Annotated in this window: 53 protein-coding genes, 1 tRNA gene and 1 pseudogene (1 of these 55 running past the window's edge); 23 read left to right on the top strand and 32 right to left on the bottom strand. The window is 62.7% G+C overall.

Going from position 1 to position 56,133, the window contains the following annotated elements:
* The 6 genes from JFY56_RS19975 to JFY56_RS19950 form a co-directional block, all read left to right on the top strand.
* A protein-coding gene (locus tag JFY56_RS19975) for a multicopper oxidase domain-containing protein (protein ID WP_408004441.1) crosses the window boundary here: on the top strand, window positions 1-2,776 show its 3' portion. The gene continues 68 nt to the left of window position 1, outside the view; 2,776 of the gene's 2,844 nt are visible here — the last part of the coding sequence; its start codon lies beyond the left edge, outside the window; the stop codon is at window positions 2,774-2,776.
* Between the two features lie 107 nt (window positions 2,777-2,883).
* A complete protein-coding gene (locus JFY56_RS19970; protein ID WP_208315792.1) occupies window positions 2,884-3,885 on the top strand; it encodes an SCO family protein in 1,002 nt (333 codons plus the stop codon).
* 179 nt (window positions 3,886-4,064) lie between these two features.
* Window positions 4,065-5,429, top strand: a complete 1,365-nt coding sequence (locus JFY56_RS19965; protein ID WP_208315791.1) for a CYTH domain-containing protein — start codon at window positions 4,065-4,067, stop codon at window positions 5,427-5,429.
* A 109-nt stretch (window positions 5,430-5,538) separates the two neighbouring features.
* Entirely contained in the window at window positions 5,539-7,326 is a 1,788-nt protein-coding gene (locus JFY56_RS19960) for a GspE/PulE family protein (RefSeq protein WP_208315790.1), read from the top strand.
* 109 nt (window positions 7,327-7,435) lie between these two features.
* The gene (locus JFY56_RS19955) at window positions 7,436-8,374 is read left to right on the top strand and encodes an SPFH domain-containing protein (RefSeq protein WP_208315789.1); all 939 of its coding nucleotides are present in this window, start codon (window positions 7,436-7,438) and stop codon (window positions 8,372-8,374) included.
* 7 nt (window positions 8,375-8,381) lie between these two features.
* Window positions 8,382-8,825, top strand: a complete 444-nt coding sequence (locus JFY56_RS19950) for an NfeD family protein (protein WP_208315788.1) — start codon at window positions 8,382-8,384, stop codon at window positions 8,823-8,825.
* A gap of 3 nt (window positions 8,826-8,828) precedes the next feature.
* Here the strand turns inward: JFY56_RS19950 and JFY56_RS19945 are convergent, their stop codons facing one another.
* The 6 genes from JFY56_RS19945 to JFY56_RS19920 all read right to left on the bottom strand — a co-directional run bounded on the left by JFY56_RS19945 (window position 8,829) and on the right by JFY56_RS19920 (window position 15,499).
* Complete coding sequence (locus JFY56_RS19945) at window positions 8,829-9,299, bottom strand: YaiI/YqxD family protein (protein WP_208315787.1); 471 nt, start codon at window positions 9,297-9,299, stop codon at window positions 8,829-8,831.
* Between the two features lie 76 nt (window positions 9,300-9,375).
* Window positions 9,376-11,277, bottom strand: a complete 1,902-nt coding sequence (locus JFY56_RS19940; RefSeq protein WP_208315786.1) for a cytochrome c/FTR1 family iron permease — start codon at window positions 11,275-11,277, stop codon at window positions 9,376-9,378.
* Between the two features lie 119 nt (window positions 11,278-11,396).
* Window positions 11,397-12,029: a LysE family transporter gene (locus JFY56_RS19935; protein ID WP_208315785.1), complete on the bottom strand. Its 633-nt coding sequence runs from the start codon at window positions 12,027-12,029 to the stop codon at window positions 11,397-11,399.
* Between the two features lie 222 nt (window positions 12,030-12,251).
* Complete coding sequence (locus JFY56_RS19930) at window positions 12,252-13,010, bottom strand: TerC family protein (protein WP_208315784.1); 759 nt, start codon at window positions 13,008-13,010, stop codon at window positions 12,252-12,254.
* A 15-nt stretch (window positions 13,011-13,025) separates the two neighbouring features.
* The gene (locus JFY56_RS19925; protein ID WP_408004437.1) at window positions 13,026-13,592 is read right to left on the bottom strand and encodes a mechanosensitive ion channel domain-containing protein; all 567 of its coding nucleotides are present in this window, start codon (window positions 13,590-13,592) and stop codon (window positions 13,026-13,028) included.
* Window positions 13,589-15,499, bottom strand: coding sequence for an ATP-binding cassette domain-containing protein (locus JFY56_RS19920; RefSeq protein WP_208315783.1), 1,911 nt, complete (start codon window positions 15,497-15,499; stop codon window positions 13,589-13,591). The genes JFY56_RS19925 and JFY56_RS19920 overlap by 4 nt, the downstream gene beginning before the upstream one ends.
* 47 nt (window positions 15,500-15,546) lie before the next feature.
* Here JFY56_RS19920 and JFY56_RS19915 point away from each other — a divergent pair, with 47 nt between their 5' ends.
* A complete protein-coding gene (locus JFY56_RS19915; RefSeq protein ID WP_208315782.1) occupies window positions 15,547-16,014 on the top strand; it encodes a TIGR02444 family protein in 468 nt (155 codons plus the stop codon).
* Window positions 16,015-16,016: 2 nt separating this feature from the next.
* Here JFY56_RS19915 and JFY56_RS19910 read toward each other — a convergent pair whose 3' ends face one another.
* From JFY56_RS19910 to JFY56_RS19900, 3 genes are all read right to left on the bottom strand, one after another.
* Window positions 16,017-17,105: an AlgP family protein gene (locus JFY56_RS19910; protein WP_208315781.1), complete on the bottom strand. Its 1,089-nt coding sequence runs from the start codon at window positions 17,103-17,105 to the stop codon at window positions 16,017-16,019.
* A 262-nt stretch (window positions 17,106-17,367) separates the two neighbouring features.
* Window positions 17,368-17,835: a sigma D regulator gene (gene rsd, locus JFY56_RS19905; RefSeq protein ID WP_208315780.1), complete on the bottom strand. Its 468-nt coding sequence runs from the start codon at window positions 17,833-17,835 to the stop codon at window positions 17,368-17,370.
* A gap of 233 nt (window positions 17,836-18,068) precedes the next feature.
* A complete protein-coding gene (locus JFY56_RS19900; protein WP_208315779.1) occupies window positions 18,069-18,560 on the bottom strand; it encodes a disulfide bond formation protein B in 492 nt (163 codons plus the stop codon).
* 117 nt (window positions 18,561-18,677) lie between these two features.
* Between JFY56_RS19900 and JFY56_RS19895 the strand changes: the two genes are divergently transcribed.
* Window positions 18,678-19,757 carry a PQQ-dependent sugar dehydrogenase gene (locus JFY56_RS19895; protein ID WP_208315778.1) on the top strand — a complete coding sequence of 360 codons (1,080 nt, stop codon included), beginning with the start codon at window positions 18,678-18,680 and terminating at the stop codon, window positions 19,755-19,757.
* An 85-nt stretch (window positions 19,758-19,842) separates the two neighbouring features.
* On the opposite strand, the gene JFY56_RS19890 is transcribed toward JFY56_RS19895, so the two are convergent.
* From JFY56_RS19890 to JFY56_RS19865, 6 genes are all read right to left on the bottom strand, one after another.
* Window positions 19,843-21,090, bottom strand: coding sequence for a heme biosynthesis HemY N-terminal domain-containing protein (locus tag JFY56_RS19890; RefSeq protein WP_208315777.1), 1,248 nt, complete (start codon window positions 21,088-21,090; stop codon window positions 19,843-19,845).
* Window positions 21,087-22,229 (bottom strand): uroporphyrinogen-III C-methyltransferase, encoded by a 1,143-nt coding sequence (locus tag JFY56_RS19885; protein ID WP_208315776.1) that lies wholly within the window; start codon window positions 22,227-22,229, stop codon window positions 21,087-21,089. The genes JFY56_RS19890 and JFY56_RS19885 overlap by 4 nt, the downstream gene beginning before the upstream one ends.
* A gap of 15 nt (window positions 22,230-22,244) precedes the next feature.
* Window positions 22,245-23,015, bottom strand: coding sequence for a uroporphyrinogen-III synthase (locus tag JFY56_RS19880; protein WP_208315775.1), 771 nt, complete (start codon window positions 23,013-23,015; stop codon window positions 22,245-22,247).
* Window positions 23,012-23,953, bottom strand: coding sequence for a hydroxymethylbilane synthase (hemC, locus tag JFY56_RS19875; RefSeq protein WP_208315774.1), 942 nt, complete (start codon window positions 23,951-23,953; stop codon window positions 23,012-23,014). Before hemC ends, JFY56_RS19880 begins: the two co-directional genes overlap by 4 nt.
* A 92-nt stretch (window positions 23,954-24,045) precedes the next feature.
* On the bottom strand, window positions 24,046-24,792 hold the full coding sequence (gene algR / locus JFY56_RS19870; RefSeq protein WP_208315773.1) for an alginate biosynthesis regulator AlgR: 747 nt from the start codon (window positions 24,790-24,792) through the stop codon (window positions 24,046-24,048).
* 4 nt (window positions 24,793-24,796) lie between these two features.
* Window positions 24,797-25,867 (bottom strand): sensor histidine kinase, encoded by a 1,071-nt coding sequence (locus tag JFY56_RS19865; protein WP_208315772.1) that lies wholly within the window; start codon window positions 25,865-25,867, stop codon window positions 24,797-24,799.
* Window positions 25,868-26,089: 222 nt separating this feature from the next.
* Here JFY56_RS19865 and argH point away from each other — a divergent pair, with 222 nt between their 5' ends.
* Window positions 26,090-27,484 carry an argininosuccinate lyase gene (gene argH, locus JFY56_RS19860; RefSeq protein WP_208315771.1) on the top strand — a complete coding sequence of 465 codons (1,395 nt, stop codon included), beginning with the start codon at window positions 26,090-26,092 and terminating at the stop codon, window positions 27,482-27,484.
* 234 nt (window positions 27,485-27,718) lie between these two features.
* Here argH and JFY56_RS19855 read toward each other — a convergent pair whose 3' ends face one another.
* The 3 genes from JFY56_RS19855 to gabD all read right to left on the bottom strand — a co-directional run bounded on the left by JFY56_RS19855 (window position 27,719) and on the right by gabD (window position 32,042).
* A complete protein-coding gene (locus JFY56_RS19855) occupies window positions 27,719-28,915 on the bottom strand; it encodes an HDOD domain-containing protein (protein ID WP_208315770.1) in 1,197 nt (398 codons plus the stop codon).
* 165 nt (window positions 28,916-29,080) lie between these two features.
* Entirely contained in the window at window positions 29,081-30,358 is a 1,278-nt protein-coding gene (gene gabT / locus JFY56_RS19850) for a 4-aminobutyrate--2-oxoglutarate transaminase (protein WP_208315769.1), read from the bottom strand.
* Window positions 30,359-30,590: 232 nt separating this feature from the next.
* The gene (gabD, locus tag JFY56_RS19845) at window positions 30,591-32,042 is read right to left on the bottom strand and encodes an NADP-dependent succinate-semialdehyde dehydrogenase (RefSeq protein WP_208315768.1); all 1,452 of its coding nucleotides are present in this window, start codon (window positions 32,040-32,042) and stop codon (window positions 30,591-30,593) included.
* Window positions 32,043-32,744: 702 nt separating this feature from the next.
* On the opposite strand from gabD, the gene JFY56_RS19840 reads away from it, so the two are divergent.
* Window positions 32,745-32,821: transfer RNA gene (locus JFY56_RS19840), tRNA-Arg, on the top strand.
* A gap of 293 nt (window positions 32,822-33,114) precedes the next feature.
* Here JFY56_RS19840 and JFY56_RS19835 read toward each other — a convergent pair.
* From JFY56_RS19835 to JFY56_RS19825, 3 genes are read right to left on the bottom strand one after another with little or no spacing between them, the layout of a single operon-like run.
* Window positions 33,115-33,399 (bottom strand): hypothetical protein, encoded by a 285-nt coding sequence (locus JFY56_RS19835; RefSeq protein ID WP_208315767.1) that lies wholly within the window; start codon window positions 33,397-33,399, stop codon window positions 33,115-33,117.
* 11 nt (window positions 33,400-33,410) lie between these two features.
* Entirely contained in the window at window positions 33,411-34,571 is a 1,161-nt protein-coding gene (locus JFY56_RS19830; RefSeq protein ID WP_208315766.1) for an Arm DNA-binding domain-containing protein, read from the bottom strand.
* Window positions 34,564-34,797, bottom strand: a complete 234-nt coding sequence (locus JFY56_RS19825) for a hypothetical protein (RefSeq protein WP_208315765.1) — start codon at window positions 34,795-34,797, stop codon at window positions 34,564-34,566. The genes JFY56_RS19830 and JFY56_RS19825 overlap by 8 nt, the downstream gene beginning before the upstream one ends.
* A 114-nt stretch (window positions 34,798-34,911) precedes the next feature.
* On the opposite strand from JFY56_RS19825, the gene JFY56_RS19820 reads away from it, so the two are divergent.
* Window positions 34,912-35,160 (top strand): helix-turn-helix domain-containing protein, encoded by a 249-nt coding sequence (locus JFY56_RS19820; RefSeq protein ID WP_425335603.1) that lies wholly within the window; start codon window positions 34,912-34,914, stop codon window positions 35,158-35,160.
* 18 nt (window positions 35,161-35,178) lie between these two features.
* On the opposite strand, the gene JFY56_RS19815 is transcribed toward JFY56_RS19820, so the two are convergent.
* Entirely contained in the window at window positions 35,179-37,596 is a 2,418-nt protein-coding gene (locus JFY56_RS19815; RefSeq protein ID WP_328824939.1) for a tyrosine-type recombinase/integrase, read from the bottom strand.
* 116 nt (window positions 37,597-37,712) lie between these two features.
* Here JFY56_RS19815 and JFY56_RS19810 point away from each other — a divergent pair, with 116 nt between their 5' ends.
* On the top strand, window positions 37,713-37,922 hold the full coding sequence (locus JFY56_RS19810) for a hypothetical protein (RefSeq protein WP_208315764.1): 210 nt from the start codon (window positions 37,713-37,715) through the stop codon (window positions 37,920-37,922).
* Window positions 37,923-38,054: 132 nt separating this feature from the next.
* Here the strand turns inward: JFY56_RS19810 and istB are convergent, their stop codons facing one another.
* From istB to JFY56_RS19795, 3 genes are all read right to left on the bottom strand, one after another.
* Complete coding sequence (gene istB / locus JFY56_RS19805; protein WP_208315763.1) at window positions 38,055-38,801, bottom strand: IS21-like element helper ATPase IstB; 747 nt, start codon at window positions 38,799-38,801, stop codon at window positions 38,055-38,057.
* Window positions 38,798-40,348 (bottom strand): IS21 family transposase, encoded by a 1,551-nt coding sequence (gene istA / locus JFY56_RS19800; protein WP_208315762.1) that lies wholly within the window; start codon window positions 40,346-40,348, stop codon window positions 38,798-38,800. Before istA ends, istB begins: the two co-directional genes overlap by 4 nt.
* A gap of 248 nt (window positions 40,349-40,596) precedes the next feature.
* Window positions 40,597-40,866, bottom strand: a complete 270-nt coding sequence (locus JFY56_RS19795) for a hypothetical protein (RefSeq protein ID WP_208315761.1) — start codon at window positions 40,864-40,866, stop codon at window positions 40,597-40,599.
* Window positions 40,867-40,978: 112 nt separating this feature from the next.
* Between JFY56_RS19795 and JFY56_RS19790 the strand changes: the two genes are divergently transcribed.
* Both JFY56_RS19790 and JFY56_RS19785 read left to right on the top strand, forming a co-directional pair.
* Window positions 40,979-42,043, top strand: coding sequence for a hypothetical protein (locus tag JFY56_RS19790; RefSeq protein WP_208315760.1), 1,065 nt, complete (start codon window positions 40,979-40,981; stop codon window positions 42,041-42,043).
* 138 nt (window positions 42,044-42,181) lie between these two features.
* On the top strand, window positions 42,182-42,706 hold the full coding sequence (locus JFY56_RS19785) for an arsinothricin resistance N-acetyltransferase ArsN1 family A (RefSeq protein ID WP_208315759.1): 525 nt from the start codon (window positions 42,182-42,184) through the stop codon (window positions 42,704-42,706).
* On the opposite strand, the pseudogene JFY56_RS19780 reads toward JFY56_RS19785, so the two are convergent.
* Window positions 42,681-43,724 (bottom strand): annotated as a pseudogene (locus JFY56_RS19780) (flavin-containing monooxygenase); the annotation flags it as partial. The gene JFY56_RS19785 and the pseudogene JFY56_RS19780 sit on opposite strands and share 26 nt — an antisense overlap.
* 43 nt (window positions 43,725-43,767) lie before the next feature.
* A complete protein-coding gene (locus JFY56_RS19775) occupies window positions 43,768-44,106 on the bottom strand; it encodes an ArsR/SmtB family transcription factor (RefSeq protein WP_208315758.1) in 339 nt (112 codons plus the stop codon).
* 116 nt (window positions 44,107-44,222) lie between these two features.
* Between JFY56_RS19775 and JFY56_RS19770 the strand changes: the two genes are divergently transcribed.
* The 8 genes from JFY56_RS19770 to arsJ are packed head-to-tail and all read left to right on the top strand — an operon-like array spanning window position 44,223 to window position 50,087.
* Window positions 44,223-44,636, top strand: coding sequence for an arsenate reductase ArsC (locus tag JFY56_RS19770; RefSeq protein WP_208315757.1), 414 nt, complete (start codon window positions 44,223-44,225; stop codon window positions 44,634-44,636).
* Between the two features lie 8 nt (window positions 44,637-44,644).
* On the top strand, window positions 44,645-45,001 hold the full coding sequence (locus JFY56_RS19765; RefSeq protein WP_208315756.1) for a metalloregulator ArsR/SmtB family transcription factor: 357 nt from the start codon (window positions 44,645-44,647) through the stop codon (window positions 44,999-45,001).
* Window positions 45,002-45,020: 19 nt separating this feature from the next.
* Window positions 45,021-45,491, top strand: coding sequence for an arsenate reductase ArsC (locus tag JFY56_RS19760; RefSeq protein ID WP_208315755.1), 471 nt, complete (start codon window positions 45,021-45,023; stop codon window positions 45,489-45,491).
* An 18-nt stretch (window positions 45,492-45,509) separates the two neighbouring features.
* Entirely contained in the window at window positions 45,510-46,571 is a 1,062-nt protein-coding gene (arsB, locus tag JFY56_RS19755; protein ID WP_208315754.1) for an ACR3 family arsenite efflux transporter, read from the top strand.
* Between the two features lie 4 nt (window positions 46,572-46,575).
* The gene (arsH, locus tag JFY56_RS19750; protein ID WP_208315753.1) at window positions 46,576-47,292 is read left to right on the top strand and encodes an arsenical resistance protein ArsH; all 717 of its coding nucleotides are present in this window, start codon (window positions 46,576-46,578) and stop codon (window positions 47,290-47,292) included.
* A 12-nt stretch (window positions 47,293-47,304) separates the two neighbouring features.
* Window positions 47,305-47,808 carry a cyclin-dependent kinase inhibitor 3 family protein gene (locus JFY56_RS19745; RefSeq protein ID WP_208315752.1) on the top strand — a complete coding sequence of 168 codons (504 nt, stop codon included), beginning with the start codon at window positions 47,305-47,307 and terminating at the stop codon, window positions 47,806-47,808.
* 32 nt (window positions 47,809-47,840) lie between these two features.
* Entirely contained in the window at window positions 47,841-48,845 is a 1,005-nt protein-coding gene (locus JFY56_RS19740) for an ArsJ-associated glyceraldehyde-3-phosphate dehydrogenase (protein WP_208315751.1), read from the top strand.
* A gap of 9 nt (window positions 48,846-48,854) precedes the next feature.
* Entirely contained in the window at window positions 48,855-50,087 is a 1,233-nt protein-coding gene (gene arsJ, locus JFY56_RS19735; protein WP_208315750.1) for an organoarsenical effux MFS transporter ArsJ, read from the top strand.
* Between the two features lie 23 nt (window positions 50,088-50,110).
* Here the strand turns inward: arsJ and JFY56_RS19730 are convergent, their stop codons facing one another.
* The 5 genes from JFY56_RS19730 to JFY56_RS19705 form a co-directional block, all read right to left on the bottom strand.
* Complete coding sequence (locus tag JFY56_RS19730) at window positions 50,111-51,187, bottom strand: ArsO family NAD(P)H-dependent flavin-containing monooxygenase (protein WP_236032897.1); 1,077 nt, start codon at window positions 51,185-51,187, stop codon at window positions 50,111-50,113.
* A 138-nt stretch (window positions 51,188-51,325) separates the two neighbouring features.
* Window positions 51,326-52,186, bottom strand: a complete 861-nt coding sequence (locus tag JFY56_RS19725; RefSeq protein ID WP_236032896.1) for a hypothetical protein — start codon at window positions 52,184-52,186, stop codon at window positions 51,326-51,328.
* The gene (locus JFY56_RS24460; RefSeq protein WP_236032895.1) at window positions 52,183-54,627 is read right to left on the bottom strand and encodes a hypothetical protein; all 2,445 of its coding nucleotides are present in this window, start codon (window positions 54,625-54,627) and stop codon (window positions 52,183-52,185) included. The genes JFY56_RS19725 and JFY56_RS24460 overlap by 4 nt, the downstream gene beginning before the upstream one ends.
* 3 nt (window positions 54,628-54,630) lie before the next feature.
* Window positions 54,631-55,104 carry a hypothetical protein gene (locus JFY56_RS19710; RefSeq protein ID WP_208315748.1) on the bottom strand — a complete coding sequence of 158 codons (474 nt, stop codon included), beginning with the start codon at window positions 55,102-55,104 and terminating at the stop codon, window positions 54,631-54,633.
* 106 nt (window positions 55,105-55,210) lie between these two features.
* Window positions 55,211-55,486, bottom strand: a complete 276-nt coding sequence (locus JFY56_RS19705) for a hypothetical protein (RefSeq protein WP_034030906.1) — start codon at window positions 55,484-55,486, stop codon at window positions 55,211-55,213.
* 202 nt (window positions 55,487-55,688) lie between these two features.
* Between JFY56_RS19705 and JFY56_RS19700 the strand changes: the two genes are divergently transcribed.
* Window positions 55,689-56,084, top strand: a complete 396-nt coding sequence (locus JFY56_RS19700) for a DUF2384 domain-containing protein (protein WP_208315747.1) — start codon at window positions 55,689-55,691, stop codon at window positions 56,082-56,084.
* Window positions 56,085-56,133 lie beyond the last annotated feature (49 nt).

Genomic DNA, 56,133 nt, shown 5'->3' with positions numbered 1-56,133 from the left:
GGGCGATCCATCGGCCTACACCGATCTACCGAAGGACGCCAAGGCATACCAGTTGCAAGGCGTAGCGCCCGCCAACACGGGAGCGTTCGAAAAGGCCGGCGGCGTAGCGGGCGATCGCACGACCCCGCAGGCGGAAAATGTCCTGCCACCCAAGGCACAACCCTCGTTCAAGATTCCCACCAACGGCAAGCCGAGCCCGCTGTTCGGCGCACAGCCGTTCACCCAGCAACTGCTGCTGTTCGAGGAGTTCGGGCCGGAGCCCTTCGAGCCCAACCCCAATCCCTATCCGGGCGGCTTCCCGGTGCCGAAACCGGGCCCGGCCCCGGAACAGGACCCGATCGTGGCCCGCAGCTCCCCCGCCGCCGCCGAAATCGATGCCTTCCTCGCGCAGTCCGGGCTGTACCCGCTGCCGAGCGAATACTCCAACGACCGCGACATGAACCCGTGGGCCCCGCAGATCAGCGCCTACCTCAAGCGCATGGTGCAGTCCCGCGCCGAAGGCCGCCCGCCGGGACGCGGCTGGGCGCACCAGCGCTACAACGAGTTCTACCCGCAGGGCCAGTTCAAGACAGTGCAGATGGGCGCGCGGGCCAATGGCGGCGTGCGTGACAGTTACCAGCTGCACCATTACCAACTGGGCGAGTTCGGCCCGGGCGGGCTGTATTACGCCAGCTACAGCTTCCAGGGCAGCACCAGGGTTCCGGCCTACAAGATCCTCGGCAGCACCAAAAGCATCGGCGTGCGCTTCCACCCGGACATGCCGCTGCAGAACCACAAGTCGGTGTGGACCTTCGACGGCACCTTCCCGCCGAAACTGCTGATGGTGCGCTACGGCCAGCCGATCGTGATGCGCCACTACAACGCCCTGCCGATCGACCCGGCGGCCAATGCAGGCTTCGGCATCCACACCATCTCCACCCACGAGCACAACGGCCACAGCCCGGCGGAGAGCGACGGCTTCACCAATGCCTTCTTCTTCCCGGGGCAGTACTACGACTATCGCTGGCCGCTGCAACTGGCCGGCTACGACAGCATCAACACCGATGCTTCCGACCCGCGCGCCGCCTTCCCCTGCGAGCCTGGCGAGACGCTGTACGTGAACGACAAGCAGCCCGGCCTCAAGCAGTGCATGAACGGGCGCATCAACATCCGCGGCGACTGGCGCGAAACCATGAGCACCCACTGGTATCACGACCACATGCTCGATTTCACCGCGCAGAACGTCTACAAGGGCAACGCCGCGATGATGAACTACTACAGCGCCATCGACCGCGGCAACGAGGCAGTCGACGACGGCATCAACCTGCGCCTGCCGAGCGGCACGGCGCGTGGCTGGGGTAACCGCGACTACGACGTCAACCTGCTGATGGCGGACAAGGCCTGGGATAAGAACGGCCAGCTGTGGTTCAACCCGTTCAACAACGACGGCTTCCTCGGCGACCAGTTGCTGGTCAACTGGCTGTACAAGCCGTACCTGGACGTACGCGCGCGCAGCTACCGCTTCCGCATCCTCAACGGCTCGGTCTCCCGTTACTGCAAACTGGCCATCGTGCGCGAGGTGCAGGGCAGCGGCGGCGAGTTCAAGGGCGCGAGTTCCAAGGTGTCCTACGAACGGGTGCCGTTCCACATGATCGCCAACGACGGCAACATCATGGAGCACGCCGTCCCCTTCGACGGCAGCATGGACCTCAACGGCAACGGCGACCTCAAGGACAACTTCGGCATCCTGCCGACGCAGGGCATCGCCGAGCGCTTCGACATCATCATCGACTTCGCCAGGCACGGCATCCAGCCGGGCGACCGGATCTACTTCGTCAACCTGATGGAGCATGACACCGGCAAGGGCACCAAGGAGGTAATCCCGCTGGCCGACGTGCTGTCCGGCAAATACAAGCCGGTGATCAAGGACGCCGACAAGCCGGACAAGGCCAAGTGGGACAAGGGCGACCCGGGCGTCGGCATGTTCCTGCAACTGCGCGTGCAGCCCTACGGCGGCCAGGACCTGGCGATGAATCCGGCGGACTATGAGCCGGCCAAACCGGCCATCAAGGGGCAACCGGCCAAGCCGGCGGGCCTGAAGATGATCCCGCTGCCGCTGGACCGCGACAGCCCGGCGGACAAGGCGCTGCTCGCCCAGGCCCGCCACCGCACCTTCATCTTCGGCCGTTCCGATGGCACCGACGAACAGCCGTGGACGATCAAGGTCGATGGCGGCAACGGCTTCCCGATGGACCCGCGGCGCATCTCGGCGGCAATGCAGCTGGCCAGCGGCCCGACCTCGGCGAACGACCCGACGACTCCCGGCACCCTGGAAATCTGGAAGATCGAGAACGGCGGCAACGGCTGGGAACACCCGGTGCACGTACACTTCGAGGAAGGGGTGATCCTCAGCCGCGACGGCAAGAAGCCTCCGGTGTGGGAGCAATGGGCGCGCAAGGACGTGTACCGGATCGGCGGCGATTTCGACAGCAGCGAGAACGTCGAGGTCGCCATCCGCTTCCGCGAATTCGCCGGCACCTACATGGAGCACTGCCACAATACGCAGCATGAGGACACCTCGATGCTGCTGCGCTGGGACGTGGAGTATCCGGGACAGGTGCAGGTGATGCCGACGCCGCTGCCGACCTGGGACGGCGTGACCTACGCGCCGTCCGTGGCCCTGCCGACCTACCGCACGGGCGATGGCAAGGGGCAGAAGGGTGGCAGCAACAGCGGTAGTGGAAGCAGTGGTAGCGGTAGCAGTGGAAGTGGCGGCGGTAGCGGGCGTCGAGGATAACGGCGCGCTATCGAACGGCCGTTCATGAGTTGCCGTGGCGGATGGCAGCATCTGCCGCGGCGACGCGGTTTGCGGCGAAACGTCAACAGACCCCAGGAGCCGTAACGATGGAAAAGGGCAAGCGGTCGATCTACCTGTCTCTTGGCGTTGCGCTCATCCTCCTGCTCGCCGTCGGCGGCTGGCAGCTCTGGCGGAGCACCGACGGCAAGACCCGCGATGCGGAGGGTTCCTGGGGCAGCGAGTATTTCCCCAACGTGCCGCTGGTCGATCAGGACGGCCGGAAGGTCAGGTTCTTCGACGATCTGATCAGGGGCAAGGTGGTGCTGGTCAACTTCATCTTCACCGGCTGCGGCGATTCCTGCCCGCTGGAGACCGCACGCCTGCGCCAGGTGCAGAAGCTGCTCGGCGACCGGGTCGGCACGGAAATCTTCTTCTACTCCATCAGCATCGACCCGATCAGCGACACGCCCGAAGTGCTCAAGCGCTTCGCCGGGAAATTCAACGTCGGACCCGGCTGGCAGTTCCTCACCGGCGACATCGAGCAGATCACCCTGCTGCGCGAACGGCTCGGCCTGCTGATGCCCAACGAAGACCCGGGCAAGCTCAGCGCCCACACCCTGAGCGTGGTCATCGGCAACCAGAACACCAACCAGTGGATGAAGGTCTCGCCGTTCGAGAATCCCTACATCCTCGCCGACAAGCTGGGCAACACCCTGCAGAACTGGAAGCACAGCAACCCCGCCGGCAACGACTACGCCAGCGCCCCGCAGATCCGTCCGCCGTCCGCTGGCGAGCAGCTGTACCGCACGCGCTGCAGCTCCTGCCACACCCTCGGCCCGGTCGACGGCGCCCTCGCCGACATGCGCGGCATCGGCCCGGACCTGCTCGGCGTCACCCGCGCCCGCGACCACGCCTGGCTGAAGCGCTGGATCAAGGAGCCGGACGTCATGCTGGCCGAAAAGGACCCGCTGGCCGTGCAGCTGTACGAGCAGTACAACAGGGTGGAAATGCCCAACCTGCGCCTGAACGACGGCGACATCGAGGCGCTGCTGACCTACATGGAAGAGGAAACCCGGCGCATCCAGCCCCAGGCCAGCGCCGCGCAGTAGGCAAGGTACCCAGGCAAGGCTACAAACCGCCACGCCGTAGCCATCCCCGTTGTCCTGTACACTACGCCTCCCCGGCGAATCGCCACGCGGCACCGGCGCGCCAGGCCCTGCGCCCCGCCACAGCCCATCTACGCTATTCCCATCCCGGGGCGACAATCGCCCCCAGCCCGGACCCTGCCATGCTGAAAGAAACCGAAATCAAACTGCGCGTCAGCCGCGAGACCCTCGCCGCCCTACGCGACCATCCGCTGCTGAAGAAGCGCAACAAGTCCGGCTGGGAACGCCGCGAGCTGTACAACCAGTACTACGACACCGCCGACCGCGACCTGGCCCGCGCCCGGGTCGCGCTGCGCGTGCGCCGCGACGGCGAGCAGTACATCCAGACCCTGAAGACCACCGGCCACAGCGTCGCCGGCCTGTCCGAACGCAACGAGTGGAACTGGAACCAGGACAAGTCGAAGCTCGACCTGAAGAAGCTCGACGACCAGTGCTGGCCCGCCGCGCTGGCCGACCTGGACAAGAAGCAGCTGAAGCCGATCTTCACCACCGATTTCGTCCGCGAGAAGGCCGAGATCGCCTGGGGCCGCGGCAAGGCCAAGGTGGTCGTGGAAGCCGCCCTCGACCTCGGCGCGGTGGTGGCCGGCAAGCAGCAGGAGGAAATCTGCGAACTGGAGCTGGAACTGCGCCAGGGCGAACCGGAAGCCCTGCTGGAACTGGCTGCCGAACTGGCCGCCGACCTGCCGCTGATGCCCTGCGATATCAGCAAGGCCGAGCGCGGCTACCGGCTGTTCGACCCGGCCAGCTACGACGTCTATCCACAAGGCCAGAAGCTGCTGGCGGAAACCCCGCTGGACGGCGCCTTCGCCGCCATCGCCTGGCTGCTGCTGGGCAACAGCCAGCGCCTCGCCGAACAGTACCGCTTCAACGGCCACTGGCGCCTGTTGCAGGAATGGCTGCAGCAATTGATCGACCTGCGCGCCCTCCTCGGCAGCCTCGGCCAGGCCGTGCCGCGCGCCAGCAGCCGCGAACTGCGCGAGCGGCTCGACGCGCTGGTCGCCGACTGGAAACCGCGCGTGGATCAGGGCGAAAGCGACGACGCCACCCGCCAGCAGGCACCGGAAGCCTTCCGCGCGGAACTGGCCGGCACCCGCTGGGGCCAGTTCTCCCTCGCCGCCTCGCGCTGGCTGCTGGGCAAGGCGTGGATCGCCGCGCGCAACGAAAAAGGCAACCGCCAGGGCGCCGCGGCGCTCGGCAAGTGGCTGCAGCGCAGCCTCGCCGAAGAAGCCCAGGCCATGCCGCTGGAACGCGCCCAGCACCAGCCGGAAGTGCTCGGCGACCAGCCGGTGCGCCTGCAGCGCATGCTGGTCTGGCTGCGCCAGGCGCGCCACGTGCTGGACCTGCCGGAAACCGACCGCCTCTACGGCGAGCTGGCCAAGCTGCAGGAAGCCATCGCCCGCCCGCACAGCGAGGAGAATCTGGCCGCCCTCGCCGCCCAGGCACATACTGTGCTGACTCTCAAGCCGTGGAAGGCGCTTTTGAAATAAGCTGCAGGCCGAAGGGTGGAAAACCGCGAAGCGTTTTCCCCCCCTGACCTGGCGGTGGACAAGCAAAGCGCCCGTTCTGCAGCCAGCAGCCAGACCATAGGGAGCCTGAATGCCTTATTCCACCGCCTCACCGGTCAAGGACCGCTGGCTGGACCTCGCCGAAATCCTCCACGAACTGGTCAGCAAGGACCGCATCAGCCAGAACGACGCGGAACAGTGCCTGGCGATCCGTCGCAGCGCGGTGAACAACCAGCAGCATCCCCTGGAATTCCTGGCTGCGCAGCAGGTGGAAGACCGCCAGCGCCCCGGCCGCACTCTCGACATCGACGCCCTGGTGCACTGGCTGGCGGACTACTCCGGGCAGCCCTACCTGCGCATCGACCCGCTGAAGATCGACGTCGCCGCGGTCACTCCGCTGATGTCCTACGCCTTCACCCAGCGCCACAAGATCCTCGCCGTCGAGGTCTCCCCGGACCACGTGACCATCGCCAGCGCGCAGCCCTTCGTGCACAGCTGGGAAAGCAACCTGATCCATGTGCTGAAGCGCCCGATCAAGCGCGTGGTGGCCAACCCGGTGGACATCCAGCGCTTCACCGTGGAGTTCTACCGGCTGGCCAAGTCGGTCAGCGGCGCCAGCAACAACGAGCAGAAGATCAGCGGCGTCGGCAACTTCGAGCAGTTGCTCAACCTCGGCGCCCAGGACCAGGAACCGGATGCCAACGACGCGCACATCGTCACCATCGTCGACTGGCTGTTCCAGTACGCCTTCCAGCAGCGCGCCAGCGATATCCACATCGAGCCGCGCCGCGAGCAGGGCACCGTGCGCTTCCGCATCGACGGCGTGCTGCATAACGTCTACCAGTTCCCGCCGCAGGTGAGCATGGCGGTGGTCAGCCGCCTGAAGTCGCTCGGGCGGATGAACGTGGCGGAGAAACGCAAGCCGCAGGACGGCCGGGTGAAGACCAAGACCCCGGACGGCACCGAGGTGGAACTGCGCCTGTCGACCCTGCCCACGGCATTCGGCGAGAAGATGGTGATGCGGATCTTCGACCCGGAAGTGCTGCTCAAGAGCTTCGACCAGCTCGGCTTCTCGGCGGACGACCTGCGCCGCTGGCAGAGCATGACCAGCCAGCCCAACGGCATCATCCTGGTCACCGGCCCGACCGGCTCGGGCAAGACCACCACCCTCTACACCACGCTCAAGCAGCTGGCGACCCAGGAGGTGAACGTCTGCACCATCGAAGACCCGATCGAGATGATCGAGCCGGCCTTCAACCAGATGCAGGTGCAGCACAACATCGACCTGACCTTCGCCAGCGGCGTGCGCGCCCTGCTGCGGCAGGACCCGGACATCATCATGATCGGCGAGATCCGCGATCTGGAAACCGCCGAGATGGCGATCCAGGCGGCGCTCACCGGCCACCTGGTGCTCTCCACCCTGCACACCAACGACTCGCCGACCGCCATCGCCCGCCTGCTCGAACTCGGCGTGCCGTACTACCTGATCCGTGCCACCGTGCTCGGCGTCATGGCCCAGCGCCTGGTGCGCACCCTCTGCCCGCACTGCAAGGCGCCGATGCAGCTGGACGAAACCGACTGGCAGGAGCTCACCCGCCCGTGGAACGCCCCGCTGCCCACCACCGCGAACAAGGCGGTCGGCTGCTTGGAGTGCCGCGACACCGGCTATCGCGGCCGTGCCGGGGTCTACGAGATAATGCTGCTGAGCGACAGCCTGAAGCAGCTGATCACCCCCGACACCGACCTCATCGCCCTGCGCCGCCAGGCCTACAAGGAAGGCATGCGCAGCCTGCGACTGTCCGGCGCACAGAAGGTCGCCGCCGGGTTGAGTACCATCGAGGAAGTCCTGCGGGTGACGCCGTACAGCGAGCAGAAATAATTGTGCTGCGTGTGCAGGAGCCAGGGGGCGCCCAGCCCTTGCTGGCGATGATTTTTCCGCGCCCGCGAGGCGCGCTACAGGATGTACCTATCCAATCAAGGAGTGTTTCATGGAAGTTGGCAGTGTCGTTCTGGTCTTCGTGATATTCGCCCTGGCGATCGTGCTCATGGGCTTCAAGGCGGTTCCGCAGGGGCACGAATGGACCGTGGAGCGTTTCGGTCGCTACACCAACACCCTCAAGCCCGGGCTGAACATCATCGTTCCGGTGATGGACCGCATCGGCCAGAAGATCAACATGATGGAGCGCGTGCTGGACATCCCGCCGCAGGAGGCGATCAGCGCCGACAACGCCATCGTGCAGATCGACGCGGTGTGCTTCTACCAGGTGGTCGATGCGGCGCGCGCAGCCTATGAGGTGAGCGGACTGGAAAACGCCATCCGCAACCTGGTGATGACCAACATCCGTACCGTGCTCGGCTCGATGGAGCTGGACCACATGCTCAGCCAGCGCGATGCGATCAACGAGCGCCTGCTGCGCACCGTGGACGAGGCGACCGCGCCCTGGGGCCTGAAGGTCACCCGCATCGAGATCAAGGACATCAGCCCGCCGGCCGACCTGGTCGAAGCGATGGCCAGCCAGATGAAGGCCGAGCGCCTCAAGCGCGCGCAGATTCTCGAAGCCGAAGGCAAGCGCGCGGCGGAAATCCTCACTGCCGAAGGCGAGAAGCAGGCGCAGATCCTCAAGGCCGAGGGCCTGCGCCAATCCGCCTTCCTCGAATCCGAGGCCCGCGAACGCCAGGCCGAGGCCGAAGCCCGTGCGACCCAGGTGGTATCCGAGGCCATCGCCAGCGGCAACGTGCAGGCGGTGAATTACTTCGTCGCGCAGAAATACATCGATGCTCTCGGGCGCCTGGCCAGTTCGAACAACAGCAAGATCGTGCTGATGCCGCTGGAGGCGAGCCAGGTGATCGGCGCAGTCGGCGGTATCGGCGAAATCGTCAAGGCCACGTTCGGCGAGACCGCCATCGGCAACAAGGCGCGGGGCTGAGGACGCTATGTGGGATTACCTGCAGCACCTGACCTATTGGGACTGGCTGGCCTTCGGCACCGCGCTGCTGGTACTGGAAATCTTCGGTGCCGGGGGCTACCTGCTGTGGATCGGCATAGCAGCCCTGGCGGTCGCCGCGACCTGCTTCGTCGTGCCGGTGCCCTGGGAGCTGCAATACCTGCTGTTCGGCGTGCTGGCGATCCTCACCGCGGTGTTCTGGTGGCGCTATCAGCGTGCTGCGGGGCGCGAGCCACAAGGCCCGGGTCTGAACCGCCGCGGCAGCGAACTGATCGGCCGACAGTTCGCCCTGCATGACGCCATCGTCGGCGGGCGCGGCAAGATCCGCGTCGCGGACTCGCTCTGGCTGGTCAGCGGTCCCGATCTGCCGGCCGGAACCCTGGTGCGGGTCAGCGGGCAGGATGGCGCGCTGCTGCTCGTCGAGAAGGCCTGACGCTCAGGCGTTGCGCTGCGCTTCCTCGCGCATCAGCCGGGTCAGCAGGCGGTCCAGCGAATTGGCGAACGCCTGCTTGTCCTTGTCGCCATAGGGCGCCTGGCCGCCGCCCATCTGGCCCTGGTCGCGCAGGTCGGTGAGCAGGTTGCGCAGCGCCAGGCGCTCGCCCATGTTCTTCGCATCGAACTCGCGGCCGCGCGGGTCCAGCGCATCGATGCCCTTCTTCACCAGGCGGTCGGCCAGCGGCACGTCGCTGCAGATCACCAGGTCGCCGGGCTCGGCCTGCTCGACCAGATAGTCGTCGGCCGCGTCCATCCCGCTCTCCACCACGATCAGCCGCACGCAGGCGAAAGGCGGCTTGACCTGCGGCTGCCCCGCGACCATCAGCACCTCCAGCTTGCGCTTGAGGGCGAACTTGGCGACCAGTTCCTTCGCCGCACGCGGACAGGCGTCGGCATCGATCCAGATACGCATGAAAAAGCATTCCTCGAAAAGCACGACGGCCAGTATCGCACTGGCCGTCGTGAACTGCTCATGAACACTGGCGCCGTCAGGATGCCGTGCCGGCCTCCACGCGGCGGCGTTCGGCGATCCGGCTGCGGCCGTAGAGGACCGCGATCGCCAGCAGGGCCGCCGCCTGCGCCGACAGCGAATAGGCGTCGGCCTTGATGCCGAGCCAGTCGAAGTCGAAGAACGGCACCGGGCGCGTACCGATCACGCCGGCTTCCTGCAGCGCCACCACGCCGTGGCCGGCGAACACCACCGACAGCGCGCAGAGCAGTGCGGCGTTGATGCTGAAGAACAGTCCCAGCGGCAGCTTCACCGAGCCGCGCAGGATCACCCATGCCAGACCGATCAGCAGCACCACCGCGCTGGCCGCGCCGGCGATCACCGCACTGTGGCCAGCCGGGCCGGCCTGCAGCCAGAGGGTTTCGTAGAACAGGATGACTTCGAACAGCTCGCGGTACACCGAGAAGAACGCCAGCACGGCGAAGCCGAAACGTCCGCCGCCGCCGACCAGGCTGCTGCGGATGTAGTCCTGCCAGGCCGCGGCATGGCGGCGGTCGTGCATCCATACGCCGAGCCAGAGCACCATCACGCAGGCGAACAGCGAGGTGAAGCCCTCCATCAGCTCGCGCTGGGCGCCGCCGATGTCGATCACGTAGGCCGCCAGCGCCCAGGTGGCGAAGCCGGCGACGAAGGCCAGGCCCCAGCCGACGTGTACGCCGCGCACTGCGCTTTCCTGGCCGGTCTTGCGCAGGAAGGCGAGGATCGCGGCGAGCACCAGGATCGCCTCCACGCCTTCGCGCAGCAGGATCAGCAGCGCCGAGAAGAAGCTGATGGATTCGCTCAGCGCGTCGCCGCTCAGCGCCTTGGCCGCGTCCGCCAGTTTCGCCTTGGCCAGCTCCAGTTGCTGCGCCGCCTGCGCTTCCGGCAGGCCATCGCGCAGTGCCTGGCGGTAGGCCATAAGCTGCTTCTCGGTGGACTTGCGCAGGTCGGCATCGACGTTGTCGAGGGAGCTTTCCACCAGCTCGAAGCCTTCCAGGTAGGCTGCCACGGACAGGTCGTAGGCCTGGTCGTGGTCGCCCGAACGGTAGACGGCGAAGCTCTTGTCCAGGGTCGCGGCGGTGTAGTCGATCAGTTGCGCCGGACCGCGTTGCTCCAGCGGCGGATGGGCACGCAGGGCGCGGAAGCTTTCGGCCGCGGCGTCACCATCGCGCTCGGCGACTTCCGCCGGCGTCTGGGTCGATAGCGTGGCCAGCGGGTAGGTATGCGCCGTGTCGGCCTTGGCCTCGCCGACGCTCAGGCTGGCGATGTAGGCGGCCATGTCCCAGCGCTGACGCTCGTCGAGCTGGTCGGCGAAGGCCGGCATGTCGGTGCCGGAAACGCCCAGCATGACCACGTTGCGCAGGTCGTAGAGGCTCAACTGATCGAGGCGCGCGCGGTCGGTGAGATTGGCCGGCGGCGGCTCCAGGCCGATGCCGGCCGGGCCGTCGCCCTTGCCGGCGTCGCCGTGGCAGATCGCGCACTGCTGCGCGAAGATCGGCGCGGCGCGGGTCGGGTCGGGAGTGATCGAGGGCGTCTGCACCACCTGGTAGACGTCGGCGATGCGGGCCTCCAGATGGCGGGCCTGATGGGCGACCGCTTTCCCGGGCTGGCGCTGCTCGATGGCCTGGCGCAGCTCGGCGCCGGATTTCTCCAGTTCGGCGCGTTCGGCACGGGCCGGCAGGGCAAGGATCAGTGCCTGCAGGTTGCCGGCGAATTCCAGTTGTTCCTTGTACTCGGCCGGATCGACTACCCGGCCGTCCGCCACGGTCGACGGGTAGTCGGCAGCGAGATAGCTGAGCAGGTGCAGGGTTTGGGAGGGGTCGACAACCGTGTCGGCAAGAGCTCCGAGGCTGAAAATACCGACAAGGGGCAACAGCCAGACGAGAAGTTTGGAGGGGCGCATAGCGGAAGGAAAATGAGAATGGAAGAGATTCAATTGTCACCCCGTATTTCAGGGGATGCAAGGCAAAGCTCACCACGGGCTCCCGTCAGAACGGCTGGAAGGCCCGTGGCAGAAGGATTTCAGGCCGGCGCGCGACGTACCGTGGCGAGCAGCGCCGCCGCGCCGACGAACAGCGCCGCGAAGGTGCGGTTCATCACCCGCTGCTGGCGCGGCGAGCGCAGCAGGCGCAGGACGCGGGCTGCAAGGCCGGTGTAGCCGGCCATGACGATCAGGTCGACGGTGATCATGGTCGCGCCCATGATCAGGTACTGCATCGCCAGCGGCTGGTGCGGATCGACGAACTGCGGCAGCACCGCAAGCATGAACACCACGGCCTTGGGGTTGCTGGCGTTGACCAGGAAGCCGCGCAGCACCAGCGTCAGCGGCCGCCCGAGGGAGCGCGGCGCGTCTTCGGTCTGCATCACCTGCGGCGGCGACGTCCACTGCTTCCACGCCAGGTAGACCAGATAGGCTACGCCGAACCACTTGATCAGGCTGAAGGCCAGCGCCGACGTAGCGAGCAACGCACCGACCCCGGCGGCCACCACGGCGATCTGCAGCGCCAGGCCAATCTGCAGCCCCAGCGCGTTCCAGTAGCCACGGGCGAAACCGTATTGCAGGCCGCAGGACATCGAGGCGATGGCCCCGGCGCCGGGGGAAAGACTGATCACCCAGCAGGCGATGAAGAAGGCGAACCAGGTACTGGCGAGCATGGGAACCTCGGCGGCGCAATATTCTGTTACGAGAAGCGGCCAGTGTGCCCTACTCCCGCCGCCAAGCCCAGCACCGCTCCGCGTAGGTTGGGCTGAAGCCGTAGGGCGGGTGCAACCCGCCATGATTCCCGTGGATTGGCGGGTTGCACCCGCCCTACCTGTTGACTCCTGAAATGAAAAAGCCCGGCGCGATGGCCGGGCTTCTTCGTCAGCAACAGCGGATCACTCCGGAATATCCTTGCGCAGCTTGACCGGCTCCGCTCCACGCTTCTTCGCCAGCGCGCCGCGCAGGCGGATGTTCAGCGCCTCGACGGCCAGCGAGAAGGCCATGGCGAAGTAGACGTAGCCCTTCGGCACATGCACCTCGAACGCCTCGGCCACCAGCACGGTGCCGACCACGATGAGGAACGACAGGGCGAGCATCTTCAGCGACGGGTGCTTGTCGATGAAGTCGCTGATGGTGCCGGCGGCGAGCATCATCACGCCGACCGAGATGACGATCGCGGCGACCATCACCGGCACGTTCTGCACCAGGCCGACGGCGGTGATCACCGAGTCCAGCGAGAAGATGATGTCGATGATCGCGATCTGCACGATCACGCCCATGAAGCCGCGGGCCTTCCCGGACTGCTCGCCACCGCCCTCGGCGCCTTCCAGGCTGTGGTAGATCTCCATGGTGCTCTTGAACAGCAGGAACAGGCCGCCGAAGAACAGGATCAGGTCGCGTCCGGAAATGCCCTGATCGAACAGATGGAACAGGTCGGCGGTCAGGCGCATCACCCAGGTGATCGACAGCAACAGCAGGATGCGCGTACCCATCGCCAGCGCCAGGCCGAAGAAGCGCGCCTTCGGCTGCTGCGCGACAGGCAGGCGGGAAACCAGGATCGAGATGAAGATGATGTTGTCGATGCCGAGGACGATCTCCAGGGCAGTCAGGGTAAGAAAGGCAACCCAGATTTCAGGGCTCGTGAGCCATTCCATAGTTTTCGTTTTCCGTCAGGAGATAGTGGGTAGGTTCGGCCCTCGCCAACGGCGAACGGCCTTCTGGAAGAACAGGCTGTTGGGCACCTGGAGCAGGGCTCCGGTGCTGCCCTCCCCGTTGACTTCCTCGAGCGTGGTGTAAAGCAGGTTGATCGCCACCACCCGGCCCTTCGCGCCCGGCTTGTCGGCCGACTCGATGACCTCGACCAGATCGCCCAGGCGGAACGGCCCGACGGTGAAGATCAGCAACGCGCAGAACAGGTTGGACAGCACGCTCCAGATGGCGAAGAACGCCACCGCCGCGACCGCCGCGAAACCGGTGATCGCCGACCACAGCACCGTGGCGGAAACGCCGAGGCGCTCCAGCACCATCAGCAGCGCCGAGCCCATGATCAGCCAGCGCATGCCGCCGCGCAGCGGCAGCAGCAGCTCCGGCGGCAGCGGATAGCGTTCCGCCAGGCGCGTGATGCCGCGCGCCAACAGGCGCTGCAGGGCCCAGGCGATCAGCAGGATGAGCAGTATCTGCAGACCATGCAGCAGCGGCTCCCGCCACTCCGCCAGCAGGGCGATCTCTTCCATCATTCGCTGGCCTCCAGTTCCCGTTGCAGCGCTTCGAGGGTTTCCAGGGCGAGCAGCCAGGCCTCTTCCAGTTCGCTTTCGCGAGCCTTGAGACTGGCCTGCCGGGCCAGCAGGTCGCGCAGTTCGTCCTTGCGCGCGGCCTCGTACAGGTCGCTGTCACCGAGGCGCTGTTCGACGCTGGCAAGCTGCTCATGCAACTTGCCGAGCTCCTTCTCCAGCTTGTCCGCCTCGCGCTTGTGCGGCGCCAGTTGCTGGCGCAGGGCGGCGGCGGCCTGGCGCTGGGCGCGCTTGTCGGTCTTCTCGGCGCCCGATGCGGATTCGGCGACCGGCGCCTGGCGCGCGCGGAAGTCCACCAGCCAGCGGGCATAGTCGTCGAGGTCGCCGTCGAAGTTCTGCACGCGACCGTCGGCCACCAGCAGGAATTCGTCGGTGGTGCTCTTCAGCAGGTGACGATCGTGGGATACCACCACCACGGCGCCGGAGAAATCCTGCAGGGCCATGGTCAGCGCCAGGCGCATTTCCAGGTCGAGGTGGTTGGTCGGTTCGTCGAGCAGCAGCAGGTTGGGCTTCTGCCAGGCGATCAGCGCCAGCGCCAGACGCGCCTTCTCGCCACCGGAGAAGTTCAGCACCGGCTCGTCGCAGCGGTCGCCGCGGAAATCGAAGCCGCCGAGGAAATCGCGCAGGGTCTGCTCGCGCTCGCCCGGCGCAATGCGCTGCAGGTGCAGCAGCGGGCTGGCCTTGGCATCCAGCGAATCGAGCTGGTGCTGGGCGAAGTAGCCGATGGCGAGGTTCTCGCCGCGCGCCAGATGCCCGGAGAGCAGCGAAAGATCACCAGAGAGGGTCTTGATCAGGGTCGACTTGCCGGCGCCGTTGGGGCCGAGCAGGCCGATCCGCGCGCCGGGCACCAGTTGCAGCTTGACCTTCTCCAGCACGGTCTTGTCGCCGTAGCCGAGCCGCGCCTCGGACATGTCGAGCAGCGGGCTGGAGATCTTGTCCGCCTCGCGGAAGCCGAAGTCGAACGGCGAATCCACATGCGCCGGTGCCAGCTCCTCCAGACGCTCCAGCGCCTTGATGCGGCTCTGCGCCTGGCGTGCCTTGGTCGCCTGGGCCTTGAAGCGGGCGATGAATTTCTCCATGTGCGCGCGCTGGGCCTGCTGTTTCTCGTAGGCCTGCTGCTGCTGCGCCAGCCGCTCGGCACGGGTGCGTTCGAAGGCCGAGTAGCCGCCGCGATAGAGCGTCAGCTTGCGCTGATCCAGATGCGCGATGTTGTCGACCACCGAGTCGAGGAAGTCGCGGTCGTGGGAGATCAGCAGCAGCGTGCCGGGGTAGCCCTTCAGCCACTCTTCCAGCCAGAGGATCGCATCGAGATCGAGGTGGTTGGTCGGCTCGTCGAGCAGCAGCAGTTCGGACGGGCACATCAGCGCCTGGGCAAGGTTGAGGCGCATCCGCCAGCCGCCGGAAAAGTCGCCGACGCGACGCTCCATTTGCTCCGGCGCAAAGCCGAGACCGGCCAGCAGCTTGCGTGCACGGGAGTCGGCGGTGTAGCCGTCGGCGTTGTCCAGTTCGCTGTGCAGGCGCGCCAGGGCGGTGCCGTCGTGGGCATGCTCGGCGGCGGCCAGCGCGGTCTGGATTTCGCGCAGACGGACGTCGCCGTCCAGCACGTAGTCCACCGCCAGCCGGTCGAGGGTATCCACTTCCTGGCGCATGTGCGCGATGCGCCAGTCGGCCGGCAACTGGCAGTCGCCGGCATCCTGGCCGAGCTGCCCGCGCAGAAGGGCGAACAGGCTGGATTTGCCGGCGCCATTGGCACCGATCAGGCCGACCTTCTGGCCGGCGTGCAGGGTCAGTTCGGCACCTTCCAGCAAACGCTGGGGGCCACGCTGTAGCGTAAGATTCTGTAGTCGGATCATGGCGGCGAAGTTTATCAGCTTCGTCCGACAGCCGCGTGGGAGTAGATATGACGACTGATGTCTGGAGTTACGCCCTGGCGCTGTACGCCAGGACCGGTGTCGAGGAAGCCTGTCTCGACCTGCAGGACGCGGGTGCCGATGTCTGCCTGTTGCTGACCGGAGCGTGGCTCGGTGAACTCGGGATCGCCTACAGCGATGCGCGGCTTGCGGAACTCGAAGCAGTGGCGGGGCCGTGGCAGCGGGAAGTCATCGCCCCGCTACGCCAGCTCCGCCGTGGCTGGCGCCTGCAGGCACAGCACGACGAACAGTTGGCGGGGTTGCGTGAACAGCTGAAGCGGCTCGAACTGGAAGCCGAGAAGATGGCCCTGTCGCGCCTGGAAGACATCGCGCTCGAATGGCAGAAGGGCGTGGCCAGCGATCTTTCACCCTGGCTGGAAGGCTGCGCCGGAGAGGCCGGCCGGCAACGCCGCGCTGCGCTCGATGAGCTGCGCAGTGCGGCGAGCCAGGGCGCCTGACCTCAGGAGGCGCTGGAGGTAGTGCCGGTAGTGCTGCTGGACGGAGTGACCGCCGTGGTAACCGCTGCAGCGCTGCTGCTCGACGGCGCCGGAGCCGACGGAGCCGAGCTGCTCACGCTGGCCGCTGCGGGGGTCGAGGAGGCAGCAGGGGCGGCCGGCTTGGCGGCTGCCGGTTTTGCGGCCGGTTTTGCCGCAGGCTTCTTCGCTGCAGGTTTCGCGGCAGGCTTGGCTGCAGCGGGTTTGGCTGCGGGCTTCGCAGTTGCAGGCTTGGCGGCAGGTTTGGCTGCCGGTTTCGCTGCTGCGGGCTTGGCGGCTGCTTTCGCGGCAGGCTTCGCGGCCGGTTTGGCCGCTGCCTTGGCTGCCGGCTTCGCTGCCGCAGTTTTCGCCGCGGGCTTGGCAGCAGGCTTGGCGGCTGCCGTCCTGGCCGGCGCCTTGGCTGCTGCCGGCTTCGCTGCCGCGGGTTTGGCGGCGGCCTTGGCGGCAGGCTTGGCCGCAGTCTTCGCAGCCGGTTTGGCGGCTGCTTTCGCTGCAGGCTTCGCGGCCGGTTTGGCAGCAGGCTTGCTGGCGGCTACCTTGGCGGCGGGTTTCGCAGCCGGTTTTGCTGCGGCCTTCGCTGCCGGCTTCGCCGCAGGCTTGGCGGCCGCTTTCGCAGCGGGTTTGGGTTTGGCCGCTTCCTTCGCAGCGGCGGCCTTGCGCGAATCCAGCGTCTTGCCGACGCTCTCTTTCACCTTGGCCACGCCCTGCGCCAGCTTGAGGCTTTCCTGCACGTCGCGCTTGAGGTTGGCGATATAGGTGCGGGTTTCGCTCTGACGGGTCTTCAGGGTTTCGAGCGCATCTTCCAGCTCACCAATGCTGGCCTTCGCCTTGGCCTGCGCCTTGGCCTTGCCGGCCTGCACCGCGTCCTGCAATTTGGTGCGGGACTTGTGCAGTCTGTCCTGGGCCTTTACGCGCTGCTTCTCGAGTTTGGCGAGAAGTTTTTCGGAATCGACCAGCGCCTGTTTGCAGGCACTCTCGAGATGTACAACAAGGCTTTGGGACAGTTGATGCAGCAGATGCAAAGGAGTGGTGACGGATTTCTTGTTAGCCGACATGACGTGCCTCCGAGCGGACGTGATTGGGCCCATACTAGACCCACGTTTGCACTCGCGCCAACGCGCACATCAAGCTGTAACCCGCGTCAGGCATAATCCTCAGCCATTTTCCACTTCGCTTTCGGAAACTTCCGGCGGATGCATCGCAATCGGAGGGTCCGGCAAGTGTCCGCAAAGGCAGTCGGAAGGCAGCTTTTCGCGAGTACGAGAACGGCGCGATCACTCATCCAACCGCGCCATCGAAGGCGTCGCCAACAGTACGTCAGGCAGTGGTCGCGCCGTGCTGATGCGCGTTGTGCAGCACTTCGATCAGGCAGTCTTCCAGCTCGAAGCGTTCGTGCAGTTGCTGGCGCAATGTCTTCAACTCGCTGTTCAGGCACTGGCCTTCGCGGCAGTCGCCGTTGTCGCAACGATCATTGAAGTCCAGCGCGGCGGCGGTGATCGCTTCCAGACGCGGGTAGATCTGCTTGGCCAGGTCCAGGCCGCGCTTGTCGCCGAAAGCCTGCGCTTCGCTTGTCAGCTGTTCGTAGACTTCGAAGTGACCTGCCGACACGTAGTCGAGCAGTAATTGACAGAAGTTCTGCAGCGACTCGGCATTGATCGCCGGGGCCTGAGCCTTCTCCAGGGAGTCGAACGACCGGACCAGTTCGTGGCGATCCCGCAACCAGCGATCGATCAACTGGTGCACACCTCCCCAACGTTCCTGGGCATTTCGGCAGCTCTCGAGCATTTTGTCCTCTCTTCCCTATAAGCCGTCCCGGAATGACCGCCCCCGGGACTTTATTGTTGGACTGTCGCCCCGCAAACGCGCTCTCGCCGTGGCGGCTTTCCGGCAGAGCGGAAACCCAGAGTATGCCCGTGGGGTGCCCCCTTCAAGACACCCCGGGAGAAAAATTCATACGAGCGTTTAATCGGCAGACCGCAGCGACGCTGGGCTGCGTCGCACAGGGAAACGCGTCGAAATCAGCCGCGACGGAACAGCTGGTAAAGGGCGAACAGGGCGAACGCAACGAAGGCCAGCAGACTCCACTCCGGGATGCTCAGGCTGAGCAGCGTCCAGGTCACCTCGGCGCAATCGGCCGAGCCGTGGAAGATCTGCCGCAGGGTTTCGGCGAACGGCATGGTCTCCAGCATGTAGTCGAGCGGCGGCAGGCAGGACGGCAACTGGTCGTGCGGCAGCGTCTGCAGCCACACCTGGCGGGCAGCGGTGAACGCACCACCGAGCGAACTGAGCAGGACCAGTCCCGCGTAGATGCGCCGCCCCGCCGGCTGCGGTCCGTGGATCGCGGCGAGCAGGGAGAACACGCCGGCGAGAGCGAAGAAGATGCGCTGCACGATGCACAGCGGGCACGGCTCCAGGCCGATCGCATACTGCAGGTAGTAGCCGGTGCCGAGCATGGCGGCGCAGGCGAGAAAGGCGAGGAAGAAAAGGGAACGAGGGCTGGCCAGGTTCATGGCGGCTCCGCAGCAGGGAAAGGATGTGCAGCAAGGGCGCTACGGTAGAGGAAAGCGCGCGGACGTTTCAAGGCAGCGATCTAGACTGAAGCGCGCACCCATCCGGAGGTTTCGACCATGCATCGCTTCATCATCGCACTGCTGTCCGCTTTTGCCAGCACGGCACATGGCGCCGTTCCGCTGGAGAACATCAGGCTGCCGGATGGCTTCCGCATCGAGGTCTTCAGCAACCAGGTGCCGAACGCACGGGGCATGGCCTGGGGCGCGCGGGGCACATTGTTCGTTGGCAGCAAGTCGGGAGAGGTGTATGCGCTGTCGGCCGATGGCAGCCGCGTGCGAGTGATCGCCGATGACCTGCAGATGCCGGTCGGCGTCGCCTTCCGCGACGGCGATCTGTATGTGTCGGCGATCAGCAGGATCGTCGTCCTGCGCGACATCGAGTCGCATCTGGACGAGCCGCCGAAACCCGAAAGACTGCCGGCGGAGTTCCCCCGGGAAACCCACCATGGCTGGAAGTTCATCGCCTTCGGTCCGGACGGCAAGCTCTATGTGCCGGTCGGCGCGCCGTGCAACATCTGCCGCCCCGAACGCGACAACTACGCCAATCTGCAGCGCATGAACGTCGATGGCAGCGGCCGCGAGGTGGTGGCCTATGGCGTGCGCAACACGGTCGGCTTCACCTGGCATCCGCAGACGCAGGAACTCTGGTTCACCGACAACGGCCGCGACATGCTCGGCGACAACCTGCCCGACGACGAACTGAACCGGGTAACACGCATCGGCGAGGACTTCGGCTATCCGGACTGCCACGCAGGAGACGTTGCCGATCCGGAATTCGCCGCGAAACCCTGCTCCGCCTTCACCCCACCGGTGGCCAAGCTCGGCCCACATGTCGCCGCTCTCGGCGTGCGCTTCTACACTGGCGAGCAGTTCCCGGCCGAATACCGCAACAACCTGTTCATCGCCGAGCATGGCTCATGGAATCGCAGCGAGAAGATCGGCTACCGCGTCGCGCGCATCGAGCTCAACGACGACGGTTCGCTGAAGCGCCAGAGCGTGTTCGCCGAAGGCTGGCTGGACAGCAACGGCAAGGTCAGCGGCCGCCCGGCCGACGTACTGGTCGCACCGGACGGCTCGCTGCTGGTGAGCGACGACCGCGCCGGTGCGATCTACCGGATCAGCTACACCGGCAAGTGAACTACCGTGGGTTGGCGCTGAACGCAGTGAAGCCCAACATCAGCCAAGCCGTTGCTCCGTTGGGCTTCGCAAGCTCAGCGCCAACCTACGTGGCCGATACCTTCTCCGGCACCCTCGGCAGCGTGGCAACCGGTGCGGCGATCAGCCCCAGTCCTTCCTGGAACAACTGGTTGCTGCGCTCAACCTCGCCCAGGTGCGCCAGCAGGCGCGCCAGTTCCGCGCAGGTTTCCGCGCTGCGCTGGCTGCGCAGGCTGGCCTCCAGGTATTCCCGCGCCTTGCCCCACAGCTTGTTGTGCCGGCTCAGGCGGCCGAGGGCGAGCAGCAGTTGCGCATCGTCGGGACGCGCCTTCAGCCAGGCCTCGGCGGTCTGCAACTGGTGCGCCGGATCGCGTCCGCGCGCCTGGCCGTACAGGTGCACCAGGCCGGCGTCGTATTCCTGCTTGAGCGCCTGGCGCAGGACTTCCTCGGCCTCTTCCGGAGCGCCCAGACGCAGCAGTTGCTGCGCATAGGTCGCCACCAGCAACGGCTTGCCACGCAGGTTGGACGGCACGTTCTGCCAGCGCTGGGTCAGCGGCTGCAGGGTGCTCTCGCCCTGCCCCAGCCCCTGCTCGCCGGCCTCTTCCAGAGAGGCCGCCCACACGCGGCGTTCGAGATCGCTCAGCTCGGTATTCTTCAGCGCCCGCTCCTTGCGCAACTCCGGCAACAGCACGCACAGCGCCGGCCAGTCGCGCAGGCTCACGTACAGTTGCTGGAGCAGACGCAGGACGGTCGGATGCTTCGGATGCTGCTCGTGCAACTGGTTCAGCACCTCCCGCGCCTGGGTGAATTCGCCGCGGTTGATCTGCAGTTGCGCACGGGTCAGGCCGACCGCTACTTCGGCGCCCGGCTCGCGCTGCAGCGCACGCGCAAGCAACTCGTCGCACTCCTCCGTACGGCCGAGTTCGTTGGCCGCGCGGGCAGCGCCCAGGTAATGCGCCAGCGGACGGTCGCTCAGCTCGGCGGCGCGGCGCAGGTGTCGCAGCGCCTGCGCCCAGTGGCCTTCGGCGAAATCGCGCTGGCCTTGTTCCTCGGCCATCTGCGCGCGGCGGCGGCGGTTGAAGCGCGACCAGGGGTTGACCACCCGCCCGGACACGCCGAGCAGCCGCAGCACCAGGCGCACCACCAGATAGGCCAGCCAGAGCAGCGCCAGCAGGGCAAGGAAGGTCCACAGGCTGGATTCGTAACGGAAGCTCTTGTAGGCGATCAGCACGTAGCCGGCCTGCTCGGCGATGGCCAGGCCGACCAGTGTCGCCGTCAGGACGATCGCCAGGATCAGCAGGTAGACCCGGCTCATGGATGGCTCTCCGTTTCCGTTGCGGCGGGCGCAGCCGGCTGTTCCTGCGGCTGCAGTTGTTCCTGCTGCGCGGCGGCGGAATCGCGCCGGGCCAGGTAGGCCTGCAGGGCGCTCAGCGCCGGACCGAGGTCAGGCGTCTGCACGCTGACCGGCTGGGTCGCCAGTTCGTCGAGACGCATGGCCAGCGCACGGCTGTCGGCCAGTTCGACGTTGAAGAAGTCGCCGACGATCTGCCGGGCCTGTTTCAGCGCACCCTGGTAGACCTCCTGCTTGCCGTTCAGCGCGGCCCATTGCGCCTGCTCCAGGGACAGACTGACAGCCAGGCGGACGCGGGTCAGTTGCTGGCCGGAAAGCAGCGGACGGATGTCCTGCCCGGCATTGAAATCGATGCGCACGAAGCGGGAGATCCGCTCCCACCATTGGTCCCAGGTACTGCTGCCATCGCCCCAGGCGACGTTCGATGCCTGGCCGCCCTCCTCGGATTTGAACGCCGGGCTGAGCGGTTGCAGTTGCGCGGCCTGCTCGCGCAGCGCGGCGATCTGCAGGAACAGCCCGGTGCGGTCGGGGCGCGGCAGGCTGCGCAGCGCCTCCAGGCTCTTGGTCAATGCGGCGCGGGCGGCGAAGGCGCCCGGATCGTTCTGCAGGCGCAGGATGTCGTCCGCGCCCTGCACCAGTTCGGTGGCGCTGTCGATATCCTGCAGGGCGGACAGACGCAGCGCGGCCAGGCGCAGCAGATGTTCGGCCTCGGCCAACCGCCACTGCTGACGACCCTGGCCGAGTACCTGCTTGATCTGCTGGGCGAGGTGCTGCTGATCGCCCTGCAGTTCCACCACCAGACGGCGACGGGTTTCCAGCTCATCGGCGGACGGCAACGCATCGATCCGCGCCGACAGCGCCTGCTCGCGCTGCAGCAGGCTCTGGGCCTGGCCGCGGGCCTCGTCCAACTGGCTCGTGCGCTGCTGGTCGCGCGCCTGCAGTTGCTGGACCTGCCAGATTCCCCAGCCACCTGCCGCCAGGCCGGCGGCGCCGACCAGCAGGGCCAGCAGCGCCAGGGCGCCGGCAGCCTTGCCGGGACGCGGTGGAGCAGGAGGTGCGGGTGTGGGTTCGGGGGTGTCTTGGGGAATCACTGCTTCGCTCACAGATCCGTCCTTCGCTCAGTAATTGTTCTCGGCAGCCTCTCGCAACGCCGCCAGCAACGCCGCGGCGTTCGCGCCGCGACAGTCGATCACCCTTTGCGCGCCGGCTTCCCGCGCCTGCCCGGCAACCCGCGGGCTGGGCACGAACAGCGGCAACTCCGCCACCTGCGGCCAGTCCTCCGCCGCCAGTTGGCGCAGATGTTCGAAGCCCTGCCCGCTGCTGATGGCCAGGGCGTTCAGGTCTTCCGCGCGGATTCGCCGCAGCAGTTCGCCGGCTGGGTAGCCCGGCAACTGTCGGCGATAAAGTTCCAGATAGTCCACTGCCACGCCCTGCTCGCGTAGACGCTCGGCCAGCAACTCCCGTCCGCCCTCGCCGCGCATGATCAGCACGCGCGGATTGTGGACCTGCAGGGCCTGGGCGAGTTCGGGCAATTCCAGCAATGCCTCGCTGTCATCGCCCTGGGCCGGGCAATGCACGTTCAATCCGTAATCCTGGAGGATAGCCGCCGTGGCGCCGCCGACGGTGAACCAGGTCTGCTGCAGCGGCGGTTGCGGCCAGTAGCGGTCGAGCCGGTCCAGGCCGAGGCGGGCGGCGGGCTTGCTGACCACGATGACCGCGCAGTAGCGATCGAGATCGAGCATCAGGCTGCGCTGGGCGGGGGTTTCGTCCAGCGCTTCGATCGCCAGCAGCGGCAGGCTGGCGCTATGGATGCCCTGCTCGGACAGGGTCGCCGCCAGCGCCTCGCACTCTTCCTGTGGACGCGTCAGCAGCAGCCGCCATTGCCTCACGGCTGTTCGGCCTCGCCATAGACCGCGGCGAGAATGTCCTGCGCGCCCTGGGCCAGCAGATCCTCGGCGACCCGCACGCCCAGCGCCTCTGCCTCGGCGAGCGGGGCGCGGGCTTCGGCGCGCAGCAGCAGCGAACCATCCGGCTGGCCAACCAGTCCGCGCAGCCACAGTTGTTCGCCTTCGCGTACGGCGTAGCAGGCGATCGGCACCTGGCAGCCGCCGTTCAGGCGCTTGTTCAGCGCGCGCTCGGCGGTCACCCGCAGGGCGGTTTCGCCGTGGTGCAGCGGCGCCAGCAGGGCATGGATTTCCGTGTCGGCGCTGCGGCATTCGATGCCGACTGCACCCTGCCCGCCCGCCGGCAGGCTGGCCTCGACGCTGATCGAGGAGCGGATGCGCGCTTCGAAACCGAGGCGGATCAGCCCGGCGGCGGCGAGGATGATGGCGTCGTAATCGCCGGCATCCAGCTTGGCCAGGCGGGTGTTGACGTTACCGCGCAGGAAGCGGATCTGCAGGTCCGGCCGGCTGGCCAGCAGCTGCGCCTGACGACGCAGGCTGGAGGTGCCGACCACGCTGCCCGCCGGCAGCTCGTCGAGGCTGGCGTATGTGTTGGAGACGAAGGCATCGCGCGGGTCTTCGCGCTCGCAGATGCAGTACAGGCCGAGCCCTTCCGGGAAGTCCATCGGCACGTCCTTCATGGAGTGCACGGCGATGTCCGCTTCGTTCTCCAGCAGGGCGGTTTCCAGTTCCTTGACGAACAGGCCCTTGCCGCCGATCTTCGCCAGCGGCGCGTCGAGCAGCTTGTCGCCGCGGCTGGTCATCGGCAGCAGCGTGACGGTCAGGCCGGGATGGGCCTGTTCCAGACGGGACTTGACGTATTCGGCCTGCCACAGTGCCAGTGCGCTCTGACGGGTGGCGATTCGGATTTCGCGGGACGGCATGATGATTCCGTGCAAGAAAGGACTGCACGCATCATAACAGCTAGCGGAGCGCTAAGCCTGAAGCCGGCGACCTGGCTTCAGGCCAGAGGTCGCTACAGGTTATGCATGAGTCGCCGTACGCCAGCGACATGCCGTCGGCTGACGGTCAGGGCATCGCCATTGAGGCCCTTCAGATACAACTGGAAGTGCCCGAGCGGGGTGCGCTGCAGGCGCTCGATGCGCTCGCGGGAAACCAGGGCATTGCGGTGGATGCGCACGAAGCGCTCGCCGAATTCGTCCTCCAGTGCCTTCAACGGCTCGTCCAGCAGCACCTCGCCGCCGGCGTGACGCAGGGTCACGTACTTGTGGTCGGCTATGAAGAAGATCACCTCTTCCAGCGGGATCAGCTCGATGCCCTTGCGGGTCCGCGCGCTGATATGGCTGCGTGGGCCCGGGCCGCCGGCCGCCGGCGGCTTGGTCAGCGCGGCGAGCTGCATGCGGTTCGGCCGCGAGGCCTTCTTCAGCGATTCGGCCAGGTCTTCGGGGCGCACCGGCTTGACCAGGTAGCCGACCGCGCTGACCTGGAAGGCTTCCAGGGCGAATTCGTCATGGGCGGTACAGAAGATCACTGCCGGCGGGGCTTCACGCTCGCACAGTTTGGCGGCAACCTGCAGGCCGTCGAGGCCGGGCATGCGGATATCCAGCAGGACGATATCCGGCTTCAGGCTGTCGATCAGCGCCAGCGCTTCTTCGCCATTGCTGGCGGCAGGCTCGAGGACGCGGTATCCGTCCATCTGCCCCACCAGCCGGGCAAGGCGCTCACGCGCCAGGGGTTCGTCATCGACGATCAGGACATTCATAGGCTCAAGCTTCCTGCATGAGACGCGCACAAGGATAGCGTAGACAGGTGAAGTGCCGCCCGTCACGGCGCTCGACGCTCAGACTAGCCTTTGGCCCGAAAAGTGCCGTAAGTCGCGCCGCAATATTCTGCAGCGCCTGCTTTGTCCCCTTCGACGGCAAGGCCTCGTTCGCCTCGTCGTAGGGGTTGCTCACACAGAGCTGGAACACGCCGTCACGGTAGCTCGCTTCCACCTTCACCAGACCACCCTCGATACGCGGCTGGATGCCGTAGATCAGAGAATTCTCCAGCAACGGCTGCAGGGTCAGTTGAGGAATCGGCACGCCGTCGGGCACGCCGCTCACCTGCCACTCCATCTGCAAACGATCGCCAAAGCGAAACTGCTCCATGGAAAGATAGCGCCTGGCCAACTCCACTTCCTCCCCCCAGGAAATTAAAGTCCCGGGTTTCGCCAGGCTGGCGCGGAAAAGATCGGACAGATCGAGCACCGCGGCCTCGGCCTTGACCGGGTCCAGCTCGATCAGAGTGGCGATGCTGTTCAGGCTGTTGAACAGGAAATGCGGGCGGATGCGCGCCTGCAGCGCCTCGATCCGCGCGCGCAATTCGGCCTGTTCCTGCTTGCGCCACTGGCTCTGCAGGTAGAAATAGCGCAGCAGCAGGGTCGACATGATGAGGGCGATCAACGCGTGGCGCAGGTACAGGTTGACCTCGCCGGTGCGCGGCAACGGGCCGCCCAGTTCGAAATAGTCCGCCACCGCGGTGCAGCCCAGGGTCAGCGCCACCACCAGGGCGCAACTGGCCAGCCCGGCGACGCCCGCCGGCCAGCGCGCCAGCAGCGGCCGCAGGCGGCAGAGCAGCGCGGCGGACAGCAGCACGATCCATTGCACGAACAGCGAGGCGAGCGCCAGGCGGATCCAGTTGAAGCCGGGCACCATCGGCTCGGCGAGCACCAGCACCAGCACCAACAGCTCGGCGAGCAGCACGAGGCTGAACAGCGACTCCGGCTGGCACAGTTCGGGGATGAAGAAATCGTCCTGGGGTGCCGGCCTGCCGCCGGTCTTGATCTGGATTGGCATCGACGCAGTTTCCGCAAGGTTCCGCCCATCGGCAAGCTGGCGATTCGCCGCCAGCGCAGAAATGTCGCCCAGCGCAAGAATCCCGCCACCCTGCGCGGCTCCACCGCCCCATCGCCCGCCAAAGCGCACGCCGGTTTTGCCCTTCAGCCTGCTATTATCGTTCCACTTTGCCCGTCACGCAGGCCGCACGCCCGCGCCTGCCCGTTTCCACGAGAGATATCCATGAGCGTAGAGAAGACCAACCAGTCCTGGGGCGGCCGCTTCAGCGAGCCCGTAGACGCCTTCGTCGCCCGTTTCACCGCCTCCGTCGACTTCGACAAGCGCCTCTACCGCCATGACATCATGGGCTCCATCGCCCACGCCACCATGCTGGCCAAGGTCGGCGTACTGACCGACGCCGAGCGCGACACCATCATCGACGGCCTCAAGCAGATCCAGAGCGAGATCGAGGCCGGCAGTTTCGACTGGCGCGTCGACCTGGAAGACGTGCACATGAACATCGAAGCGCGCCTGACCGACCGCATCGGCATCACCGGCAAGAAACTGCACACCGGCCGTTCGCGCAACGACCAGGTCGCCACCGACATCCGTCTGTGGCTGCGCGACGAGATCGACATCATCCTCGCCGAAATCACCCGCCTGCAGCAGGGCCTGCTGGAGCAGGCCGAGCGCGAAGCCGACACCATCATGCCCGGCTTCACCCACCTGCAGACCGCCCAGCCGGTCACCTTCGGCCATCACCTGCTGGCCTGGTTCGAGATGCTCAGCCGCGACCACGAGCGCCTGGTCGACTGCCGCAAGCGCGCCAACCGCATGCCGCTCGGCAGCGCCGCGCTGGCCGGCACCACCTACCCGATCGACCGCACCATCACCTGCGAACTGCTGGGCTTCGAGGCGATTTCCGGCAACTCGCTGGACGGCGTTTCCGACCGTGACTTCGCCATCGAATTCTGCGCCGCCGCCTCGCTGGCGATGATGCACCTGTCGCGCTTCTCCGAAGAACTGGTGCTGTGGACCAGCGCGCAGTTCCAGTTCATCGACCTGCCCGACCGCTTCTGCACCGGCTCCTCGATCATGCCGCAGAAGAAGAACCCGGACGTGCCGGAACTGGTGCGCGGCAAGTCCGGCCGCGTGTTCGGCCACCTGACCGGCCTGCTGACCCTGATGAAAGGCCAGCCGCTGGCCTACAACAAGGACAACCAGGAAGACAAGGAACCGCTGTTCGACGCCGCCGACACCCTGCGCGACAGCCTGCGTGCCTTCGCCGACATGGTCCCGGCGATCAAGCCGAAGCGCGAGATCATGCGCGAAGCGGCCCGCCGCGGCTTCTCCACCGCCACCGACCTGGCCGACTACCTGGTGCGCAAGGGCCTGCCGTTCCGCGACTGCCACGAGATCGTCGGCCACGCGGTGAAATACGGCGTCGACACCGGCAAGGACCTGGCCGAGATGAGCCTCGACGAACTGCGCAAGTTCAGTGATCAGATCGGCGACGACGTATTCGCCGTACTGACCCTGGAAGGCTCGGTGAACGCCCGCGACCACATCGGCGGCACCGCCCCGGCGCAGGTACGCGCAGCGGTTGCACGCGGCAAGGAACTGCTGGGTAAGCGCTGACCAGAGATCGCGGGCATGGCCCACTCCTACGGGCTGCGATGCCCACCGTAGGTTGGCGCTGAGCCTGCGAAGCCCAACATCGCCGCGACCGGGTGTTGGGCTTCACTGCGTTCAGCACCAACCTACGGCACTACTCCTGAACGAAACCGCGTAGGAGTGGGCCTGCCCGCGAAAAAGCGCGCTTGCGATACCCATCATTCATGACCGCATGGGTATCGCTTCGCTCAACCCATCCTACAGAGCTTCCAGCAATCTCCGCTGTGCCGACTTCAAGCCCAGCATCCGCGCCGCCTTCGACTCCAGCAGCTCACCCCGCTGCTCCTGCGGCATCCGCACTGCGCTGGCGGCGAGATTGAGAATCAGCGCTTCGCGGGAAAACACTCCGGCGGATACGCCGTAAGCCGCCGCGATCAGCTCGCGCAGCTCCAGCGGCAGGCGCCAGCGGGCACGCAGGGCGGAGCCGAAGCCGGCGCCCAGCTCGCGCAGACAGCCCTCGATCTCGTCCTCATCCAGCTCGCCGCCGCCGTTGCACCAGTCCTGCAGGCTGCGCAGCAGCGCCAGCTCGCCCAGGCAGTGCAACAAACCGGCGGTGTAGCAGCGCGGGGCATCCGCGCCCAATGCCAGCGCCAATGTCTGGGCGGAGTCGGCGCAACGCTGCGACAAATCCCAGAACTGTTCGGCGGACTGCTTCAGCAACGGCTCGTCGAGCTGCGCCGCACGCTGCAGGCTCACCCCCAGCGCCAGATTGAGCGCCTGGGTCAGGCCCAGCCGGGCAAGTGCCTGGGCCAGGGTCTGGCAGGACATGCCGACATGCTGTGCCGCGCTGTTGGCCGCCGCGATCAGGCAGGCGGTGATCTGCGGATCGCGCCCGAACTCATTCTCCAGATCAGCCAGGACGCATTCCTCGGCATTCAGGCACCGCCGCGCCGCCAGCTCCACTCCGTCCATCAGCGGCGCCCCATCGGTCGAGTCGCGCGCCGTGCGCAGGAAGTCCTGCAGGCTGGTTTGCGGATTCATCGACGGCAGATCGCAGACCACTTCCTGCCCGGGGACCAGCAGCAGTTTCTGCAGGCGCTGGCGCAGGTTCTCGGCATTGAAGGGCTTGATCAGGTAGGCGGTCGGGGCCAGTGGGAGCGCCGCGCGTACACTTGCCGCGTCCGCTCGCGAGCTGATCAGGATGAACGCCTCGCCGCGGCGCATCTGCCGCGCCGCACGCAGCACGTCCAGGCCGTCGGCGAGAGGCAACTCCTGCTCCACCAGCGCCAGGGCGAAGGGTTGTTGGCGCAACGCCTCGATAGCCTGCGGGCCATCGCCAACGTACTGCACATCGGCATCGCAACGGACATTCAGCACCAATTGCCCGAGCAGCTCACGGCTCCAGGAATCGGCGGCGGCGACCAGTACGGCGGGCGCCGGAATCAATTCAGTCATGGGAATCCTTGTCGAAGCCGCTAACCATAGCCGAGCGGAATGCCCCATTCCAGAGCGGTGCGGGGCATTCTTTTCTGACGCCAGCGGACTGACGAACTCCGGCGCCCCATGAATCGCAAGCAAAAAAAGACCCGCTTGCGCGGGTCTTTTTCACGGCTCGCCGGCTTACGCCAGTTCGTCGAAGCACTCGGCCACGATCGCGATCCCTTTCTCCAGCTGCGCGTCAGGAATGGTGACGGGCATCAGGAAGCGGATGACGTTGTAGTAGGTGCCGCAGGAGAGCAGGATCAGGCCCTTCTCGCGCGCACGCACGACGATCTTGCTGACCAGCTCGGCAGCCGGCTTGCTTTCGTCGCCGCCTTCGAACAGCTCGATGGCGACCATCGAACCCAGGCCACGGACGTCGCCGATAACCTTGTGCTTGGCCTGGATGGCGCGCAGGCCGGTCTTCAGGCGCTCGCCAACGGCTTGCGAACGTTCCAGCAGCTTCTCTTCATCGAACACCTTCATCACGGCCAGGGCCGCGGCGCAGGCGATCGGGCTGCCGGCATAGGTGCCGCCCAGGCCGCCCGGAGCGACGCTGTCCATGATCTCGGCCTTGCCGCATACGCCGGAGATCGGGAAGCCGCCGCCGACAGACTTGGCGAAGGTGGTCAGGTCCGGAACGATGCCCAGCTGCTCGGTGGCGAAGAAGGTGCCGGTACGGCCGGCGCCGGTCTGTACTTCGTCGCAGATCAGCAGGATGCCGTGCTCGTCGCACAGGGCGCGCAGACGCTGCATGAAAGGCTTGGAGTTGACGTAGAAGCCACCCTCGCCCTGAACCGGCTCGATGATGATGGCAGCGATGTCACGCGGCTGGGCATCGTTCTTGAAGATGCGCTCGATGCTGGCGATGGAATCGTCTTCGCTGACGCCATGCAGCTCGCACGGAGCCAGGGCGCGGAAGATGCCGCCCGGCATCAGGCCCATGCCGGCGGAGTACGGAACGACCTTGCCGGTCAGGCCCAGGGTCATCATGGTGCGGCCGTGGTAGGCGCCGGTGAAGGCGATCACGCCGGCGCGGCCAGTAGCGGCACGGGCGATCTTCACGGCGTTCTCGACGGCTTCGGAGCCGGAGGTGACCAGCAGGGTCTTCTTCGGGAAGTTGCCCGGAACGCGCTTGGCGATCTCTTCGCACAGCTCGATGTACGGCTCGTAGGCCAGCACCTGGAAGCAGGTGTGGGTCAGCTTGGTCAGCTGTTCCTGAACGGCGGCGACCACTTTCGGGTGCAGGTGGCCGGTGTTCAGTACTGCAATGCCGCCCGCGAAGTCGATGTACTCGCGGCCGTCAACGTCCCATACGGTAGCGTTTTCGGCGCGCTCGGCGACGATCGGGTGGATCTGGCTGACGCCGCGGGCGACGGCAGCGTTACGGCGTTGCAGCAGGGATTCGTTTTTGCTCATGGTGTCCTCAGTTGGCCGCTCATCGGTCGACCAGGTTCAAGGATGAAGACGGGGGAGAAGACGCACAGGACAGCATACGATGATCGACTGTCGCGGCTCTTGCGGCCCGCCGGGTGGTTTGTACCGGTGCCACCACCGGAAAACGCCGGCAGCGGATGGCTATCAGCTCTTGCCTGCCATCCGCCAACCCACGGAAAACCATCTGCCGGGCGCGAGGCCCGGCAGCGTTACATCAGATACCGCCGAGGCAGAGGTACTTCACTTCGAGGTAATCCTCGATGCCGTACTTCGAACCTTCGCGGCCCAGGCCCGAGGCCTTGATGCCGCCGAACGGCGCCACTTCGTTGGAGATCAGGCCGGTGTTGATGCCCACCATGCCGTACTCCAGCGCCTCGGCCACGCGGAACACGCGACCCAGGTCGCGGGCATAGAAGTAGGAAGCCAGGCCGAACTCGGTGTCGTTGGCCATGGCAATCACATCGGCCTCGTCCTTGAAGCGGAACAGCGGCGCCAGCGGGCCGAAGGTTTCTTCCTTGGCGACGGCGGCGTTCTTCGGCACGTCGACCAGCACGGTCGGCTCGAAGAAGGTGCCGCCCAGGCTGTGCGGCTTGCCACCGGTGACGACCTTGGCGCCCTTGCTGACGGCGTCGGCGATGTGCTCCTGGACCTTGGCCACGGCCTTCTCGTCGATCAGCGGACCGGTGGTGATGCCCTCTTCCAGACCGTTACCGATCTTCAGCTTGGCGACGGCCACTTTCAGCTTCTCGACGAAGGCGTCGTAGACACCGTCCTGGATGTACAGGCGGTTGGCGCAGACGCAGGTCTGGCCGTTGTTGCGGTACTTGGAGATCAGCGCGCCTTCGACGGCGGCATCCAGGTCGGCGTCATCGAAGACGATGAACGGCGCGTTGCCGCCCAGTTCCAGAGACACCTTCTTGATGTCCTTGGCGCACTCGGCCATCAGTTGGCGGCCGATTTCGGTCGAACCGGTGAAAGTCAGCTTGCGCACGATCGGGTTGCCGGTCAGCTCGCCACCGACTTCGCCGGCGCTGCCGGTAACCACACTGAACACGCCTTTCGGAATGCCGGCGCGCTCGGCCAGTTCGGCCAGGGCCAGGGCGGAATACGGAGTCTGCGAAGCGGGCTTGAGCACCATGGTGCAGCCGGCGGCCAAGGCCGGGCCAGCTTTACGGGTGATCATCGCGGACGGGAAGTTCCACGGGGTGATGGCCGCGGTCACGCCGATCGGCTGCTTGATCACGATCAGGCGCTTGTCCGGCTGGTGACCCGGAATGGTGTCGCCATAGATGCGCTTGGCTTCTTCGGCGAACCACTCGATGAAGGAGGCGGCGTAGACGATCTCGCCCTTGGCTTCGGCCAGCGGCTTGCCCTGCTCGGTGGTCATCAGGCGGGCCAGGTCGTCCTGGTTCTCGATCATCAGCTCGAACCAGCGGCGCAGCTTGTTGGCGCGCTCCTTGGCGGTCAGCGCACGCCAGGCCGGCAGGGCCTTTTCGGCAGCCTCGATGGCACGACGGGTTTCTGCTGCGCCCATCTTCGGCACGCTGCCGATGATTTCGCCGGTCGCCGGGTTGTTCACCTTGATGGACTGGCCGCCATCGGCATCCACCCAGGAGCCGTCGATATAGGCTTGTTGACGGAACAGCTTGGCATCTTTGAGTTGCATAAACCTGTCTCCTTCGAGGAATGCCACTGGCAGCGGGGCTACCTCGACTACCCCGCCTGCCTTGTTATTCGGGATTCGGCGGGCGCCCGGCCCAACCGCCATCTCGCACCGCTCACCGGACTTCGAGTCCGGAACGCAGCCATATGTTTCGCCGCGCGACGATCACCGGGCCGAAACATCGTGCCTGCAACGCGCGGGCGCGAAGAGAATAGCTGCCTGTCGCCGATGCCTGTTCCGGATTCCCGTGTCGGGAGCCATGACAAGGAATTATTCGCCGGCTGGACGCCAGCGCCACGACATTCCGACCAGACTCACCCACGGAGCCCACGCGCCCCACATTGAAAAGGGGCCAATACAACGTATAGAAGGAGGCACGGCCGGGGGCGTTTGAAATGTCAAACGCATCCTAGGGCCATGTAAATCAAAGGGCAATAGCTCGTTCGAAAAATCCAACGAAAGTATTGAGTTACCCGGTATTTACTGAACACTCGCCGAAGAAAACGGTACGTTCGTTCGATATCGCGAACGAACATGGCTGGCATGGACGCACGCCGCACAGATGCGTATGATTGCGCCCTGCCGCGCCAGCCGCGGCATACGCATCCGTAGCTCAGCTGGATAGAGTACTGCCCTCCGAAGGCAGTGATCATCGGGTTGAGAAGCTCGGAAGCTAGTGGTCAAATAGGCCGCTGCAAAATTTACGCACCAGTAGCTCAGCTGGATAGAGTACCGCCCTCCGAAGGCGGGGGTCGTGGGTTCGAATCCCGCCTGGTGCGCCATATCTCCTTGATTTAAAAGACATTCCTATAGAGTCTTGGCCGATTCAGCTCATGTGTCGGCTCTCTTCCAAGATCCCTCCCTGCATCAGCCGCCTGCCTGTAGTGACTACTGCCCTCAGCGTCATTTTTCGGCCGCTTTTCGGGCTGTGCCAATTCTGTGCCCAAGCCGTGCCGCGCGAGCGAACGGGATGCTGCTTCACACCCGGCGATTGAGCACTGGCCATGAGCAGGCACATCTCCTCTATCGGTTTGAGGCCCATAAGTAGAAGGGGCCTATTGGCCCCTTCGTCGGTTCAGTTGTTGATCAGGTCTTCCAGTTTTTCGATCAGGAAATCCAATGGGCTGCGGCCCTCCAGGCGCTTTTCGAAAACCTCGTTGCGATGGTAAGCAACCCAGGTGTCGAGCGCCTGACGGTTGTCCTTCTCGAATCCAGAGCCGAGAACGCAGACCAACTCGGTTCCGCGAGGGTGTTCCAGATAGTGGCTCATGGCCGAGGCCAAGTGCTTTAGGTACTGGTGCTCACGAGCCTCCATCGATGGGTGCAGGAAAGTGACGTTGCTGCGCTTGATCAATTTCATGTCGCCACTCCTCAAGCCTTGAGATTGGCTTGAATAAGGTTGTCGAAGGCGCTGCCGTCGCGCCGGGTCAGGTTGGGGACATAACGCGAGTAGACTCGGAACAGCATCTCTGTAGTCGTATGTCCCATCTGCCTGGCGATCCATTCCGGGTTTTCACCCGCGGCCAGCCACAGGGTCGCTGCGGTATGGCGGGTCTGATAGGGGCGCCGTCGGCGTAGCCCCAGGTGGCGAAGCAACGGATACCAGACCCGGTTGTTGATGTTGCGGTACGCAAATGGCGTCTCCTCCCGACTGCAGAAGACGAACTGCCCGGCACCGGTCTTCTGCTGCTGATCGAGCAGGGCCTGGTAAACCGGCCCCGACATGTCGATCTCGCGCTGCGAGCCGTCACTCTTCGTGTAATCAAGCTTGCCGCCGACCCAGCTTTCGCGGATCAGAATCTGCCGGCGTTGGAAATCGACGTATTTCCACTGCAGGCCATCGATTTCTGCAGTGCGCATGCCGGTAAAGAAGCGCACCGTGTAGTAATTGCGGAAGTCTTCACGTACTGCCCCAAGGATCTGCAGCACCTCTTCCAGAGTGAAGGGTTCCACATCGGTCTTGGGGACCTTCAGCGATTTGATGTTGAGGTACGGTGAAGTAAACTCGAACCGGTCAGCTGCCTCACTAAGGATCATGCGCAATGGCGTCATGATGTGGTTGATTCGCGTCGCTGACAGAGCCTGTCCCTTCAGCCCGGGAACTTTGCCGAGTGCCGAGCGGAAGGACAGGATTTCTGCCTTGGTGATGGCGCTGACCTCTTTCTTGCCGAATTCAGGTAGCAGGTGTTTGTCGAGTGTGAGGCGCACCGTCTTTGTGTGCGTGTCGCGCCACTCCACCCGCTTTTCGTCGAACCAGCGCTCGGCGAAGTCCTTGAACAGCGGTGTCCTCAACTGGGCACAGCCAGCCTGCAGCCGATTGAACTCCGCCACCTTGCTGCTCTGCGGGAAGTAAGTTGCGTAATCAAAGACCCCAAGAGTGATTTCGGCCTCGATGCGCTCGAGGATTTTCTCCAGCTTTCTACGGTTGGCCGGCGTGTCGGGCAGCATCGTCTGCTCACGACAGCGCTTGTCCAGATAGGTGAAGTCGAAGAACAACTTCTGATTGTCCGAGCGGGCGCGAATCTTACCCATGACAGATGCCTCCACCAACCATCGGCACCAGGCCGGAGGTACGGGAGTACTTCTGCATGTCCTCTTCGATAGCTTCCCAGATGAACAGGATCTTACGACCGCCGAAGGGGCGGAAGTAATGGATGCCTTCGAGCAGCACCGAATCCTTCAGTCGATTACGGATAGTGCGCACGTCGTACTTCATGCGCGTGGCAAGCTCTTCGGTTGTTAGATAGGTTTGAGACATTGCAATGTCCTCTCTGCTAGATTGAGCGGCAGAGGAGTCTTATGGGCTTCTGAAGCCACATAATGATCTCCTGCAGATCAAAATAACGTCTTTTTTGAACAATACAAGATCAAAATGATCCCCAGGAGATCATTTTTCCAGGAGAGAAGGATGGTTAAGTGCCATTTGTCCCGCCTACTGGGGGAGCGGAAGCTGAAGATCAGTGACGTAGTGCGGGAGACAGGAATCAACCGGGGAACCCTGACGCGGCTCTATCACGAGACCGCGCAGAGGGTCGAGTTGAAGGACCTGGAGACCATCTGCCGGTACCTGAACTGCCAGGTAGAGGATCTCTTGGAAATCCAGAATGATCCGGAGGGCTGAACAGCCCTCCGGCCCCATTCATGTCCGGAAATGCCAGTCGATGGAGGCCATCAGGAATAGGTAGCGCAGCGCTGCCCCCGAATGTCGGTTCTGCTGCCGCCCCTCCTCCAGCGCCAGCGTGGCCCGAATTCCAAGATGGGTATTTTCGGCATCCGGATTTTCGGGCGCATGCTGGCTAATCGGCCGACGAATATTCCCGAGCTGCTGACGCCAATGTGACTTGGCGGCTCTGGGCTTTCGTGTGTCGTAGATAATCAACTCGATGGATTGGGCGGGAGCGCCGATGGCTGTGAGCAGCCACAGGTAGTCCCGTGCATGCTCCTCGTCGCAATCACGGTAAAAACGCAGCGTCGTTTCCGTTGCCCGACAGCGTTCGACGAAATCGTCTATCGCTCGACTGGCACGCTCGCTCTCCGCTCCCTCCAGCAACTCGTAGAGACGTCCTGCATACCCTACTACGGCATCTCTTCCACCATGTCGAGGAGGCATTGGTATGAGCGATGGCGTCTCAGCCTGCAGAGAGGCTCGCAGCCTGTGCTTGCCCCCAGCCTCCGGTTGAGATCTCTGCGTCAGGCCGCGGATATACTGAGCTCGATCCAGCATCATGCTCCGCTCTTCTGTCGCGAACTCCAGCCACTCCAGATTGATCTGCCGACCACTACTCTCGGCATACGATGCGTATGCCAGCATCGACTCGATCCGGCGAATACGCTCGATCGCCCAGTTATTTTCGACCTGCTGAACGGCGAAACAAACCGCAGCCCGTCGAGGCCGTCTTTTTCTCTTGAGCGACTTGATCCGGCCAATGATCCGCAACAGATGTTCTGGACCGCCGACGGAACCGGAATCCATCGTAGGCAGGCTGACCTTGGCAATCGACGCGACGTTATGCGCGCTGAAAAGCCAGGCCCTGGGGTTCCACTGCCAGGCCTGGGCCATTACCAGAGGCAGGCTGTGGATGTAGTGCAGCAGTGAGGTTTTGGGGCTACCGTGACCGAGCAGAGCACTGACGATATGGACGATACGCCGCGTGGGGCCACCGTGGGTAGATATAAGTGCTTCACGCTGCCTGGCATTGTCGCTGAGCCATCGAGTGGTCAGGGGCAGATCACGGAATATCAACTCCGCCGATGAGTCGGTAATGGTTCCCATCAGTTTGAGCATCTGCCAGGTGGCGCAGGAATGCCGCAGGTGATGGTAGTGAATAACCTCGGAACCTGTGACTGCGCGCATGCAGGCATGAAGTGCTGGTAATAAGGTGCTTTCGCTGACCCACTGAGTTCTCAGCTCCGGGATGCAGAATAGAAACTCCGATGAAGGCGCCCGGCTTTCTTCTACTTGCCGTTGCTGGTACCAACCCATCAACAGTTCGAGTTCATCGGGTGCCAACAACAGGCGGAGCGGTAACCGCCGAACCGAGTTCTGGGTTTTCAGACCGCGCTGTGCATGTGGCCGTACAAGCAGGTCGACCGGCAGATCCAACCCTGCCAGCTCCTGGTTGGAGAGAATCCGCATCTCCGGGTGACGCCTGCGAATACGTTCGCTGGCTTCACTTGATAATTCGGGCAGATGTAGATCACTGAGCCGCAGCTTCAAGGCCTCATTGCGCCGCAGCCCCAGCCGGAATCCCAAGATCAAGAACAGCTTGGCAGCCGTGACCAGACGCGGGGTCCGAAATTCCAGCCCGCTGGTGTCCAAGGCGCGCAAAACGGCCTGATATTGGTCCTCGGATAGGATCCGGGCATCAACGCTAGCCACATCCCGGCCAATGCCCAGAACCGAGTAAGGGCTGATCGGTGGATAGTGAAAGCGACGCCCCAGAAATGCGTGGAACTCATGAATCGCCTTGGCCAAGGTGCGGCGCTTGCCATCGGTTATCTGGGCATCGAGGACCGTCTCGTAGACACTCTCCAGTGCATCGGGCTCCATCTGGAAAACACTCTGGCCACCCAATTGCGACGCCAACGCTTCCCCGAGCAGTCGGGTGTACCGGGCGATGCTACTGCGCCCAATATCGTGACCGTATACGGACGATCCACCTACCAGGTAGGCAACCCACTCTCTGATGAGCACTTCAAGTGCTTCAGGACCCTCAGTCTCTGGCGATAGCTCGACAGGTTCACTTGCCCGGATCTGCCGACACAAATCCAGCACCCAATCGGGAGTATCGGTTTTTTCCTTTCCGTACTCGTCCGATCTGACACTATCTCCATAGGTGCCAACCGGATCTTCCAGGCCTGGATAGCCGAACATTTCCCCCCAAGACGATGGTCTCAGCGACTGCGATACGAACCCATGCCGACATGCGAAATTCACCAGGATGGGAAATTGCGCCGCACTTGACCAGTGAGTCTCACCAAAGCTGACCTGGTGTTTGCATTCGACTTGACCACCCAATTGCATTCGACTTGACCAGTCGTTTGCGTTCAGCGCCACCAGGTGCGCCTGAGCTCGGCAGGGCTTTGGAATAACCGGTACGCGGCAAGCTATTCTTCAGGGCGATTCGGGGCCTACCGGCAAGGCGCCGGAGCTCTTCGCTTGAGGAACATCACGTGGGCATCGAGAAAACGAAAAGACTCATCAGCACCCGCAGCGAGGTGAACGCGAACCTGCTGCTCACTGCTGGATGGACACTATTGCTCGTGGCCGATCGCCAAGAGGGTGAGTACCAATGGGTGCAGTACCACTTTGGGTGGCAGCACGAGAGCGAGCCGAGGGACATCACCTTCACCGGCGTTGAAGATGGGCCCCCGGCATTTTGAAGTGTGGCTGCAGGTATCTGTTGGGCTATCCCAGAGCTCAGTGGTCTATTTTCCGAGGTGGTTCAGTCGGTTGCATTCCACTTGACCAGTTGCGTTCGACTTGACCAGTTGCATTCGACTTGACCACCTGGCCTACGATCGCGTCCTGCTCCTCGACCGGCGCATCGATTCACCCTTCAATGTGATCGGGTGAGTCTTGTAGAGAATGCGGTCCAGGATGGCGTCTGCAATCGTCGGGTCACCAAAAAGCTCGTACCACTTTTCCTTCGGGTATTGACTGGTGATCAGCAGTGACCCGTTTTGGGATTGCTGGTCGATCACGTCCAGCAGGAACGGCCCAAGCTGAGGGTCAATGCCGCCGATGCCCAGATCATCGATGATCAACAGCTCCACTCGAACGAGCTGACGTCGGAGCCTTGGCATCGTGTGGTCGGCGTACGAAAGCGAAATGTCCTCAAACAGCTTGGACGCGGTCCGGTACATCGTGTGAATACCTTGGCGGCACGCTTGATTGCCCAATGCGCATGCGAGCCAGGTTTTTCCGGTACCGGTCGCGCCGGTGATGATCACGTTCTGCCGGCGTCTGAGCCACTCGCATTCGCCGAGTGTCATGATGGTGTTTCGGTCTAGCCCTCTCGATGCTTTGAATTCGATGGTTTCCAGAGTGGCCTGTGTCTCCCGCAGTTTGGCAGCCTTTAGTAGACGCTCGATTTTCCTGGTCTCGCGCTCGCTTTTCTCGGCATCCATCATCAGTCCGAGGCGAGTTTCGAAGGGCTGGCTGAGCAATGCCGGGTCTTCCAGCTGGCGCTCATAGGCCTCGGCCATCCCGCAAAGCCCGAGACTGCTCAAACTTTCAGCTGTGTTAGCGATCGTTTTCATGGCAGTTCTTCTCCTTGAGTGGCGTAATATTGAGCACCGCGAATGTTGTCATGCTCAATCACGGGTGCTGGCTTTCGAGTAATTGGACGCAAATCGGATTGGTTGCGGATAATTGACCGCAGACGTTCAGAGCTCAAAATGTTGAGCTCATTTGCATAGGTGCACGCCGACTCCAAGCGCGACACTGTGATCTCGCCCTTGCGTACGTCGCGCCTGATTCCGATAACCGCTTTCCTTCCCGAGGCGAAGTCTCGGCGCAGCTGCAGGTTGTTCCTAACGAAGATCAGCGTTTGCGGCCCCACCGTCTCAGCCCAGGCAATCAGCATTTCGGGCTGAGTATCTAGGGCATAGGCGTGGCTGGGTGAAAGATGCTCACTCAAGGTACTGGTCCCGCGCTCATCTTTGATCCTGTGAGTGCTGATGACTTTCCGTTGGTGAAGGATCTCTAGCCACTCACCTTGCACCCGTAGGTCGACAAGCAAGTTGGCATAGTGATATGGGACCGAATAAGCATGCTGCCCATATATGACATGGTAATCACTGCCTGCTCGCACTTGGTAAACCCACTGGGAGTAACTGTAGCGGCGCTCGGGCAATACCTGCATCGCAAGCAGGTCTGACTCATAAAAACGGACCTGCCTGCTCACCGGGTAGGTTTTGGTGACCCGCTTATTCAGCTCTGTTATCCAGTACTCAATTTTGTTGTTGAGCTCATCTATAGAGAAGAATGTCATGGACCTAAGCCTGGCCAAGACATAACGCTGAACAATCTGGACACCAATTTCTCCCAGAGACTTGTCTTTGGGTTTGTTAGGTCGGGCGGGGAAGATCTGAAACTCATAGTGCTCTGAGAACTCGGCATACGCTCTGTTGAGCACGACCTGCTCACGTGTCGTTTTAATCACTGCCGCCTTGAGATTGTCCGGCACCACGTAACGCGGTACCCCTCCAAAAAATTCCAGGGCGCGTATGTGCGCTGTCAGCCAATCTGAAACGGTCTGGCTGGGGACGGCCGTCGCGAAAAGGTAGCCAGAGCACCCCATCGTGGCGACAAAGATCTGGGCATAGGACACCTCGCCTGTGACGGGATTGGTGATCGGCATGGTCCGGCCGCAGAAATCGACAAAGCACTTGTCACCGGGTGCATGCACTTGGCGCATGCTTAGCTTCTGCCGTTTGACCCACTCCCGATAGATACGGGTGTACTGGGGGTAAGACAATCCCTCGGGTTCACCCAGTCGATACTCTTGCCAGAGCAGCTCAAGCGTCACATCCGGCAGTTTGAGTTGCTCATGGACTTCCGGCCACTGGGGCCTGTTCTTCCTCCCTTTTGGTACGCTCCGGTACAGTCCGAGGCGCGCGTCCAAAGCATCGTTGTTGAGGTCTTTGAGGTTCTCCCAGCACTCGCCGCTCATGAGCAGGCGATCGCGAATGTTGCGCACCGAGTTGTGAGAGATCTTCGCCAGCCGGGCGATAGCCCTGTTGGATAGCGTCGGATCGCTCGCAAGGCGCAACACCTCGCGCTGCGTCTCGATTGGTAATTTCATGCCGCCTCCCGCGCTGTGGGCATACGTGCACCTCACAGAACGCGCCGCGTGAATTTTGTAGATGAACGGGGGCTGACCAGCTTGACGCCGGTCGCGGAGGGACACAGAATGATGACGCGCAAGTAGCAAATTGCCGAACACCAAAAAAAGCCTAGGGCTCCACCCCTGGGCTTTTTTGCGTCCCTAATCCACCTGTCGTGCTAGGACGGTTTCATGAGCGCTTCCTCAAAATGAGTTTTGGGAACGTGCTACATCGTTTTGTCGGTAGCCGCAGCACAGCGCTGCCGAGCTATCCAGGTTGCGACTTCTTTCGACAGGGCAAATGACCCTCTACGGTTCGGGACATCAAACAGCGGCACCTCAATCCTCCCCCGTTGCTTCGCCTTGCGAAAAGCTTCGTAGGAGGCGTAGCCAAGTTCTCGCCAGAGCGCAGCACTGCTCACCATCAGGCCATACCGATCTTTCAGGTCGACCTCCAGCTCTGTAGCGAGGATGTCTACTTCGGTGCGCTCTTCCATCTTGCTGTTTGTCCCATCTGGTCGCAGTTCATGGTAATGAAGGGGCGCCTTGCCTACCAGCCGTAGGAACACTACCGTTATTACGGTACAGGCTTTTCGAGTCGGCACCTAAATGACTGATTATGAACGGCTTATTGAGTGCTACCTGGATTTCGCAAAGAGACTGCGATCAAAAAACGATTCCGATGAGACAGAAAATCGCCCTTGGCTGGAGTGTCTGAGGGTCGAATTTTGGTACTCGGGCTTGAAGCAACGCACGGGCATACAGTCTGCTTATGGGCTGGAACTTCATTTCGAGGGGGATTCATTCAAGAGGAACAGCAATGGGACCATTCGTCACTACCGCAGCAAATGGTCTAGCTACGAAAAACACCTGTTTACCCCCAGGGCTGCGACGCTGGAGAGGGTCGAGCAGCTCGCCCCGGGCTCTACCTATGACTTGAACCATCCGCTATGGACGGTGATGTCAGAGTTCAACGCCGACACCCCCTTGGACTTCAGCGCGGTCCTTCGCAGCTTAAGCCCGGACACCCTGGCCATCTTATTTCAGGTTGAGCATTTAGGTTGCTCAACTTATTCAGTTCGTGCTTCCAGCAACCAGCTTCTGCTGGACAAGCTGGAACGCCGCGCAAGCTTAGACGCGCTGACCGCACTAATTGTTCTTTTGCTCGAAGCCAAAAAGCTAAACCAACCTGCATTTGCGTTAAGTGCTGCGAAGTCCATAAACAATGTACTGTTCATGATTTCTATCGAGTTGGCGTCCCGCAATGTCGCGCAACAGTTAATTGATTGGATCATTGAGCACATTTTGCCCTTAGGCACTCCGTCGCACTTGAAGATAACTATGGCCGGAGAGGACTATGTTCACGCCTCTCTTCATTTGAATTTGATGGTTTATCAGGACTCGAAACGTAGACAGCAGTGCTTGTCTTGGGCCCAGCGGGTGAAAATCATGAACCAGTTGCTCAGTGGTCGCATGGGGCTGGACGTGTGCTATGCCATGCAGCCTAGTTACAAACTTGGCGTCGACGAAAGCAAGATCTCTGCTGAATTGCTCCATACCTTTCTGCGCAGCACCGCACTATGGCAATGGGCGTGGGATGGTATCGAGGAGGGACGAATAGAACGGTTTCCCCCCGCTGATTTACTGATTGCGAGCTTCCCTACCAAGCGCTGATTGCTCGGACAGTCGCCGCCGAAATGTGAAAATCCCCATGCCCGCGTTGTACAGTGCTGGTACGCCGGGGGGTGAATAGGCAGTTGCCGAAAGAAAAATGCAGCCCTCTAACCACTAGTTCCCGCGAAAGGAAGTCAGATGCACATCCGCCTTGCTCAACTCAGCGATGTCCAGGCCATTGCCGAGATCTACAACCAGGGGATCGAAGACCGCAGCTCTACGTTCGAGACCCAGCCGCGCACTGCTATGGATGTGCAGCCGTGGGTTGCCGATATGTCCCGTTACCCGGTGCTGGTCGTCGAGGTCGACGGCGCGGTAGTGGCGTGGGCAAACCTGAGCAGCTACCGCGCTCGTTCGTGCTACGCCGGCATCGCCGACTTCTCGATCTATCTGCGCCGTGACGTCCGCGGACGTGGCATCGGCAAGGCGCTGCTCAAGGCATTGCTCCGTGAGGCTGAGGCACGCGGCTTCTGGAAGGTCCTCTCCCGCATTTTCACCTTCAACGAGGCGAGCCTTGCGCTCTGTCAGTCCTGCGGTTTCAGGACGGTTGGCGTCTATGAGAAGCACGCTTGCCTTGAAGGCCGTTGGCTGGATTGCGTGATCGTTGAGCGGGTGTTTCCGTCGAACCAACCCGGTCCAGATGACGAAGCAGCCGGGGCATGAGGTAGCCCGCGTCAGCCCCTACACCCCTGAGGGTTGCCGAGGCGAAGTTCCTTTGCTTGGGCAGCCCGACGAAGTACAGGCCGGGCACCTGATCTGCCACGCCGTTTCGCTGCAGGACACGACCGTGCTGGTCGGCGACTGGAAGGCGTGCCAGAAACTCCAGGTTCGGCCGGAAGCCCGTGGCGAAAATCAGCGCGTCGGCCTGGTGGGTGGTTCCATCCGGCCAGACAACGCCTTCGGGCAACACCTGCTGGAACATCGCTTTGCGCTGAAGCCGCTCGGTATCCAGGGCTTTCCGATACTTGCCGGTATCCAGTACAGGCGTGCTCTGGTCACTCAACCATCGCGTGTGCTCCAACCGGGTGAATTTCAGCCAGGCATGAAAATCGAGCCCCAGGATCCGCTGGGGGAAGAAGCGGATCTTCTCGCGGGTCGCGAGCACTACCTGCGCAACGCCGGCAAGCTCATAGGCAATTTGAACCGCCGAGTTCGCCGCGCCGACCACGACGACGCGCTGGCCGGCAAAGGCCTCAGGCGTTCGATACGCCGAGCTGTGCAGGCAGGTACCTGAAAAGCTTTCCAGGCCAGGGATGTCAGGCGTGCTTGGACGGCTGAAGCCCCCTGATGCCACGACCACCGCACGCGCCGTGAAGGTCGATCCGTTGGCAGCGCGAACTTCGAATGCTTTGTCCTTCTGCACGACTTCCAGCACTCGGGTGCCGCCCTCAAAGGGCAGTTGAAACTCGGCGGCGTATGCCTCCAGGTACTGCACTACTTCGTCTCGCAGTGGGTAGCCCTGGGGATCGCCGGGAAACACCATTCCCGGTAGCGCTGAATACTCTGCCGGGGAGAACAGTTGCAGGCTGTCGTAATAGTTACGCCAGTTTCCGCCTGGGCGCATCTGCTCATCCAGGATCAGAAAGTCCAAGCTGTGTTGCTGCAAATGCCAGCCAAGCGCCAAACCCGCTTGCCCACCACCGATGACGATCACATCCACCGCGCGACTCGATTTATTCATATGTGCGCACTCATGCATATATCAGGGCAAAAAAGGGCACGAGCTACGGGCAGCACAGCGACACCAGACCCTTGGTTCGCTGGAGCAGGCCCTCAAGGCGCTCGACGATCGCCCCACCATTCACTTCGTAGAACACCTGCCTGCCCATCTTGGTGGCCTTCACGATCTGGGCGTCGTGCAGCACCTGTAGGTGCCTGGAGACCACCGAGCGCTCCTGCGGCAGCTCTTTGGCGATTTCACCGACATCCGCCCGGCCCAGCAGGAGCACACGCTTAAACACCGCGACCCTGGAGGGCTCGCAGAGTGCTTTGAAGAAGGCTTCGTCCAGCGACTCGATGGCAGCGTCGATGGCTTGGGTGCGGAGGTTCTGGTTGGTCGTCATGCCGCCAATATATGTGCACGAATATGCACATGTAAAGCCATCCCGTCCGTAGAGGGTTGCGATACATTCGAAAAAGCGTATATTCGAAAAACCATATACACGCAGAGAACCTCGTGATGACTGGCAAGATCCGCGTCCTGTTTGTTTGCACCGCAAACGCTGCTCGCTCCCAGCTCGCCGAAGCATTGCTCCGACACACAGACCCTGTGCGTTTTGAAGCTTTCAGCGCCGGCACTCAGCCTGGCGAGGTCGATCCGCGTACCTACGCGGCGCTTGAGCACCTCGGTATCGATGCCAGCGGCCTGCGCAGCAAATCCATGGATGAGTTCGTCGACGGACACTTCGACTACGTCATCACCCTTTGCGACAAGGCGGCGCTGGAATGCCAGTTCCTGCCGGAATTCGGGGAGCGCCTGATGTGGCACTTCGAAGATCCAGTCACCAGCGACAAGCACGATGCCTTCCGCCACACGCTTCACGAAATCCATGAGCGCATCAAGATGTTCGTCCTCGTGAAAACCAAACACTGAGAATCGTGATGACTGATCCACTGACCCCTACCAAGGTTTTCAAATGCCTCGCCGACGAGAACCGCATTCGGATGATGCTGCTGATCGCCCGCGAGGAAGAGCTCTGCGTCTGTGAGCTGATCTGTGCGCTGGAAGAAAGCCAGCCCAAGGTTTCCCGCCACCTGGCGCAGTTGCGCACCTGTGACCTTCTGGCAGACCGCCGCCAGGGCCAATGGGTGTACTACCGACTGCATCCAGAGCTGCCCGCCTGGGTACGCGAGATCCTGGAAACGACGCTGGAGGCCAATGGTGAGTGGCTGAACAGCAGTTCCACTCGACTGGACGCCATGGGTGACCGCCCACAGCGCGTCGCCACCTGCTGCTAATCATTGCCGAGCAAAACCGATGAAAGTTCTGTTCCTCTGCACCGCCAATAGCTGCCGCAGCATCCTGTCAGAAGCCGTGTTCAACCACCTGGCCCCGGCCGGTATGAAGGCCTACAGCGCCGGCAGCCAGCCCAAAGGCGAGGTACATCCGCTGTCCATCTCCGCGCTGCAGCGCGCCGGTATTTCCACCGATGGCCTGAGCAGCAAATCCAGCGATGCACACGCCGAGCTGGCACCGGACTTCGTCATCACCGTCTGCGACAAGGCCGCCGGCGAAGCCTGCCCTGTGTTCTTCGGGCCGGCAGTAAAAGCCCATTGGGGGCTTTCCGATCCTTCGGACCTGCAGGGTAGCGCCGCCGAATTGGATGCGGCTTTCGACATCACGCTTGAGCAGATCAAGCGACGCCTCAAGGCATTCCTCGCACTGCCTTTTGAACAACTGGATGCCGCGCAGCTCAAGGTCGAGCTGGTCCGCATCGGAACGCTCTGACGTTTAGGGAGATCCACCATGAGCAAAAGCCGACTTTCCTTCCTCGACCGTTACCTGACGGTCTGGATCTTTCTGGCCATGGGCCTGGGTATCGCCCTGGGCAGTTTGTTCCAAGGATTGCCCGCGTGGCTGAACAGCCTGTCGGTAGGCTCGACAAACATCCCCATCGCGATTGGCCTCATCGTCATGATGTACCCGCCGCTGGCGAAGGTGAAATACGAGGAACTGCCTCAGGTTTTCAAGGACAAGCGCATCCTCGTACTGTCGCTGATCCAGAACTGGGTGATCGGCCCAGTGCTGATGTTCGGGCTGGCGGTAGTGTTCCTCTCCGACAAGCCCGAGTACATGACCGGCCTGATCCTCATCGGCTTGGCGCGCTGTATCGCCATGGTGCTGGTGTGGAACCAGATCGCCGGTGGCAACAACCAGTACGTGGCAGGCCTGGTCGCCTTCAACAGCATTTTCCAGATCCTGTTCTTCAGCGTGTACGCCTGGATCTTCCTGGGCCTGCTGCCGCCACTGTTTGGCCTTGAGGGTAGCGTGATCGAGACCAGCTTCCTCGACATCGCTCAGTCGGTGCTGATCTATCTGGGCATCCCGTTCTTGGCCGGCTTCCTGACCCGCAAGATCCTGATCAGTAGCAAGGGCGAGACCTGGTACCAGGAGCGCTTCATTCCGAAGATCAGTCCGCTGACCCTCGTGGCGTTGCTGCTGACCATCGTGGCCATGTTCAGCCTGAAGGGCGACATGGTGCTGCAGCTGCCGCTGGATGTGCTGCGCATCGCCATCCCGCTGACCATCTACTTCGTGGTGATGTTCTTCATCAGCTTCTGGATGGGCAAGCTGCTGGAGGCCGACTACCCACGCACCACCGCGCTGGCGTTCACCGCAGCAAGCAACAACTTCGAACTGGCCATTGCCGTGGCCATCGCTACCTTCGGCCTCGCTTCGCCGGTCGCCTTTGCCACCGTCATCGGCCCCTTGGTGGAAGTGCCGGTTCTGATCTCACTGGTGGGTGTGGCCTTGTGGCTCAAACGCCGCTGGTTTGATCAGCCCTCTGGTGCCTTGTCTCAGGAGTAAAATCATGACCGAACACCACATCCCCAACATCGACAACGAACTGGTCGACCTGCCGTCCACCGACAAGCTCGCGATCGAGCAGCAGTCCACCCATAAACCGCGCATCCTGCTGCTGTACGGGTCGACACGCGAACGCTCCTTCAGCCGTCTGCTGACAGAAGAAGCGGCACGCCTGCTGGAGCACTTCGGTGCGGAGACGCGGATCTTCAATCCCACAGGCCTGCCACTGGCGGATGACGTGCCCGATGACCACCCCATGGTCAAGGAACTACGTGACCTGGTGCTGTGGTCGGAAGGCATGGTCTGGTGCTCGCCTGAGCGCCACGGCGCGATGACCGGCGTGTTCAAGTCGCAGATCGACTGGATTCCACTGAGCATGGGCGCCGTGCGCCCGACGCAAGGCAAGACCCTCGCGGTGATGCAGGTCTGCGGCGGCTCGCAGTCGTTCAACGTGGTCAACCAGCTGCGCGTCCTCGGTCGCTGGATGCGCATGTTCACCATCCCCAACCAGTCGTCCGTACCCAAGGCCTACCTGGAGTTCGACGAGGCCGGCCGCATGAAGCCCTCGGCGTTCTACGACCGTGTCGTTGACGTGATGGAGGAGCTGGTGAAGTTCACCCTGCTACTTCGTGATCGCTCCGACTACTTGGTCGATCGCTACTCCGAGCGCAAGGAGTCGGCTGAAGAACTTTCCAAACGCGTTAATCAACGATCCATCTGAGGCTTTCTGAGCATGCAACTGCACCCGTATTCCGTGCTGGCGACTCCCGAGCTGATCGGCCAGCTGATCTTCACCCCGTGCCCTGGTACCAAGGACACCTCGGTATCTCAAGCGTTGGCAACGCTGCGCGAGGCCGGTGCGAGTGCACTGGTCACACTGATGCCGAGTGAAGAGCTGCTGCAGAACGAGATCGACCTGCTGCCCGAGGAGTGCCAACTGCTGGGCCTCGAATGGTTCCACCTGCCGGTGGAAGACGACCAGGCGCCCGGCGAGCCCTTTGCTGCCGCCTGGGAGATCCACCGGGAACGCCTGAAAGAGTTGGTGATGACTGGCAAGACGATCGCCATTCACTGCAAAGGCGGCTCCGGCCGCACCGGCCTGTTTGCGGCCCGCCTGATGATCGAGTGCGGCATTCCCGTGCAGGAAGCTGTTGCTCAGGTCCAGGCCCTGCGCCCACGTGCAATTCAGAACCCTGCGCACGTCGACTACATCAACCAGTTCGCCAATACCCTCTGACCGTCCCCTGACGGCTACGCGAGAACAACAACATGGCAATCAAAGTAGGCATCAATGGGTTTGGCCGCATCGGTCGCTTGGCGCTGCGCGCGTCCTGGGACTGGCCAGAGTTCGAGTTTGTGCAGATCAATGACCCGGCCGGCGACGCCGAGACCCATGCCCACCTGATCAACTTCGACTCGGTCCACGGCCGCTGGCACCGTGAAGCCCATGCAGAAGGCGACGCGGTAGTGATCGCGGGCAAGCGCATCAAGGTCACCGCGAACAAGACCATCGCCGACACCGACTGGTCGGGCTGCGACCTGGTCATCGAGGCCAGCGGCAAGATGAAATCGGTAGCCGTGCTCCAGGCGTATCTGGATCAGGGTGTCAAACGTGTGGTGGTCTGCGCTCCAGTGAAGGAGAAAGGCGCACTGAACGTGGTGATGGGCGTCAACCAGCACCTGTTCGACCCGGCGCAGCATCGCATCGTTACCGCCGCCTCGTGCACTACCAACTGCCTGGCCCCGGTGGTCAAGGTGATTCACGAGAACCTGGGCATCCGCCACGGATCGATCACCACCATCCACGACCTCACCAACACCCAGAGCATCCTCGATACGCCGCACAAGGACCTGCGCCGCGCCCGAGCCTCGGGCATGAGCCTGATCCCGACCACCACGGGCTCGGCTACTGCGATTGCAGAGATCTTCCCCGAGCTGCGCGGCAAGTTGAATGGTCACGCCGTGCGCGTACCGCTGGCCAACGCCTCGCTGACCGACTGCGTGTTCGAAGTGGAGCGCGAAACAACAGCTGAAGAGGTCAACGCGCTGCTGAAGGCTGCGGCCGAAGGCCCGTTGAAAGACATCCTGGGCTACGAAGAGCGCCCCTTGGTGTCCATCGACTACCGCACCGATCCGCGCTCCTCGATCATCGACGCGCTGTCGACATTGGTGGTCAATGGCACCCAGGTGAAGCTCTACGCCTGGTATGACAACGAATGGGGCTACGCCAACCGTGCTGCGGAACTGGCCCGCTTGGTCGGCGCAGCGGAGTAAACAGCGATCATGAAGGCGTTGTCAGCCCTGTCTGCGGAAGTGCGTCAGTACCTGCTGGTTACCGGCAACTACTGGGCCTTCACCCTTACCGACGGCGCATTACGCATGTTGGTGGTACTGCACTTCCATTCGCTGGGCTACACGCCGCTGCAGATCGCCGCGCTGTTCCTGTTCTACGAAGTGTTCGGCGTGATCACTAACCTGGTGGGTGGCTACCTCGGCGCCCGCCTAGGGCTCAACCGCACCATGAACATCGGCTTGGGCATGCAGGTCTTTGCACTGCTGATGCTCACGGTGCCGGCAGCCTGGCTGACGGTACCGTGGGTGATGGCCGCCCAGGCGCTGTCCGGCATCGCCAAGGACCTGAACAAGATGAGCGCCAAGAGCTCCATCAAGCTCCTGGTACCGGACAGCCAACAGGGGACGCTCTACAAATGGGTGGCCATCCTGACGGGCTCGAAGAACGCGCTCAAAGGTGTGGGCTTTTTCCTCGGCGGAGCATTGCTCGCGTTGCTCGGCTTCACCCTGGCGGTGCTGGCCATGGCGGCTGTATTGGCCCTGATCTGGATCGGCAGTCTGGTGCTGCTGAAAAAGGACTTGGGTAAAGCCAAGGCCAAACCCAAATTCCGCGACATGCTGTCCAAGAGCCGAGCCATCAACATCCTCTCGGCCGCACGGTTGTTTCTCTTCGGTGCCCGGGACGTCTGGTTCGTCGTGGCGCTGCCGGTGTACCTGAGCACCGCATTTGGCTGGGACTTCTGGCTGGTCGGCGGCTTTCTCGCCGCGTGGATCATTGGCTACGGCATCGTCCAGTCGTTTGCTCCTCACATCACCGGCAAGAAGCGTGGTCATGTGCCCGACGGCCGAGCGGCATTTATCTGGGCTCTCGCCCTGGCCGGACTGCCTGCGCTTATTGCCGTGGGCCTATCAGCAGGCTGGTCGGCGCAGGTGGTGTTGCTCGGTGGGCTGATGCTGTTCGGCGTGCTGTTCGCGGTGAACTCCTCGTTGCACAGCTACCTGATTGTCAGCTATGCCAAGGAAGATGGGGTCTCGCTGGACGTAGGCTTCTACTACATGTCCAACGCCTTGGGGCGGCTGGTCGGGACACTGCTGTCAGGCTGGGTGTTCCAAGCCTACGGTTTGCAGGCCTGCCTGTGGGTTTCGAGCATTTTCGTACTGGCTGCCGCGCTCATCTCGATCGGGTTGCCCAGACACAGCGAAATGGCGCAGCAGACCCACTGATCACGGAGGGAGAGCGGAGGCACTCAAGCCTCCGCTTTCACCAGAAACTGCTCGATCTCAGCGACAGTGCTGCGGGCTGTGCGCGTCACGCCGATCAAGGTCGCGGATGCAGAGCCTGTCCACTCGCCATAACCCACTAGCCAAAGGCCAGGCTCATTCACTGCCCGTGTACCTGAAACTTCGACGCGACCGTCACCAGTGACTACCCCGAGGCTGGCCAAGTGCCCAAGCGCCGGCTTGAATCCGGTGCACCAAATCACCGCATCGACTGCAGTCTCCGAGCCGTCCGCCCAGACCACACCGTCGGGGGTGAAACGAACGAAAGGCCGCACAGCATGCAGAACGTCTCGCTCACGCGCCTCGACCACAGGCGGGACCATCACGATATCGCCCAGCCCACCGACTGGCTGCTCAATGACACGGCCCTCCATCTGCGCTTTCCAGCGCTCTGTTGCCCGTTCGAACAGCACTCGACCATCCACATCATCAGGCAAGAAGAGTGGCTCGGTGGGCGTTACCCAGGTCGCATCCGCTACTTGGGAAACCTCTGCGAGAATCTGGGCCCCGGAGTTGCCACCACCGACGACCAGGACCCGCTTACCCGAGAACGCCTGCGGCTCAACATAGTGAGCTGAATGCAGCTGCTGGCCACGGAACAGTTCGGCACCGGGATAAGCAGGGATATTGGGGTTGCTCCAGGTGCCGGTGGCACTGACCACTGCTTTGGCATCCCAGTACCCACGCTGAGAATGAACACGCAATGCACCGCCGAGGCGCTCGACGGAGGTGACACGCACTGGCCGCTCAATATTGAACTGATAGCGCGCCTCGTAGCGGCTCAGGTAGTCGATGACATGCTCGCGTGAGGGATAGCCATCCTGAACAGGCGGCATCATCCAGCCGGGAATGGAACTCCAGGTGGCCGGCGAGAAGAGACGAAGGGAATTCCAGCCATGTCGCCAAGCTCCGCCGGGCGCATCTTCGGCATCGAGCATGACGTACGAAAGCCCGGTGCGGCGAAGGAAATAGGCAGTTGCCAAAGCCGCTTGCCCACCGCCAATGATGACTACATCCCACACCCGCTCTGCATGAGCTGTCATTCCAACCCCCTTCGAAACAGTGATGGGGTACATCTTTTCAGAAAGCTGAGCTCATTTCTAACCAAAGCCCTGCCGAGCTCAGGCGCACCTGGTGGCGCTGAACGCAAACGACTGGTCAAGTCGAATGCAATTGGGTGGTCAAGTCGAATGCAAACAGGTGGTCAATTGAATGCAATTACCCACCAGGATTTGCGGCAGGCGCAATTGCATCTGCATTCGCAGCAAATCCAGCAGCTCCGTCAGGCTGGTCGGCAGATCCCGCTTCGATACACAGGACCTCCCGAGAAACGCTCGAACACACTTGAGCGCGGTTTCGCTACGCTTCAACCGAGCGTCCATTTTTCGCATATCGTCCGAACAACGGATCAACAGAGCTAGCGTGGCTGGGTCCGGGAACCATTGCCGGTATTCCGCCTGCGCCTTGCCGCGAATGGAGAGCGGCAGTCTTAGTTCCGGAACGCCTGCGATCCACTCGATTCGCTCCGGGGCCACCTCGACCAGAGCATTCAGTTGAGCAATGTCCATCAGGCCGCCGCCATAGGCCGCACTCATCAATAGCAGGCCGATGCGCTCCTCTGGGCGGAACGAATCGAGATCCAGCCTCAATCCCTGCTGCAGTACATTGAGCAGTTGGCGACTTCTGCGTAGTCGTTCGGCCGTGTAGATGTCGGGGTTGATCGGGTTCGCTGGGCGTTCGACGGCAATGGCGATACGGGCCAATGGGAACCCTGGAACCTGCCTTCTGAGTCGTTGGGTGATGCTGCGCAGCATGTTCCGTAGCGCGTGATTCGTACCAAGCTGCGCCTCCAGTTCACGCACGTGCTCGACCGACACCTCGCGCATGGAACACTTTCCCAATAACCACTGCCCCAGCGGCACTCCGGACACCTCGGCTATCGTTTTCAGGCGCTCCCGCAGCTCCGGTTTCCAATCCGGCTCATGATCACCAGCAGCCCATAGGTACTCGACCTGTTGATTGTCCAAACGGGTCACATTCATTCCGCTACCCACGGGCTGCCAAGCGCAAACCAGCCCAGATCTTTCAGCAGTCGAGTAATCCACTCACCGACTACCGCTGTGTAAGCCAACGGACAGAACGATGAATATGCATCCTGCGGCTCCTCCCCTCGTAGCCAGTGCCCCATATACGCAGCTAAAACCTCAGCGGGGCAGCCGCGTTCCGCCAGTTCCGTTCGGATGAATTTGCGATAGGCGTTGATGCGGTGCGGGATATAGCCAGATACCTGCTCCATATGTTGGCGAATGGTGGCAGGCCTGATCTCCAGACGGCGAATATCGCTTTCACTAGGCGACAGTAAAAAGCCGCTAGACCACCTACCCTCCTCGTCATGCGGCAGATAGCCGATCAAGTGCCGTGTAATAGCCAGACAGTGCTGGAAGTACTGATCTAACTGGCGCCGCAGCATGGCAGGCATACAGATCAGCCGGCTCATGTGCCGGTCATTAGAATCCTTGTCCGACATAGCCCCCATGCCCAGTGCTGAATCGAACTCCTCGATATGTCGCAGAGGATTGCGGATCGCCCGGCAGCCGGTCGAGAGCATGAACATCTGTACGACCCACAGGGTGTAGTGGTTGTGCCAAGCCAGCATGTCGCTGAGACGCCCCGCCGGCTTCTTGCGCAGGACACCTGCCAGGGCTTTCACATTCATCACGACAGTTTCAGGCAGCAGGCAGTGGCTCGCCCCCACTGCTCCGAGCTGAACAATCCCAACCTCTACCGGTTCGTATGCCAACCCGGCACAGGCATAGACCTGCCGGAGCACACGTCTCAGTGACTCCGCATAGATACGGCGCAAATGATTGGCGTCGAATTGCAGGTAGTAGCGTGGCGTTTGGGCAGATGGCACGCAAACTCCAGACAGCATGGACGCAGCAGCCACGTCGTGAGTGTCCGATACGAGTTGGTGGAACAGGTAATTGCGAACCTTGGTCAGAGTGAAACGAGGATCACCCCGGCCCAACAGCCCCAGAACTACCCTGGCCTCGGTTTCAAGTTCCGCTGTCTGATGCGTGAAGACCCGATTGGAAGGGCGTGAGAAACTCCTGAGCAGTACATCGACCAAAGCAGCACTTCCGGCCAGATCGGGCAGGAGAATGCGCAACAGCGCCGGACGAATTCCCATGGTAGGCTGCCAGCGATCGTCACCAACCAAGTCGGGACTACAGACGATCAAACTGAACCGCGCAGGCGCCCCTTTAACCAGCACCAGACCATCTACGCAGTCATCTTCATGCTCCACGACTGTCAGTTGTACGACCTGGGTGGTCGCCTGCCCCAACCACAAGCTGATGTGCAATAACAAGATGGCCTCCATCCGGAGCTGGAGCCCCGAAGGATCCTTGGCCAGGGACAACTCTTGCTGACATGACGCGAACAGGTCGCTGGCACCGAACAGCAGATCCCGCAGTTCCGCCAGGGTGAACTGGGTATACGAGAACGGCAACAATTGCCGACTCCGCACGATATGCGCCTCTATCGCTTGCTGGCTGAGCTTGTCCGCAACGTATGGCCGCTCGCTGCCGTCATCATCCAGAATCCATATCTCGACCGGCGGGCTCAGTTCGTCTGGCGCCAACTCCCCTTCATGGGAATCCGTTGATTCTGCGAGGATGTTGTAATGCCCAGGTAACTGATCAGGATCCTCCGGATCACCCAGCACGAAGCCGCGCGGGTCCTCACTGATAAAGTGACTCAACTCCTGCTTGCCCGCTTTTTTGCGCCGACCTCGGCCACTGCCGCCCCCCGCTCTGGTCGGTGGTTCTTCGCCATGGCTATAGCGAACAAATCGGCTGATAGGGGCAAAAAGCTCCGCGTCCACTGACCTGGACTCACTGGGCGAAAACAGCTGACAGCTCGTCAGGAAATGTTCAGCCGTCCCCCAGATATTCAACTCGGGAGAGATCGAGCAATGACGCAACTCGCACAATCGACGCAGCCCCAGAAATACGGCATAGCGCTGCTGGTACAGATCGACCGAGCCCTGCTGCTGAAACGCGACCAACAGTTGTGCAACCAGGCGTTCATAATCCCGTGCACTCTCGACATCGCGAGGCAGATACCAAAGCGCCGCATATGGAAATCCGTACTTTTTGACTCCCTTGTTAAGCACAGGATTTCTGGAAGGAGCGGGCTCACCCAGCCAGAACAGCTTTCCCAAATCCCGCAAAATCTGGGGTTGCTTTCTCAATGAGATCAGCCACTCACAGGCTTCCCGCCAGACGAGCGGGTCGCAATTCTGGAGCCGAATGGGACTGCCGATATCGGCAGTACGTAGCACTCGTAGCAGCCCTGTCATCATCCGCGGCAGATCAATCAGATCGGGATGGGCATCTACGGCATCGAGAATTGCGCTAATAACCTGGGGAGACTGGCCCTGTTCCGAGGCCAGGCGTAGAAGCTCGCTTCTTCTGCTCACTGATTATCTACCTCCCTGGAGATTGTTGCCCTTGATCGGCTTCACTCCGACAAGTTGGGCAAGATGCGCGTAACTACGATATTCATGAGGCCATCGGGAATTTGCAGGCGCGATATAGGAATAGAGATCACGCACCTGCTGCGCAGTAATACGTGCGAGTGCGGGAGCTACCAAGCGCTCCGCGAGTACCAATTGGTGGAGGGAGGTCTTCGTGAGACTCTCTGGCCATATCAGGCATGACACCCGTGTTTCTGGACTGGCATGCGCAGTCAACCAGCGATAAAGAGCCGTTTGGCCAATGCAAAATCGATCCGGGTCACTCACCACCAGCGGGTAGACTCTATTAATCAGGTGAATCAGCGATGAAGGCACCAGCGCCCGATCCGAAAGCTCTATCGGCGCAAGGTCAAGTTCCCGCTCCACGCGGGCAAAATCGGGATGAACACCATGTATATCGGCAAGTGCAAGTTCCAGCATGCGTAAGACTCCACTACTTGGTCCTTTTACCTAATAGTGGGAAGACAGTGCCCCAATCCGGCAGCCATGTCGGATTTAGCATGCGAAACTCGCCGGTCCGTGAATTTCACTGGGCCACGACTGTGGCAATCCAGGCTGCGCCGATAGCTCCTCCCAAGTACCCCATCAGCACCAGCAGCATCAGCTCGGCCCTCCGCGGTTCACCAAGCCGCCTCAACACCCGGACGAGAGCCAGAGTGGGTACGATAGATAAAAGTCCCCAGCATATCGCTGGCTCTGGCAGTTCTAGCAACCCCACCATGGACCACAGGGACAACTCAATCGTCAGCCAGAGTGCGTAGGGACGCCATATCGCCCCTTCCACCGAATTGAATGTATTCATGTAACCTCCTGAATATCGAGCATCCAAAAGCTTCTGCAGAAAAGAGTACCCTTCAAAGTAAAAAATTCAACTCAGAACGCACACAGAAAAACAAAAAACAGACATTCAGGAATGAAATACCCTATCAATTCGCAACAGACTTTCGCATGCTAAATTAAACCTTAAAAATCTTAGTTGAAATTAAGACATACCGGAGTGTCAGATGCCCATCAAACCCGATATTGAAATTCCTCCGACGGATTTCCAGGCCCTGATAGAGCGTATATCTACTGAGAGCCGTGCGAGCTTTTCTCCAGAGCTTTACATGGAAGTGTTTGCCATGGATGAACAAACATTTTCCCGTCTCACCCACGTACCCCCCAATGCTCTCAGAACGACCTCCGAGTCAGAGAGGATCCAAGACTACATTCGGAGCACCCTCCGCGTGCTTCGCGCTGTCGCGGACACAGGAACTGACATTGGCAAAGCCATCTACTGGCTCAGGAACGTGCACTTGTCGACATTCAACGATAAAACAGCCGAAGAGATGGTCAGTGAGGGCCGGACAGCACAACTGATCGACTACCTGCACTCATGGGAGGCGGGGGCCCAAGGATGACCTTGCATGCTCTTCTGCACGAACCTCCAAATGCAGCAGAGCGAGCATG

The organism is Pseudomonas schmalbachii, assembly GCF_017589465.1.
GTDB classification, from domain to species: Bacteria; Pseudomonadota; Gammaproteobacteria; order Pseudomonadales; family Pseudomonadaceae; genus Pseudomonas; species Pseudomonas schmalbachii.
This window is presented reverse-complemented; position numbering and strand designations above follow the sequence as displayed.

Excerpts from the sequence above, each read along its gene's own strand:
- JFY56_RS19745 (WP_208315752.1), top strand. The coding sequence starts at position 47,305 with ATGCAACTGCACCCGTATTCCGTGCTGGCGACTCCCGAGCTGATCGGC.
- arsH (WP_208315753.1), top strand. The coding sequence starts at position 46,576 with ATGACCGAACACCACATCCCCAACATCGACAACGAACTGGTCGACCTG.
- JFY56_RS19915 (WP_208315782.1), top strand. The coding sequence starts at position 15,547 with ATGACGACTGATGTCTGGAGTTACGCCCTGGCGCTGTACGCCAGGACC.
- JFY56_RS19825 (WP_208315765.1), bottom strand. The coding sequence starts at position 34,797 with ATGTCTCAAACCTATCTAACAACCGAAGAGCTTGCCACGCGCATGAAG.
- JFY56_RS19920 (WP_208315783.1), bottom strand. The coding sequence starts at position 15,499 with ATGATCCGACTACAGAATCTTACGCTACAGCGTGGCCCCCAGCGTTTG.
- JFY56_RS19890 (WP_208315777.1), bottom strand. The coding sequence starts at position 21,090 with ATGAGCCGGGTCTACCTGCTGATCCTGGCGATCGTCCTGACGGCGACA.
- JFY56_RS19765 (WP_208315756.1), top strand. The coding sequence starts at position 44,645 with ATGACTGATCCACTGACCCCTACCAAGGTTTTCAAATGCCTCGCCGAC.
- JFY56_RS19725 (WP_236032896.1), bottom strand. The coding sequence starts at position 52,186 with ATGAATGTGACCCGTTTGGACAATCAACAGGTCGAGTACCTATGGGCT.
- JFY56_RS19930 (WP_208315784.1), bottom strand. The coding sequence starts at position 13,010 with ATGGAATGGCTCACGAGCCCTGAAATCTGGGTTGCCTTTCTTACCCTG.
- JFY56_RS19795 (WP_208315761.1), bottom strand. The coding sequence starts at position 40,866 with ATGGAAGAGCGCACCGAAGTAGACATCCTCGCTACAGAGCTGGAGGTC.
- JFY56_RS19785 (WP_208315759.1), top strand. The coding sequence starts at position 42,182 with ATGCACATCCGCCTTGCTCAACTCAGCGATGTCCAGGCCATTGCCGAG.
- rsd (WP_208315780.1), bottom strand. The coding sequence starts at position 17,835 with ATGCTCGAGAGCTGCCGAAATGCCCAGGAACGTTGGGGAGGTGTGCAC.
- JFY56_RS19855 (WP_208315770.1), bottom strand. The coding sequence starts at position 28,915 with ATGACTGAATTGATTCCGGCGCCCGCCGTACTGGTCGCCGCCGCCGAT.
- JFY56_RS19945 (WP_208315787.1), bottom strand. The coding sequence starts at position 9,299 with ATGCGTATCTGGATCGATGCCGACGCCTGTCCGCGTGCGGCGAAGGAA.
- JFY56_RS19895 (WP_208315778.1), top strand. The coding sequence starts at position 18,678 with ATGCATCGCTTCATCATCGCACTGCTGTCCGCTTTTGCCAGCACGGCA.
- JFY56_RS19820 (WP_425335603.1), top strand. The coding sequence starts at position 34,912 with ATGATCCCCAGGAGATCATTTTTCCAGGAGAGAAGGATGGTTAAGTGC.
- JFY56_RS19965 (WP_208315791.1), top strand. The coding sequence starts at position 4,065 with ATGCTGAAAGAAACCGAAATCAAACTGCGCGTCAGCCGCGAGACCCTC.
- JFY56_RS19910 (WP_208315781.1), bottom strand. The coding sequence starts at position 17,105 with ATGTCGGCTAACAAGAAATCCGTCACCACTCCTTTGCATCTGCTGCAT.
- JFY56_RS19935 (WP_208315785.1), bottom strand. The coding sequence starts at position 12,029 with ATGCTCGCCAGTACCTGGTTCGCCTTCTTCATCGCCTGCTGGGTGATC.
- JFY56_RS19740 (WP_208315751.1), top strand. The coding sequence starts at position 47,841 with ATGGCAATCAAAGTAGGCATCAATGGGTTTGGCCGCATCGGTCGCTTG.
- JFY56_RS19960 (WP_208315790.1), top strand. The coding sequence starts at position 5,539 with ATGCCTTATTCCACCGCCTCACCGGTCAAGGACCGCTGGCTGGACCTC.
- JFY56_RS19940 (WP_208315786.1), bottom strand. The coding sequence starts at position 11,277 with ATGCGCCCCTCCAAACTTCTCGTCTGGCTGTTGCCCCTTGTCGGTATT.
- JFY56_RS19760 (WP_208315755.1), top strand. The coding sequence starts at position 45,021 with ATGAAAGTTCTGTTCCTCTGCACCGCCAATAGCTGCCGCAGCATCCTG.
- JFY56_RS19730 (WP_236032897.1), bottom strand. The coding sequence starts at position 51,187 with ATGACAGCTCATGCAGAGCGGGTGTGGGATGTAGTCATCATTGGCGGT.
- JFY56_RS19775 (WP_208315758.1), bottom strand. The coding sequence starts at position 44,106 with ATGACGACCAACCAGAACCTCCGCACCCAAGCCATCGACGCTGCCATC.
- istB (WP_208315763.1), bottom strand. The coding sequence starts at position 38,801 with ATGAAAACGATCGCTAACACAGCTGAAAGTTTGAGCAGTCTCGGGCTT.
- JFY56_RS19830 (WP_208315766.1), bottom strand. The coding sequence starts at position 34,571 with ATGGGTAAGATTCGCGCCCGCTCGGACAATCAGAAGTTGTTCTTCGAC.
- istA (WP_208315762.1), bottom strand. The coding sequence starts at position 40,348 with ATGAAATTACCAATCGAGACGCAGCGCGAGGTGTTGCGCCTTGCGAGC.
- JFY56_RS19925 (WP_408004437.1), bottom strand. The coding sequence starts at position 13,592 with ATGATGGAAGAGATCGCCCTGCTGGCGGAGTGGCGGGAGCCGCTGCTG.
- JFY56_RS19790 (WP_208315760.1), top strand. The coding sequence starts at position 40,979 with ATGACTGATTATGAACGGCTTATTGAGTGCTACCTGGATTTCGCAAAG.
- gabD (WP_208315768.1), bottom strand. The coding sequence starts at position 32,042 with ATGCAACTCAAAGATGCCAAGCTGTTCCGTCAACAAGCCTATATCGAC.
- arsB (WP_208315754.1), top strand. The coding sequence starts at position 45,510 with ATGAGCAAAAGCCGACTTTCCTTCCTCGACCGTTACCTGACGGTCTGG.
- JFY56_RS19900 (WP_208315779.1), bottom strand. The coding sequence starts at position 18,560 with ATGAACCTGGCCAGCCCTCGTTCCCTTTTCTTCCTCGCCTTTCTCGCC.
- gabT (WP_208315769.1), bottom strand. The coding sequence starts at position 30,358 with ATGAGCAAAAACGAATCCCTGCTGCAACGCCGTAACGCTGCCGTCGCC.
- JFY56_RS19710 (WP_208315748.1), bottom strand. The coding sequence starts at position 55,104 with ATGCTGGAACTTGCACTTGCCGATATACATGGTGTTCATCCCGATTTT.
- JFY56_RS19770 (WP_208315757.1), top strand. The coding sequence starts at position 44,223 with ATGACTGGCAAGATCCGCGTCCTGTTTGTTTGCACCGCAAACGCTGCT.
- JFY56_RS19950 (WP_208315788.1), top strand. The coding sequence starts at position 8,382 with ATGTGGGATTACCTGCAGCACCTGACCTATTGGGACTGGCTGGCCTTC.
- hemC (WP_208315774.1), bottom strand. The coding sequence starts at position 23,953 with ATGCCGTCCCGCGAAATCCGAATCGCCACCCGTCAGAGCGCACTGGCA.
- JFY56_RS19955 (WP_208315789.1), top strand. The coding sequence starts at position 7,436 with ATGGAAGTTGGCAGTGTCGTTCTGGTCTTCGTGATATTCGCCCTGGCG.
- argH (WP_208315771.1), top strand. The coding sequence starts at position 26,090 with ATGAGCGTAGAGAAGACCAACCAGTCCTGGGGCGGCCGCTTCAGCGAG.
- JFY56_RS19865 (WP_208315772.1), bottom strand. The coding sequence starts at position 25,867 with ATGCCAATCCAGATCAAGACCGGCGGCAGGCCGGCACCCCAGGACGAT.
- algR (WP_208315773.1), bottom strand. The coding sequence starts at position 24,792 with ATGAATGTCCTGATCGTCGATGACGAACCCCTGGCGCGTGAGCGCCTT.
- JFY56_RS19700 (WP_208315747.1), top strand. The coding sequence starts at position 55,689 with ATGCCCATCAAACCCGATATTGAAATTCCTCCGACGGATTTCCAGGCC.
- JFY56_RS19835 (WP_208315767.1), bottom strand. The coding sequence starts at position 33,399 with ATGAAATTGATCAAGCGCAGCAACGTCACTTTCCTGCACCCATCGATG.
- arsJ (WP_208315750.1), top strand. The coding sequence starts at position 48,855 with ATGAAGGCGTTGTCAGCCCTGTCTGCGGAAGTGCGTCAGTACCTGCTG.
- JFY56_RS19705 (WP_034030906.1), bottom strand. The coding sequence starts at position 55,486 with ATGAATACATTCAATTCGGTGGAAGGGGCGATATGGCGTCCCTACGCA.
- JFY56_RS19970 (WP_208315792.1), top strand. The coding sequence starts at position 2,884 with ATGGAAAAGGGCAAGCGGTCGATCTACCTGTCTCTTGGCGTTGCGCTC.